Genomic DNA, 57,671 nt, shown 5'->3' with positions numbered 1-57,671 from the left:
TCAATAACAGTGCCAATTGTTGTAATAAGGTGGGCTGTTGTTTTGTTTTCATACTCGAGCATAATGCTGTTAAATTTATCTGTGCCATATTCGCCAATCATTGCACTTGAGTACAAATGCTTAGGATTATAACCGAGCAGCATGGCTGCAACGCCTAGCGCATAAACCCCGATATCTAACAGGGCTCCACCCGCAAGAGCAGGGTCGAATTTCCTTACATACCTTGCCCCGGTAGGCGCAAACCCATATTGCGCTCGGAAGTGTGTTATTTCACCAATGACACCATCGGTAATGGCTTTATTAAGCTGTTGATACGCAGGGAGGAACTTTGTCCAAAAGGCCTCCATCATAAAAAGCTGCTTCTCTTTGGCCAGTTGGGTAAGTGCGGCAGCCTGAGCCTCGTTGACGGTAAATGATTTTTCACATAGAACATTTTTACCATTTTCTAAACAAAGTTTTGCATTTTCATAGTGAAAAGAATGTGGAGTGGCGATATATATAACATCAATATCAGGATCGCGTACTAGGTCTAGATAATTGCTATAGGTCCGCGGGATGTTGTAAGGCTTAGCAAACTGAGCCGCAGTTTCCGGGCTGCGTGAAGCGACTGCTGTAATGTCCCCACAGTCGGTCAGTTGAGAGATAGTGTCTGCGAATTTTTTAGCGATTGTACCTGTTGAAAGAATACCCCATCTTATCTGTGTCATATTAAAAAGCCTACCTTTCACTAACGTATTTACCTTAACTTACAACAATTACCTGAGCACGTCAACTGAAGCCGGTGGGTGCCAGGATTCTTATTAACGGTGTGGCCGATGAGGTAATAAAAATAAAGAATATTTTGTAGATAACGAAAATAGCAGGAAGATTTAACATAATGTAGAATTAATAGGTAGTTTAAGAATGAAAGTTCTGTTTGTTACGCTGTAATTATTATTATTGTTATAGGTGATAGTGCGTGCATAATTTAAAGCATTCCAAGCAATCTATAATAAACAAAGTTAATATGGATGCGATAGAGGGATTTTGTCGGCAGGTTTATTATTGTGATCCGTATACCTCTATGCATGCAGAACATGTAGCTGAACTTATGGCTGGATTGGCAAGTCAGATGTGTCTGCCATCTGATGAAATTAGTCTCGCTTTTATTGTCGGATTAATTCATGATGTCGGTAAAATAAAAACGCCTAGCGCAATTCTTAACAAGCCAGGCAGGCTTACAGATGAAGAATTTAAAATTATGAAACAGCATTCCGAACACGGTGCCAATATGCTATCTGCTATAGAGGGGGCGGAGGCTGTTGTTCCTATTATGCGTCATCACCATGAACGATACGATGGCAAAGGTTATCCTAAGGGGCTTTGCGGAGAAAGCATACCCTTGTTAAGCAGAATGCTTGCTATATGTGATAGTTTTGATGCAATGACCACCAATCGATGTTACCGGGATCCGGTTCCTTTAGCGGATTGTATAAATGAGATCAAAAAATGCTCGGGGACACAATTCGACCCGGCTATTTGTGTATTATTTATCGAATTCTTACAAGACCGATTTGGCTTTAGTATTGAAGAGTCTGGCTATTAGCTGGGCGTAAATATGTAATTGACAAACCCCTAGCACTCTGCGCTAGGGGTTCCAAGTTCGAGAAGGATGGGATTAAACGTCATGGATGAACAATATCATCTTTCATCTTATGGTTTTAGTAAAGAAATAGCAAAGGCATTAGAAACCTTGGGGTATGAAACGTTTACTGAGGTCCAGGAACAAGTGATACCCTTAGCTCTTGCTGATAAGGATGTCATAGTGAAATCACAGACAGGCAGTGGTAAGACAGCAGCTTTTGCAATCCCTGTTTGTGAAAAAATAGAAGTAGAGCAAAGAAACCCCCAGGTATTAGTTCTTACGCCAACGAGAGAATTAGCGGTACAAGTAAAACAGTACATAGCCAATATAGGGCGGTTTAAGAAAATAAGATGCGCTGCGGTTTTTGGCAGACAGCCTATGGAAGCGCAAAAAAGAGAGCTAAGGCAACGCGTGCATGTTATTGTCGGTACGCCAGGCAGATCATTTGATCATATTGAACGAAAAAATATTAATCTAGAAGACATAAAATATCTAATTATTGATGAAGCCGACAAAATGCTGGATATGGGTTTTCTCGATCAGGTGAAAGCAATCGTTGAAATGTTGCCTGAAAACAGGGTGACTATGGTATTTTCAGCAACTATGCCAGAGCAAATTCAGGAAATATGCAGTAAATATATGAGTAATCCGGTCAAGCTAGCGGTTGAGTCGAAAAATCCTACTACGGAAAAAATCCAGCAGGCTTATTATGAAGTCCAAGAGATTGACAAGTTCAGGCTTGTTAAAAAAATAATTTACACTGAGAGACCTGATAGTTGTATTCTGTTTTGTAATACAAGGGAAAAAGTAGAGTTTCTATTTGAGAAACTAAAGTGTGAGGGGTATTCATGCGGCGGTTTGCATGGCGGCATGGAACAAAGGGATCGCTTACATACAATCCAAGGCTTTAAGCGAGGGGAGTTGCAATTTTTGATTGCTACTGATGTAGCCGCAAGAGGGATTCATGTAGACGATATATCTCTTGTGATCAATTATGACCTGCCCCTGGATAATGAAAGTTATGTTCATCGAATTGGCAGGACTGGACGGGCGGGAAATCAAGGTGCAGCCATTACCCTTGCGACTTCCAATGAGTGTAGAGCATTAGCTGAGATTGAGGAATATATCCAGCATAAGATACCTAAGCAAGAAACTCCGACAATTGCAGAAGTAGAACAAGGCAAGATCATTTTTGCAAGTAATAAGTCTAAGCCTAAATGTAAAAGTGATATAAGTGAAAAGTTCAATCAGGACATTACTAGAATTCGTATTAATGCAGGAAAAAAGGCAAAAATGAGGCCGGGAGATATCCTGGGAGCCATTACTAATATTGCAGGGGTTGGTGCCGATGATACGGGCATTATCGATGTTCAGGAGACTTGTTCTTATGTAGAGATCCTTGGGGGCAAAGGGGACCTGGTAATAGATGCGCTGCAGTCTACCAAGATAAAGGGAAAGATCCATACTATAAAGAAAGTAGGATTTCGCAGCATCTAAACCAGTAAGAAAGATGGTATAAATGTATACAATAAGCCTGCTACGTTGTAAAATAAAGTTATAGCTAGGTTGGTAAAGGAGGAGCTCTAAGTGGATTTACTTACGCTACTACAAGAAAAAAAGAAAAAAGCAAACGAAAACAATAAGTCATTCCCCAAAGCAACTAAGGCGAAAACTACAAATAATAAAATGCCCATGAGGAAAACCGGAAGAGGCAAATAAAAAGATCATAGGATGAGTGGCACGAAAGGACTCCTGAGATAATCAGGAGTCCTTTAAATAATAGGTGGGTGGTTAGCCTGGTGGTTTAGGTGGGGGCAGCCGTGAATCTTTTTTGGGGAGTTGTTTTATTATTGAGTTTAGTTTAGTATATGTCATATATAGTCGTATTCTGGCATAATAGGTACTTCATGGGTCTGTGGCGCTACGAAGTTGAAGCTAGACAAGTTAAATTTATTTGAAGGTAGGGCTAAAACGTGAGTATTAGAGTTATGGTTGTCGATGATTCACCGTTTTCTCGCATGATTTTGGCAGACAGCTTACAGCAGGAAGGCTGTGAGGTTGTTGGTGAGGCAGATTCTATTGAGACCTTGATCGAGACGTATAGTCAATGTAAACCAGATATTGTAACAATGGATATAGCCATGCCTGGGGCTGACGGTTTTGAGTGCAGCAGGGCACTGATTGCGCACGACCCGAAGGCAAAAATAATCATGATTAGCTCAATGAAGGATGAGGAGACTGAAGCTGAAGCTCGCAATTGCGGCGTAGTTGGTTATCTGCAGAAACCTGTCGATGCAGAAGCGTTAAAGAAGGTTATTGAAGGAGTTATGTCTCCGGACGTTTTATATAATAACCTGCAAAGCTGGAGTTTGGATGCTTTTAAAGAAGCTCTGGGGCAGAGCATAACCCGTATGACAAAAGCAACGGCAACCTTCACTGAGGTAGAGTGTTTGGGAAAAAATATATCACAGGGTATCACCGTAGTAATTGGCATAATTGGTCATTACCCGGGGTCACTGATATTAGACATATCGCGGGAAACGGCAGAGAAAATGGCAGAAGTCATTCTCCGGCGGCCAGCGAAGGGCCAAGACGAGGTTGTGGCAATGGCGGCAGAATTTGCCAATGTAGTGGGTGGGATTGCCTGCTCAATGTTGAACAAAAAGGATAAAGCTTTTGGCCTTAGGGTATCCCCTCCCAGTGTGTTCTATGGAGCCCAGACCGAAATCGCCAGCCCTGGTATTCGGCTTCACTGTTTGTACGCAGATAGTGATTTTGGCAGAATATATCTAGGTGTTGGCTTTAAGAAGGGGTCGGTATTGTGGATGTAAATATGATTAATCCTATACTGGATGCTTTTGTCAGTATAGTTCCCCAGCTTGGTTTTCAGACAGTAGAAAAGAAAGGGATCTCTTTAGCTGAGTCCAGCTTAAATTATCAAGGAATACTTATTAATATCGGCGTTGTTGGTCCGCTAAAAGGAGCAATACTCATTGGCATGGACCTCGATTCAGCTAAACTGTTTGCCTCCAAGATGATGATGGGGATGGAAGTGGCTGAATTAGATAGCCTGGCCCAAAGTGCTATTTCTGAAATGGGGAACATGGTTTGCGCCAATGCCTGTACAAACTTTGCTAAGGTAGGCGTTGACGGGTTGGATATATCACCGCCTACTTTACTGATTGGTAATGATGGACAAGTAAGACTGGCGGTGCCTAAAGTCATCGTTGTTAAACTGGCTGTGGATGGCATAATTGTAAATGTTTACGTAGGTTTATATAAATAAGTATCCAAAATTAAACCCAGTAGAGCAATGGTTAACTGCAACCACTGCCCTACTGGGTTTTTGTCCTGTAAGAAAGTATAACTTTCCGTCTGGATAAGGGCAACATTACCCAAAGGGCACAGGCGGCTTTTCCGCTTTCGCTAAGGCTCGGCGCAAGCCGTGTTTTCTTTATTTGGAAAAAGCACTATCAGAATATCTCCAGGCCAACCGGACAATGATCACTGCCCATAATATCAGGGTAAATAATAGAATCTTTAATTGATTCTCTAAGACGGCTGGAAACTACAAAGTAATCGATACGCCAGCCAATATTACGCGCTCTCGCATTCATCATATAAGACCACCAGGTATAGGCATTCTCTTTGTCGGGGTATAAGAAGCGAAAGGTATCGGTGAATCCTAAGGTAAGCAGTGCTGTCATATTGCTTCTTTCCTCATCAGTAAAGCCGGCATTCTTCCGGTTGGATTTTGGGTTTTTAATATCAATTTCCTCGTGAGCCACGTTGAGATCGCCGCACATAATCACAGGCTTGATTTTATCAAGTTGCAGGAGATAGTTTCTAAAGTCGTTTTCCCACTGGAGGCGGTAGTCGAGGCGCATCAGCCCGCGCTGTGAATTTGGGGTATAGACATTTACTAGATAAAATTGGTCAAACTCCAGCGTGATAATTCGGCCTTCCTGATCATGCTCTTCAATATTCATGCCATAGGTAACAGCTAGAGGCTTTACTCGTGTGAAAATAGCAGTACCAGAATAGCCCTTTTTTAGTGCGCTGTTCCAATATTCATCATATCCTGCCAAAACCAGTTCGGATTGGCTTTGCTGCATTTTAGTCTCCTGAACACAGAAGATGTCAGCCTGTACAACGTTAAAAAACTCTTCAAAGCCTTTGCCGAGACAGGCTCTAAGCCCATTTACATTCCATGATATTAGTTTCAAGGCACACCTCTTCTTTCGATGAAGTTAACATTTGAGGTGTATATTCCCTATGGTCTTCTCAATATCCTTCTGGATAGTATGTCCACAGCTATATGTGTTAGCAGGATTTTACAGATTTTTGGATAATAAATATTAGAGGAAATAAGTTACTTCAACAGTTGGGGGAGGGCTTTGAAATGTATGATGTCTGTATTATTGGCGCTGGGGTCGTTGGTATGAATATTGCCAGACAGCTGTCACGGTATAACTTAAAGGTATGTGTACTTGAAAGGCATGACGACGTAAGCTGCGGCTGCTCGAAAGCCAACAGCGGGATTGTCCATGGAGGCTATTCTGATGAGCCGGGAACCTTGAAGGCTGAGCTTTGTGTCAAGGGGAATCAGATGTATGAGCAGTTAGATAAAGAGTTGAATTTTGGTTATAGAAAGACAGGATCATTAGTGTTGGCTTTTAGCGAAGAAGAGCTGGAAACACTTAAAGCACTGGCCAAATACGGCAGGCAAAACGGTGTTCAAGGTTTGAAAGTAATTAATGGCGAGCAGGCACGGGAACTTGAATCGTATTTAAGTAAAGAAGTAACAGCTGCTTTATATTGTGAAAATGCGGGAGTAACCTCGCCTTATGAGTTTGTTCAGGCATTAGCCGAAAATGCTGTTGCTAATGGTGTGGTGCTTAAACTAGAGACAGAAGTTACCCAGATTCAAAAGGTGGACGACAGTTTTAAACTGACTGCCAGTAATGGCAGTGAGACTGTTGCCCGTTTTGTGATTAATGCCGCAGGGATACATAGTGATAGCATCGCACGCATGGTCGGAATTAATGATTACCATATTATCCCACGGAGAGGTCAATATGTTTTGCTGGATAAGGATCAAAACTATCTTGTCAATTCGGTAGTTTTTCAGGTTCCTACCAAACTAGGCAAAGGTATTTTAGTGACAACAACCTATCACGGTAACTTGATGATTGGCCCTAATGCCGAAGAGATTGAGGACAAGGAAGATTTGGGAACAGACGAGAAAACGCTCGAATATATTGTACAGATGGCCCGCAAATCAGTCCCGGGTTTTGATATGCGCAGAGCTCTGAAGTCTTTTGCAGGGAATCGGCCGGTATCAAAATTAAAGGACTGGGTTATCGAAGAAAGTGTTGTCAAAGGGTTTATTAATTTGGTTGGAATTGACTCTCCTGGGCTTACCTCGTCACCGGCCATTGCCTTGAAGGTGGTCGACATTATCCGTAATGCTGGGTTACTGTTAGAGCCTAATCCGTCTTTTGCCGCGTACCGCAAACCGATCATCCAGAAGAAAGATAATACATTTGCAGGCGATATTAACGCAAGCGAACCTGAACGCCATGTTATCTGCCGGTGTGAAAAGGTAACAGAGGCCGAGATCATCGATTGCCTGCACCGGGGTGTCCCGGTAAAATCGATGGCAGCCGTCAGCTTGCGGACGCGCGCCGGCATGGGTAGTTGCCAAGGCGCATTTTGCGGTCCAAGAGTCAAGCAAGTAATCGCCCGGGAGCTTAACATTCCAATTGAAGAAGTAGCAGAACGAGCTGATGGCTCATCAACATTGATTCCGCGAGCCAAACGCATTGCTATGTTGAAAATGTGAATACTGCAGAAGGGAAATAGCTATTTTTCGCGAATATAAATAGTATATAGATTCTCTGGAAGTAGTTTGGAGAAATAGAATGTTTGCTGAAAACACCATATATTTAGTCGGTAATGCTAAGTCGCAGCAGAATAATCCAATTACCCACCATTATGGACAATTCTTTATTGGTTTTGTCGTGGAACGAGAGACTGGTAAGATTGTGACTTGTGGCAGTTCGGCGACAATTTCTACCACGGCTGAATTTATCTGCAGTTTATTTACAGGTAAAAATATGCGGGAAGATTTTGAGGTCATAAAACAGCAAGTCGAGTATCGTTATTTTGGTTCATCTCAGAAAGCCATTCTGGTAGCGTATAAAGATGCCCAAAAGAAGTATTTGCGAATCCTGAATGGACTGCCTGTTGATCTGAGTGAGTAAAACAAATAAAGCTGCTTTGTTTGCAGTACGCCTGCTAGAACTCAAGCCGCGCCGGCGTAAACGTAAGTAAAATCCAGCATGATAAGCCTTTGGAGTCGAAGGCTTTATTGTGCTGGATTTTTATGTTTGAAAGACCTTATTAAGGTTGATTATCAGGCATCGGTTTATTTAACAATAGCGTATAGAGAGGAGTCTGTGCATACAATGAAGATTAAGGCAATCAAAATCGGCAAAGTCAGCATCCCGCTAAAAAAGCCCTTTAAAACAGCTCTCCGGCAGGTAAACTCAGCAGAGGATATTATCATTAAGATGATAGCCGATTCCGGTGAGATTGGCTTTGGTAATGCCCCGCCGACAGCAGTCATTACCGGCGATAGCCAGGATTCAATCATAGCAGCCATCCGGGACACTATTGGACCTAAATTAATCGGGATGGATATTGACAACCTGGAAGGCATTATGACAACAATTGATTCCTCTATGCTGCACAATAGCTCAGCCAAGGCAGCGCTGGACATTGCTGTGTACGATTTATTTGGTAAGCGGCATAGTATCCCGCTTTACAAATTGTTTGGCGGTTACCAGACAATGATTACAACTGATCTGACCATCAGCGTTAATGCGCCTGAAGAAATGGTGCAAGATTCACTGGAGGCGGTGGCTGCAGGTTACACAGCGCTCAAGCTTAAGGTAGGTACTGATGCTGCGCTTGATATTAAGCGGGTGCAAGCCATTCGTACAGCAGTTGGCCCTGATGTGAAAATTCGGCTTGATGCCAATCAGGGCTGGGGCCCAAAGGAAGCAGTCCGAACCATCCGCAAGTTTGAAGATATGGGGCTTGACATAGAACTCATTGAACAACCGGTCAAGGCTCATGATTTCAAAGGGCTCAAATATGTTACCGATCATGTGGAAACAGATATTATGGCCGACGAAGCTGCTTTTGGTGTGTATGAGGTATATCAGCTGCTGGCTATGGAAGCTTGTGATTTAATCAATATCAAATTAATGAAAGCAGGCGGCCTGCATAATGCCATTAAAATTGCGCATTTTGCTGAGACCGTAGGTATTGAGTGTATGATGGGGTGCATGCTGGAAAGTAAGGTTGGAATCACTGCGGCAGCTAGTTTGGCAGCTGGGAAGAGGATTGTGGCTAAATCGGACTTGGATGCCGCCGTGCTGTTGGCCGAAGATCCGGTTGTTGGTGGCGTAAGCTTCACCAAAAACCAGCTCATTATTCCTGACGCGCCAGGTCTGGGGATTACTGATGTACAAGGATGGCAAGAAATTAAATAAGGAAATGTAAGGGGGTGCTTGCGAAAATTATATCTGAGGGTACAGTCTAAAGACACTAAAAAATGGAGGTAAAAGGTACATGGGCATTGTAATTTCTTTATTGGTTACTTTTTGGGTAGGCTATCTGATAGTAAAAAAGTACAAACCACAGCCTGTATTGTTTATGGCTGGTTTAATTCTCATGTTTGCTGCTGTGGCTTTTGGTCTTGGAACGATTTTACCGGCAAAAGCCAGCACAGGATCGGTACTTTTTGATGCATTCGAATTTATTAAACAGACTATGAGTTCCCGGGCGGCAGGCCTTGGTCTTAACATCATGGCTGTTGGCGGTTTTGCCCGCTATATGGATCATATTGGGGCCAGTAAAGCCTTGGTTAAGTTGACGATTAAGCCGCTGTTGGCACTCCGTTCTCCTTATCTCGTCATGGCTGGAGCCTGGGTTTTGGGTATGCTGTTAGGTTTATGCATTAACAGTGCTTCTGGGTTGGCCATGCTGCTTATGGTTACTGTTTTTCCTGTTCTCATCAGTCTTGGCGTCAGCCGTTTGTCTGCTGTTGCCGTCATTGCCACTACGCTTTGCTTAGACTGGAGCCCGAGCGATACTGGCACCATTCTTTCAGCTACAACGGCAGGAATTGATCCTGTTATATATTGGACCAACTACCAGATTCCTATTGCTGCCACTGTAATACCGGTTGTAGCGGTACTTCACTATTTTACGCAAAAATGGTTTGATAAACGGGAAGGCCATGTTGTTCAGGCTACAGAATTAGCGGCAACTGAGACAGATGAAAATATGCCGCCAATGATTTATGCAATACTGCCAGCTCTTCCTTTAGCATTAATTTTGATTTTCAGCAGTCTGTGGATATCCTGGATCAAAATGGATATTATTAAGGCTATGTTTATTGGTGTAGCTATCGGCATGATCTTTGAATATATCCGCTGTCGGGACGGAAAAAAAGTCCTAAACGACATACAATCTTTCTTTGACGGTCTTGGCATGCAAATGGCTAATGTTATTACCCTTATCGTTGCTGGTGAAACCTTTGCAAAAGGCCTCACAACTATTGGGACAATTGATGCCATTATTGCTTCTGCCCAAGCCTCTGGTTTTGGTGCGGCAGGCATGATTCTTGTTATGATTGGCATAATTGCCGTTGCCTCAGTAGTCATGGGATCTGGCAATGCTCCGTTTTTTGCCTTTGCCGCGTTAACTCCAACAGTTGCCGCCAAAATGTCAATTGCACCAGTGGTAATGCTGCTGCCTATGCATTTTGCCGCAAGTGCTGCTCGGGCCATTTCACCGATTACAGCCGTTATTGTAGTTTCTTCAAGTATGGGCGGTGTATCGCCGTTTGATGTGGTTAAACGGACAGCCATTCCCATGATTGGGGCTTTGATCGTGATTGTTGTAGCGAATTTCCTATTCTTCTATCAGTAAGACATAATTTAGAGCAGATTAACTAAAACGAAATATTGTAGAAAAAGTCACCCCGTAGGGAACGTTTTAGGTTTCCCTATGGGGTGACTTTTTCAGTCAGAGAAATGATGCCTGGTCAGATACTTGGCGATGGTTATGTTGGACTAAAGGAACATGGACGTTGCCGGTGTGTGTGTGCTTGTTTGGGCTAACGATTTTGTTTTGCCAATGTTGCACTCATGAGTTCTCGGAAAAAAAATTCAGTATGGCATCAAAATCCTTTGTGCCAACCGCCTGGAGATTTGTCTTTCCATCGTTGATACACCATTCAATATATAATCCGAATTTATATCTGATAATAATTTCGGCCAATTGTTCGGCAGGGAAGTCATTTCTAATGTCACCGGTTGCTTGCCCTTCTGCAATTATTTCCAATAGTATTGACTTTTGAACAGTACTATCACCAACAAAATGTTGATAGTGGGAATCAATCTGCACCTTAAATGAGCTTTTCATTTCCTCAAGGGAAGTGGTACTGGGATAATTAATGAATCTGTTTATTACTTTTCTAAGCTTATCTAAAGGTGGTTCGTTAAGTATTGTCTGATAATAATTCAGTAGTGCTTCCGCTGCCAATTTGTACTTAAGGATCAAAATATCTGATTTCGAATTAAAGTGATGATAAAAGGCACCTTTGGTTACTCCTAGTTGATGGCAGATTTCATTTATAGAAACGTTATCATATCCTTTCTTTTCAAAAAGCAATAAAGCGGTAGTGAAAATTTTATGTTTTTTCTCCATGGATTTCATATTACAGTTCATTGAAGTCTCCTTTGCAATACGCAATGTTCTCTCCCATTATTTTAACATAAAAGGCATAAAAAGGATAAATAAAAGATTATAACCTTAAGCATTGACAGAATAAACAACCAATTAAGACAAGAGAAAATAATCAAAATACAATTGACAAAAAATACCGAGGTATGCTATTCTTTAGATACCGCGGTATTTTTCTTAATATTCTGTGCAAACGATGGATTGCCTAATCAGGATTTGCAGTTTCAATCTATCATTGTGAATTAAGGAAGGAGGTTGCTGTTCTTTTAATATTCAAGGATTGGAATGGGACGGACTTAGAAAGGAGGATTAAAGAACTCTTTCCATATGCTAGGGTAATAAATAATTATAACAGGAGGTAAGTATGAAGAAGACACTTATTTTAGTGCTGATAATTATTTTTACAATGGGTATTTTTGGTGCGGTGTTTGCAGCCGACCCATTTACTGATGTTCCGGCGAAACACTGGGCTTACGATGCAGTAAGCAAGTTATCACAAGCAGGTTTTATAGACGGATATGGTGATCGCACCTATCGCGGTGACAAGGTTATTTCTCGGTATGAAATGGCTATTATCGTAGCCAGAATCATGACCAAAACCGATAAGGCTGATGCCGAGCAGAAAGCCATGATCGAAAAGTTGGCTAAAGAGTTTGCAAGCGAACTGGAAGGCTTGAACGTTCGCGTGAAAGCAGTGGAGAAAAAGACTAACAGTTGGATTGGTGGCGAAACCCGTATCACCTATCGGGCTGATAATCCCGCACAGCCCGGTTATCATCGGCTGAAAGCAGCTGACCAGTTTGATTGGCGTCAGCGCATCAATTTCAATGGAACAATTGGCGCGGGTGTCAACTGGAAAGCCCGCTTAGCCACATCGCCAACCAAATTTGGTAACTCCGAGTATGCTAATGGTTCGGATATGTACCTGGATATTGCCAACCTTACGTTCCAAAATGGTCTTTTGGGCATGGATACCGTTCGGGTTGGCCGCTCGCCGCTAGATGCCTTTGGTAATGGTTTGTTCGGCAAACCGATGGGGGCTGATAATATCAAGGTAACCAAAAAAATAGGTAAGAGTACTGATTTTACAGGCTTCGTCGGTAATATCAAATATCCCGGTTCGCCAGTAGCGCTGTCTAAAGCGATGTCTGACCCTAATACCGTGACTTCGGGGCAATTGGCCTTCAAGTTGGATAAGGCTTGGACTTTGAAGACAGCTGCCTGGTGGTCGGATATTGTTACTGATCAGTCGACTATGAATATTACGTCCGGTTCTTTTACTCAATCAAAGGGTTGGGATGTTTCTGTGGTCGGTAAAGTGGGAAATCTTAATGTGCTTGGTGAATACATAGCCTCTGACCTTAGTAACCCTACCGGTGTAGTGCCACATAACCCCAAAGGCTGGGCGGTACAAATTGGCAATGGTCTTCCTTGGGGCGCATTCTATCCTATCCTGAACATGGTTGATTACAGGAAGCCTGGTACAGACGCCTGGATGGTTTCTTATCGTAGTGTTGATGCAGGAACGCTGCCTACAAATGCAGGCGGATTTGATACTACTTGTACTTCCTATACTAAAAATACAATTGGCAGTGGCTGGGGTGACTATAATCCCTATACGAAGGGTACTGACAACGTAAACGTTCTCTATTTAGCCTATCAGAAAGTCTTAGCTAAGAATATGATCATGAGTATGGATTATCAAAATTTCAAAATTAAAGACATGTCGTTAACTAGCGGATTAAATGGCTCGAAACTTGATCAAACATATGCGTTGAAGTTTGAGTACTTCTATTAAAATATACCGAGGTATATAAAATAATCGTACCTAGGTATAGATTGAATCAGTACGATTGTGTGTCAAAAAACTAATAGAAGCAGCAGTGCGAGCAGATAGACTCGATTTTGTGAAGAGGAGACGTTTTTATGCAAAAAGCAATTTTAGAACCAGCACAAAACATACCTGTAGTAGAAGAAGCTGACGTAATAGTAGTTGGTGGTGGACCTGCAGGGATAGCCGCAGCCGTTACTGCAAGAAGAAGCGGAGCGAAAAAAGTTGTGCTGCTGGAGCGGTATGGCCATCTTGGTGGCATGGCAACCGGCGGGATCGTAGTTTTAATTCCTCATCTAAGTACTGGCTCACAAATTGAGCAGGCCGGGATGAATGTTGAGTGGCTGGAGCGGCTCGCCAAAAAGCCTGGTGGTGTTATTGGCACAAGTAAAGAAGATGTTGGCAGCAGTAAGCCTGAACTAATTAACTTATGGAAAAAATACTTTTCGTTCGTCTGGGCGGACCTAATTTGCTATGGGGCTTATGTTGACCCGGAAATTCTTAAGATTGTGCTAAACGAAATGGTTGAAGAAGCCAACGTGGATGTTTATCTGCATAGTTGGGGATGTAGAGCTTTAGTTAAAGATGACGAAGTGACAGGTGTAGTCTTCGAAAGTAAAGAAGGAAGAAAAGCTGTATTAGGAAAAATAGTAATTGACTGCACTGGTGACGGAGACATTTTTGCATCGGCGGGCGCAGCATTCGATTTAGATCCAAACAAAGATATTAGAAATTGTATGATGGCTCTTGTTTACAGAATAGGAAATGTTGATTTCCAAGCCTTCGCGGAGTACAAATCTGCAAAGCCGGAGGATTGGGCGAAAAAAGTTCAAAAAATTCACGAAATAGCAGGTTTCCGTACATTGCCGTTTCCAACACCCCGAAATGATGTCATGTGGGTAAACAACTGGATACCTGGTAGAGATTGCCTCAAGGTAAAGGATTTGACTGCTGTCGAGTTTGAGGTTAGAAGAACAGCTCTTCCAGTAATTGACTATCTAAAAAAAGAAGTACCAGGTTTCAATGAAAGCAGTTTCCTCCACGATACGGCACCGCAAGTCGGAACGAGGGGCAGTAGAAGACTGAAAGGTGAGTACAAAGTAATTTACGATGACATTAAACAAACCAAGAAACATGACGACGTAATTTCTGTAGTACCGGCCATTGATTTGTCAGTGTCAAAATCTGCTACGCATATACCTTATCGTGCGCTGGTTCCAGAGAAAATAAATAACCTGTTGGTTGCAGGAAGATGCTTCTCTTCGGATGTGGAGGCAAACAACTGGACCAACCTCATCCCTCATTGCATCACTCTGGGGCAAGCAGCCGGAGCCGCCGCCGCGATTGCCTTAGATTCCAATGTACAGCCAAGGAAGGTTGACATTAAGGCACTTCAAAAAACTTTGAGGAGCCAAGGTGTTTATCTGCCGTAAGGTTTGATCTAAAACGGCGTGGTTAAGATTGGTGACTATGTATTGAAACTGTTTTTCGGGTCAATACGTCATTAGTACGCAAAAGGAGGGTGAAACATGAGTACTAATTCAGAGAACCCTTTGCAGCAACCCGCGGCTATTCAACAGAATCCGTGGGAGCGACTGAACGATGGTAAGGCAATATTTGCTTTTGTGTGTGTCTTGCTAAGTTATTCTATCTACTATGTCGATCGGGCTCTGGTAACAAACATCATGCCTCGTATCGCCGGACAACTTGATGGTATGCAGTTGTATTCCTGGGTCTTCACAATTAACATGTTGATTGCGACGTGTATGGCACCGATTTGGGGTAAGTTGTCAGATACCTATGGGCGCAGAAATATATTTATGATCATGCTGGGGAGCATCATGACAGGTCTTATTTTATGCTCATTCAGCACCAGTTTTCCTATGCTTATTGTGGCCAGAGGCATCGTCGGCTTCGGGGCTGGCGGTATTCAGGCGGTTACATTCGCGCTCATCGCCGACTTATTTGCGCCGGCAGACAGGGGTAAGTACAGCGGTTGGACAACTGTGATGGTTGGTTTGGCCGGCAGTTTGATTCCTGTCACAGCCGGCTGGGTCACGGATACGTTTGGTTGGAGAGCAGCCTTTCTCATGCCGGTACCTTTGGCTGTAATTGCACTAGTCCTCGATTACTTTATTGTACCTAATGTGTGCAGCCAGACTAAACCCAAGATAGACTACCTCGGTTCGCTGCTGCTGGCAATGGCAACAGTTCCTCTCTTGCTGGCTTTCTCCTGGGCGGGGTCGCTATACAAGTGGGGAACACCGGTGAATATGAGCTTAATTGCCTTTGCCCTTATCATGTTTGTGGTCTTTTATAAGCATGAGAGCCGGACACCACATGCCCTCATTTCACCGGCTTTGCTAAAAAACAGACCTTTCGTCACGGCTGCCCTGGTGTCTGTTGGCATGGCCTTTTCTCTCTTGGGAGTCATGATTTATGTACCGTTATTCAACCAGGGAGTTCTGGGGCTTAGCACAACCGTCCACGGAGCGATAATGGCACCGAGAGAGATCTGTGGAATTGCGGCAGGCCTGATTGCCGGCTGGTTGATGAGCAAGACCAAGCGTTATAAGTGGCTGCTTATCCTTGGACCTACGTCAAGCGTGATCGTACTGGTACTGCTCAGCTATGTAGAGCCAGGCGTCAGTATCTTATATCTTACGGTGTTATTAGCTGCCCAAATGGCTTTTGGCGGTTTCATGCCTGCGGTTAATCCCATTGCGGCCCTTAACGGCCTCAAACCGGAGGAATCAGGGCAGGCAGCTGGAACGTTATATTATTTTTCAGCATTGGGCCTTGCACTGGCTCCGTCACTACTTGGCTCGGTACTGAACTCAGGCTTTAGTTCGGCCCTCCAGGCCAAGCTTACTCCGGAATTGGTTGCGTCCTTGACAACGGCGCAGAATGCGGCTATCCATAACCCGCGAATTTTGCTAAATCCGGCTGCAATGAAGAGTCTGGAAAGCTCCTTTTCCTCTCTTGGACCTAATGGTGCGGAGGTATTCCGGCAGGTTGTTGACATCGTCAGAGGCAGTATGCACCAGGGTCTTCAGGACCTCTTTCTTGTGGCTGCGGCCATTACCTTCGTATCTGTAATTTGTGCTATTAGCCTTAAAGAATTGCCGATGGCTGAAAGAGCTATCAAGCGCGGTCACTAGTTAGGCGAATAGCTACAGTCTATAATGAGAGGACGGATGTCGTCTGTCCTCTTCTCTTTCACCAGCCCATCTTCTTGGTTTTCTCAAGACTGCTGCAAGGGTGCGGAGTAAGTTGCCGGATTCCTGCGATAGTATATCCGGGTTTATGGTGCAAGTATGGATAGTTTGGGAGAGAAATCTATGAAAAAATTAGAAGCGGCGGTTGCTGCCGCAGAGGCCTATTGTAAAGTAAACGCCTATGATTGTCATGCAGTAGTGACGAATGCTGAAAGCCAAGTCATTCAATTTTTTCCTGCCCGTACCTACCACGTTGACATGAAGATCGGTACAGTGCTTACCAGCGGGGTAGTAGCAGAGTGCCTTGCTAGCCAAAAGAGAGTGTCGCGAGTAATTCCACAAAAATTCTTTGGTGTAAAACTGAAGGTAATTGTCGAACCGATTTTTGAGGATGACGGGACGCTTTCTGGGACTGTAAGTTTAGGAACATCAATGAATATGCAGGACTCACTGCACAATGTTGCTCAGTCAATCGCTGCAACTGCTGAGCAGATGCTTGCAACTGCTGAAGAGTTGGCCGCAAGCGCAGATCGCCTTGCTGTAGAGCTAAATAGGGTAAAAAGCGGTGGTGAAACTGTCTTGGCAGAAATTCGCAGGACAGATGGGATATTGAAATTCGTTAGTGAGGTGGCCGATAATTCTAACCTGCTTGGTTTAAATGCCGCCATAGAGGCCGCTAGAGCAGGGGGGCAGGGTAGGGGGTTTGCCGTGGTAGCCGATGAAATTCGAAAAATGGCAGTTAATAGTTCACAATCGGTGAAAGATATAAAAACAATATTGCAAAAAATACAAAGCGAAACACAATCTGTGGTTGGGACCATTACCGCAATTGCCGAAATGGGCAAACATCAAGCGGACGCCACTGTAGAAATTTCAGACGCTATACAACAATTGACAACAACCGCTGCCGACCTTGAAAAGATGGCGGAAATTTCGTAAACTCGTCGGCGGCTAGATAGGCTGATGACTGGGCGACGAGGAAGTTGTTTGCTATTACCCAAAACGAAGGAGCATCTTAATGGAGAGAATACTGGCAATTAATCCTGGGGCTACATCTACAAAGTTTGCCGTATTTGATGGCGAAAAACAATTGATGAAAAATACACTCGAACATCAAGGTGCGGACCTGATGAACTTTGATCGAGTCTGTGATCAATACCTGTATCGGTTGGATTTAATTTTGGCTGAGTTAACAGCAGCGGCTATTCCGTTAGAAACGTTAAATGCCGTCGTCGCCAGGGGCGGTTTGCTAAAGTCGGTGGCAGGCGGTACTTATGCCGTCAATGAGTTGATGGTAGAAGATTTGAAAAAGGCTGAGCGAGGCGAACATGCCTCAAATCTTGGTCCGGTTATAGCGAATACTCTGGCAAAACAACTCGGCATACCGGCATATATCGTAGACCCTGTGTCTGTCGATGAAATGGAGCCAGTGGCTCGGCTTTCCGGTTTACCAGACCTACCGCGAATCAGTCTATCCCACGCCCTCAATTCTAAGGCTGTAGCCCGCAGTGTGGTTAGTCAAATGGGTAAGAAGTATGATGAGGTTAATTTTGTTGTGGCTCACCTCGGGACAGGTTTTTCGGTATCTCCTCACAAAAATGGTCGAATGATCGACGTCAATAATGCTCAGGAGGAAGGGCCATTTTCTCCTGATCGCTGTGGTGGAGTACCGTCTAGACAGTTAGCGAAACTTTGCTATTCAGGAAAGTACACGGAGAAACAAATGCTTGATAAAATTTCGGGCTCAGGTGGCATGTTTGCTTATATTGGTACGAAAGATGCCAGGCAGGCAGAGGCGGCGGCAGCCGCCGGCGACATGCAGGCTAACCTGGTACTTGACGCCATGGCATATCAGGTGGCGAAGCAAATTGGTGCTATGGCAGCCGTCTTGGCCGGAAAAGTAGACAGAATAATTCTTACCGGCGGAATCGCGCATTCCGAACGTATCGTCAAAGCCATTAGCAACAGGGTCGAGTTTATTGCCCCGGTAGTTGTTGTGCCAGGTGAGGAAGAACTGGAATCATTGGCTGCGGGAGCATTAAGGGTGCTTAGAGGCGAGGAAAAAGCACAAACTTATCAATGATATGGGGGTAACTTTTTATGCTTCGCAACTTTATGGAAGTATTGGATAAAGCTAAGCGGGCTGGCCGGCAGACCATTAGTGTGGCGGCAGCGCAGGATAAGGATGTACTGCATGCAGTCAAAGCCGCCCAGGTTGCCGGCTTGGCTCAGGCTATCCTTGTTGGCGATGCCGACCTTATAAAGCCGTTACTTGGCGAGGTTGGTCTGCCAAGTGATACGCCGATTGTACATGAGCCTGAAGACAGCAAGGCGGCAATGACTGCGGTTTCATTAGTAAAAACGGGTAAGGCCCAGATTTTAATGAAAGGGTTGGTTAATAGCAGCGATTTTCTAAAAGCCGTTGTTAACAAGGAGGTAGGGCTCCGAACAGGACGCTTGCTGAGTCACCTTTCGGTCTATGAAGTTCCCGGCGGAAAAAAACTAATCTTTCTGACCGACAGTGGAATGAACGTTGCTCCTAACCAAGAGGAAAAGAAAGATATTTTAGTTAACGCAATCATGGCGGCAAGCGTGCTGGCAATTGAACGGCCGAAGGTAGCAGTTCTGGCAGCTAGTGAAATCGTTAATCCCAAGATCCAGGCTACCGTTGACGCTAAAGCCTTGGCGGATATGTACAGGCAGGGAGAATTTCCCCCGGCCATAGTCGAGGGGCCAATCGCCATGGATGTGGCGTTAAATGCTGAACACGCCAAACACAAAGGACTAACTAGCGAAGTTGCGGGCGACGTCGATATTTTCATGATTCCAAACATTGAAGCCGGTAATATTCTCAGTAAAGCATTAATCCATTATGCCAATTTCAAAAATGCCGGTGTCGTCATCGGGGCAACCCATCCTGTCGTTATGGTGTCAAGGGCCGATTCAGCTGAAGCAAAGCTCTATTCAATAGCCCTGGCCTGCTTGTTGGCAGGGGCCAAACAATAAACTTGTTTCACAAATTACCCAGTTAAAGCCATTTCTAACCCCATAAAAACTCAATAGACATACGGAGGTTAAATATGAAGAAATTGCTAACCGGCAATGAAGCGGTGGCGCAAGGGGCCTATGAGGCGGGCTTGATTTATGCGGCAGCTTACCCGGGAACCCCTAGCACCGAAATACTCGAAAACATTGCTGAATATAAAAAAGACATTATTGCTGAATGGGCTCCCAATGAGAAGGTTGCTTTGGAAAGTGTGATTGGTGCATCCATTGCAGGAGCGAGGGCGCTGGCGGCTATGAAAATGGTCGGCGTCAATGTTGCGGCTGACCCACTATTCAGCTTTGCTTATTCAGGAGTCAATGGTGGTATGATTCTAGTTAGTGCTGATGATCCTGGGCTGCATTCATCACAAAATGAGCAGGATAATCGACATTATGCCAAATTTGCCAAGATTGCAATGGTGGAGCCGAGTGACAGCCAGGAAGCAAAGGATATGGTTAAGGCGGCCTTTGAAATTAGCGAAAAGTATGGTACGCCAGTACTGTTTAGAATGACTACACGGGTATGTCATAGCAAGAGCCTGGTCGAAATCGGCGAACGTAAAGAGATAGATAAAAAGCCTTACGTTAAAAATGTACAAAAATTCGACTTGGTTCCCGCGGTATCCAGAAAACTGCGGATGGAATTAGAAGTACGACTTCAGGAGCTTACTGACTTCTCCAATGAAACAGATCTGAACTATTTCGAGTGGAATGAGAAAAAAGTAGGTATTATTGCTTCTGGCGTTGCTTATCAGTATGCTCAAGAGGTGTTTGGCAATACAGCATCCTACTTAAAACTCGGCTTTACTTATCCGTTGCCGATTAAAAAGATTAAACAGTTTGCTGCTGAGGTAGAAACCCTGTATGTGATTGAAGAACTGGAGCCGTATATTGAGGAGCAACTTAACGCGGCCGGAATCGCATGCGTCGGCAAAGCCAAAATTCCCAAAATGGGCGAATTAAGCCCTGAAGTGATTGCCAAAGCCCTGCTGGGAAAAGAAAAAACGTTAATAGAGTATGACGGTTCCAGTGTTGCTCACAGACCACCGGTACTTTGTGCCGGCTGCCCTCACAGAGGTTTCTTCTATGAACTTGGTAAGAAGAAAAACATTATGATTTCAGGAGATATTGGCTGTTACGGGTTGGGTAATGCCCCTCCATTAAATGCCAAGGACACTTGTATTTGCATGGGCGGTGCTCCGAGCATCGGGCATGGTGCACAAAAAGTGTTTAACAAGGCTGACGAAAAAATGCGGGTTGTGGCTACGGTCGGCGATTCAACCTTTTTTCATACAGGGATGAACAGCCTTGTGAATATAGTATACAACCGTAGTAATACGATTACCTGCATCCTTGACAATCGGATCACTGGCATGACTGGTCATCAAGATCATCCAGGAACAGGCTTTACGCTGCAGGGGATGCCAACCAAAGCGCTCGAAATCGCCGATGTGGTGAAAGCACTTGGTATAGACCACATCAAAACCGTCAATCCATTAAAGCTCGCTGAAGTCCAAGAAGCACTAGACTGGGCACTGGCCCTTGATGAGCCGTCGGTCATCATTACCAGATGGCCCTGCGTTCTTAAGAAACAATCTGTGAGAGATAAATCGGAATTTGGCGAATACCTGGGGACCTGTAAAGTAGATGCCGATGCTTGTATTGGCTGCAAAAAGTGCATCAACACGGGTTGCCCGGCACTACAGTTCAACGATGAAACCAAGAAAGTAAAAATTAACCCGGTACAATGTGTTGGTTGTGAAGTTTGCCTGCAGGTATGTCCTGTTACGGCCATTACGAGAGTAGGTGAATAGCATGGCAGATGTTAAAAATATATTATTGGTAGGCGTAGGTGGCCAAGGTACAATCCTTGTAGGGAAGATTTTATCTACCGGATTAATGGATGCCGGCTATGATGTGAAAATGTCAGAAGTTCACGGCATGGCTCAACGTGGCGGCAGCGTCAGCAACCAAGTTAGGTATGGCCAAAAAGTGCACTCGCCGCTCATGGGCAGGGGAGAAGCTGACATCCTGATTTCTTTTGAAACAATGGAAGCGCTGCGCTGGTTGGAATATTTAAATCCCAAGGGGGTTGCGGTAATAAATGATTACCAGATTCCCTCCGCCCCGATTCTGATGGGGAAAAGAGAATATCCCCAAGGCGTACTGGAAATCATTAAGAGCAAGGTAAAAACCACTGTGATAAAAGCTGGTGAAATTGCCGAGAGTCTGGGAAACGCCAAATCCATGAATATTGTATTATTTGGTGCTTTAGTAAAGGGTATGAATCTAACTAATATTGACTGGGAAGCTGCTATTCGAAAAAATGTGAAAGAAAGTACCGCGGACGTAAATATTAAGGCATTTAAGGCAGGCATGGAAGCGTTAGCCGAATAGCTGCTAGTGTGTATAATAATGTAAATATGAGGGATTCTTATATCTCTGTTGTAACTCTCTTCCCTGGGTGGGATGGAAGTATGCACGCGCTAGCGTGTATGCTTCCGTCTCGCCAGGGAATCGTATTTTAAAGGGGTTGAGATTTCACCGTCATATTGATATAATTCCCTTAATTATACATTATCATGTATAATTAAGGGAGAATAGAACGAAAAGGAGCTGTTTTATGCGATACACTGTAGATACAGCAGTCTTTGCCATTAATTCGAACATTAAGTTTGGCATATTGATAGGCGATAACCTAAAGAACTCGGAGACGACGAAAGATGATGAAGACCGGTTAAGAGCCGCCGAGAGCAAGATGCGTGAAAGAATTCAGGCCGATAATGTGAGAGAACTGCAGAGTGTTTCTTTCTATAGAGAATTCATGACGCAAGCCGGCATTAACCCCAATAAGTTTCCGCCTTCGGTGGAAGCCATGTTCAAGAGGATCGTTAAGGGAGGCCAATTGCCGGTAATTAATGCCCTGGTTGATTTATGCAACGCTGTGTCCATTGAACAAGGTATATCCCTTGGCGCCCATGATTTAGCTGATATCCAGGCAGATCTTGAAGTTCGTCATAGTAAGAGTGGAGATATATTCCTTCCGTTTGGTGCTACGGAATATGAGAAGGTTGATGAAGGCGAACTGATTTTTACCAGCGGAAATGTCGTTCAGACAAGAAAGTGGATTTGGAGACAAAGTGAACTGGGTAAAACAACGATTAACAGTAAAAATATTTTTTTCCAGCTTGTCGGATTTGATGATAAGGAAGACTCTTCTCTTATCAAGGCGATGACCGATATAGAATGCTTAATTGAAAACAGATTTCAAGGAAAATGTAGAAAATATATTGTTGATTGCAATAATACATGTATTAATTTTTAGGCGAGACTGGCAAATCAACTGACTTACTCCTCGCTTTACGAGCATGTTTGAAAACGAAACATGATAATTTGGATTCTATATAGTTAATCAAAACACAGTATGTTTGTGGCAGCATCGGGAAAGATGGCCTCAACCCGTTTAAATGCTTCTGGGCTTGTTATTGTAGCGACAATAGCATAACGGGCCGAAAACTCCTGCTAAATTTTGTTGATTTGGCAGGAGTTTTTCAGTTTATGTAAGTAGAAATCGTGGGCAATTATGTTGCGAAAATAATTCTGCAGAACCGTACCTGTGCAATTCTAATAATTTTCACACTGGTAGAGATAAATGGAAGAACCATATCATTGGTAACGGCGAAAGGTAGAAATGAAGATTGTAATAAAATAATCATAGATCGGATATTGACAGTTGGGAATAATCAGAATATAATCATATACAATAACAAATGATCATAAATGATCATAAATAATCACGGAAGAATCATCGTGTTAAAAAAAAGTGGGGATTTTAAAATGTTATATGAGGAAGAACGCAAGCTTAAGATCGTTGAATATCTACAGGAGCATTTAAGGGCTTCTGTACAAGAACTTGGTAAAATATTTCAAGTCTCGGAATCAACAGTTCGAAGGGATTTGCAGGAGTTAGAGGATGCTAAACTCTTAAAAAGAACCCATGGGGGCGCTGTGTGTCTAGAGAATGTCAATTTTGAACCGACTTTTATAGAAAAAGAAGATAAGTTCCGAAAAGAAAAAGAAAGTATTGCCAGAAAGGCAGCAGAGTTTATTGAGGATGGAGATACCTTAGTAATTGATTCAGGAACTACAACCGCATATTTAGCTAAAGAGATGAAAAAGTTTTCTAACTTAAAGGTTGTAACTAACTCGATTATTTTAGCTCAGGAGCTGCAGGGAAATGAAGGAATAGAGGTTATTATTACCGGTGGAACGCTGCGGCAAAATACCTTGGCGATGGTCGGTCCGATTGCAGAACAAACTCTTAGCAGGCTACGTGTAGACAAGGCGTTCATAGCAACAAACGGACTAGATATGAAAGAAGGGCTGACAACCCCGAATATCGTTGAAGCAGCTACAAAAACCAAGATGATTGATATAGCTAAACAGGTTATTTTATTAGCAGATCATACAAAGATTGGGAAGTTGGCATTTGCTAAGTTTGCTGATGTATCAAGAATTGATACCTGTATCGTTGATGATAAAGTAACACAGAATATGATTAAAGAAATGGAAGAATCAGGAATTAATGTTTATATAGTAACCCCGTAGGAGGAGATTAGTTTGAAACCATATGTAGTTACGGTTACCTTGAATCCTGCAATTGATAAGACCGTGGTTGTTGATAAGCTGGACGTTGGCGGATTGAATCGCGTACAAAGTATGCGAATGGATCCGGGAGGCAAAGGGATTAATGTTGCCAGAGTTTTAAACCAATTTGGCATAGATGTTAATGCTGCAGGGTTGATTGCTGGCTCTCAAGGGCAAAACTTGTTGCAATATCTGGCTCTAGAAGGAATAAATGCCAGTTTTTTGACTGTACCAGGTGAAACACGAACAAATTTGAAAGTGGTTGATAGCTGTTCCAATATTACAACTGAAATCAATGAGGCCGGTTTTGCAGTAGGGAAAGCTGAAATGAATGTTTTTAAGAATCAGCTTTCTGAACTTCTGAATGAAGCGTCCTATTTAGTTTTAAGCGGGAGCTTACCGCCTCAAGTAGCGGGTAGTATTTATCGGGAATTAACGGAAATCGCTAGAAGTAAAGGTGTAAAAACCATACTGGATGCAGATGATGAGGCTCTTTTTGAAGGGATACAGGCAGTGCCTTTTGCAATTAAGCCCAATATACATGAACTGGAAAAATTAGCAGGTCATACATTGACAGGTGATCAGGACATTATTCATGCTGCCCGAGAAATTTTGACAAAAGGAGTTGAGATTATCATTGTTTCCCTGGGGGCTCAAGGTGCCATTGTAATGGACAAAAAGGCAACATATCGAGTAAGGGCTGGCTCTATAGTACCCCGAAGTACAGTTGGGGCAGGGGATTCAATGGTTGCAGTGTTGGTCTATTCTCTGTTAAGTCGGCATTCCTTAGCAGAAACAGCTCAGTGGGTTACTGCCGCAGGAACGGTAACGGCTTCAAAACCGGGCACACAGGTATGTTCCTTGGTAGAAGTCAAACAGTTTTTGAATAATGTGCAAGTCGAAAGAATGTAACTTCAGCAATTACAAAATAAAGGGGGATTTGAGATGAAAAGGATTTTAGCGGTTACAGCTTGTCCGACAGGTATTGCTCATACGTACATGGCTGCTGAGGCTTTGTTGCAAGCGGCCAAAGAAAAAAACGTTGAGATTAAGATTGAAACCCGAGGTGCAGTGGGAATTGAAAATGAATTAACTGCAGGAGACATTTCTGAAGCCCATGTAATTATTATTGCTGCGGCTACAGATGTGGAAGAATCCCGTTTTGCGGGTAAGCCAGTTGTAAAAGTTGCTATTGGGCAAGCCATTAAAGACCCCAAGGGTGTTATTGACGAAGCCTTAAACATGAAGCCTTCTACCCCTGATTTTATTCACCAGGAAGCACAACGCAAAGAAGAAAGAAAAGCTCAAATAACGGGACCATATAAACACCTGATGACTGGTGTGTCATATATGCTGCCCATCGTTGTTGCTGGTGGCTTGCTGATTGCTGTTTCATTCATATTTGGCATCGAAGCCTTCAAACAGCAGGGAACATTGGCGGCGGCACTGATGGATATCGGCGGCGGCGCGGCGTTTGCCCTGATGGTTCCGATCCTTGCTGGCTTTATTGCGTTTTCGATTGCAGAAAAGCCCGGTCTTGCTCCAGGACTCGTTGGTGGGATGCTGGCATCTAAGATTGGAGCAGGCTTTCTGGGGGGGATTATTGCCGGATTCTTGGCAGGTTATGTTGTAAAATGGATGAAAGATAATATTAAGCTGCCGAAAAATTTTGCCGGCTTGGTACCAATATTGATTATACCCTTCTTTGGCAGTGCGATTGTTGGCTTACTAATGATTTATGTGATTGGCAGCCCGGTAAAAGCCATTATGGACGGACTTAGTGGTTGGCTTACCAATCTTGGTACCGGGAATGCAAGTTTGCTGGGCTTGCTTTTAGGGGCAATGATGGCCTTTGATATGGGGGGGCCGGTAAACAAAGCTGCTTATACATTTGCGGTCGGGCTGCTTGGAAGTGGTCTATATGGACCTATCGCTGCTGTTATGGCTGCAGGAATGACACCTCCCCTCGGCTTGTGGTTGGCTACTGTGCTTGCACCGAAAAAGTTTTCCGTTGAAGAAAGAGAGGCTGGCAAGGCAGCGGGAGTTCTTGGCATTTCTTTTATTACAGAAGGGGCCATTCCGTTTGCTGCCTCCGATCCTTTCCGTATCATTCCTTCGATCATGGTCGGCTCTGCAGTTGCCGGTGCATTATCAATGGCGTTAGGGGCTACGTTGAGAGCGCCACACGGCGGAATTTTTGTACTCCTGATTCCAAATGCGGTGGGCAATTTGGCCATGTATGTACTTTCTATACTGGCTGGAACAGTAGTGACGGCATTACTAATCAGTGTAGTAAAAAAGAATAAAATATCTGCTTAAAGGTGAATAAATATAAAGAAAACACGGCTTGCGCTGAGCCTTTGGCGAAAGCGGAAGCCGATGTTACCCTTATCCAGGCGGAAAGTTATACTTTCTAACAGGAGAACAACGCAAGAAGTGATTTTCAAATAGCAGGAGGTGTAATGTTGTGGAGATTTTAAACATTCTTAAAGATGAAACTGTTTTTTTGGAGCTAGATGCGTCAAGCCGGGATGAATGCTTGAGGGTAATGATTGATGGCATGGAAAAGGCTGGCTTCGTGAGCGATAAGGATGCCTACTTGGCTACAGTAAATGAACGAGAGCAAAAAGGGTCAACAGGTATTGGTTTTGGAGTGGCAATTCCTCACGGTAAATCCAGTGGTGTTGCTTCTGCCGGTTTGGCATTTGCTCGATTGGCACAGCCTGTTGAGTGGAATTCCTTAGATGGAAATCCAGTGCAAATTGTATTCCTCATTGGTGTGCCGGAAAAAGATGCCGGCAACGAGCATATGAAAATATTGATTGCTTTATCCAGGAAACTAATCCATGAGGATTTTCGGAAAAAGTTATTGATGATAAATTCATCGGCAGAACTTTATGAAGTTCTGCAATCCTTATAGGAGGCGCAGTATGATGATTTTGGAAGGAATTCTGCAAAATAAGACTGGTTTTCATATTCGCCCAGCTCAATTATTTATGGAAAAGGCGATCGAATTTAAAGCCAACGTTGCGGTTAGAAATGAAGATGGCATGGAGACCGATGGCAAAAGTATTTTGGGGTTAATGACTATGGGCTTTGAATATGGGTCAAAAATTATAATTGAGACCAACGGTGAAGATGAGGAAATGGCGGCAAATGCGTTGCTTGATCTGGTTAACAGTAAATTTGGCGAGGAATAATTTTTGAAAGGTGAAAATCTATGGCTGAAATCAGATTATCTGGCATTGGGGTCTCAGAAGGAATTCGGATTGGGAAAGTAATCCGATATGATCATAGTTTTCATAATCAGCAATTTGGGAATGTTTCGGTAGAGGATGTTGCCAGAGAAATAAAACGGCTAGCAGATGCGAAAGCAATATGCGTTCAAGAAATTAATCAACTTATTGAGCAGGCACAGCAGACGGTTGGTGCTGAAAAAGCAGGTGTTATCCAGGCTCAGAAAAGCTTTTTGCTAGATCCTAGTTTTTGCCCTGAAATGGAAAAACTAATTAGTAAAAAAATGTTTTCAGCCGAAAAAGCAGCTGATCAAATTGTGAAAAAAGTAATGTCAATTTTTGAAAATATGCCAAATGAATATATGCGGGAACGGGCTGCTGACGTAAGAGACGTTGGCAACCGGTTGTTGGCAGCTTTAACTGGTGCCAAAGGCATAAACCTGGGAGATATTCGTGAAGCGGTTATCCTGATTGCAGAAGATCTTGCACCTACCGATACCGTACAGCTTAATAAAAAGTATATACACGCTTTTGTTACGCAAAAAGGCGGTAAAACTTCACACACGGCCATCTTTTCCAAGACTTTGGGCATTCCTGCTGTTATTGGAATTGGTGTGGGGCTTGATCAAATTCAAGACGGTGAAACCATTATCGTTGACGGTACGAGTGGTATTTGTATTGTTAATCCTGAGGAAGATACGATTCGTATTTATTCGGAGAAAATGGCTAAAGAAGTTAACGACGAAAGTGCGTTAGAGGCCTATGCATCCAAGGAAGCTGTTACCAAGGACGGATATCGAGTTGAGATTGGGGCTAATATTGGTACGGCAACAGATGCTCTATATGCTGTGGAACAAGGAGCCGAAGGCATAGGCTTGCTAAGAACCGAGCTTATATATATGTCAGAAGACAGCTTGCCGGACGAAGCAAGGCAATTCAAAGTGTACCGGGATATTGTCGAGGTTATGGGTGATAAGCCGGTAATCATTCGTACTTTAGACATTGGTGGTGACAAAGAACTTTCTTATTTGAAGATCCCTAAAGAAATGAACCCGTTTTTGGGGTATAGAGCCATACGGCTTTGTCTTGATCAGAAGCCACTTTTTGTAACACAATTACGGGCAATTTTGCGGGCTAGCGCCTATGGTAAGGTAAAAGTAATGTTCCCAATGATATCTTGTCTTGAGGAATGGAGAATTGCCAAAGGCATAGTAGAAGAAGTCAAAGAACAGCTTAGAGCGGAAGGAAATTCTTTTGATGAGGGAATCGAAGTAGGTATTATGGTAGAGGTACCGTCTGTTGCCATTTTGGCAAAGCAATTTGCTATAGAGGTCGATTTCTTTAGTATAGGTACGAATGATCTTGTTCAATACACGTTGGCCGTTGATCGAATGAATGAGAAAATTGATTATTTATACGACCATTTTAATCCAGCCATCATCAGTCTTCTCCAAAATGTTGTGACTGCTGCTCATGCTGAAGGGAAATTCGTAGGGATGTGCGGCGGTATGGCCGGGGATCCTAAGGCAGTGCCCTTGCTGTTGGCCTTGGGATTAGATGAATTAAGTATGTCGGCGACAGCGATTAGAAAAGTTAAACATACAATTAACCAGATTGAATTGGAAAAGTGCAGAAGGTTGCTGGAAGATGTCTTGCAAATGAATACTGCCCAAGACATTCGTTTGAAGATGGAATCTTTTTGCAGTGAAAACGGAATTTGATTCAATGATAATTGGCTATTTCTGGTAATGTGATCCGGCGATACCTTACATAAGGTATTGCCGGATTTTCTTGTCCTGTTAGAAAGTATAACTTTCCGTCTGGATAAGGGCAACATCGGCTTCCGCTTTCGCTAAGGCTCGGCGCAAGCCGTGTTTTCTTTATCCCCAGCCTGGGAACCTACTTTTATTTATATATGGCAGAGAAGGAAAACTACATATTCAAAAGTAAATGTCATGTAACTTTGCAATAAAGAGCATAATGATTATGGCACACGCTATTGCTGATAAATAACTAAATGCGCCAAGCATTTTAGTCTTGTCTCTGGAATGTGTGGTATGGTATTATTTTGAGCAAATACATTAAATCATAAATGAAAGGGGCTCCCCCTATGAATTCGATGATCAATAATCGCGTCTCTATTATCGGTGTGCCACTGGATCTCGGAGCCGATCGCCGGGGAGTCGATATGGGGCCGAGCGCTATTCGCTATGCCAAGGTGCGGGAAAAACTACAGGAACTTGGTTACGAGGTGGACGATAGGGGCGATATTTTGCCTACCAGGCCGGATTCCTGCTATGTGGATGGAACGAAACTGAAATATTTGGATGAGATTGAAAGGGTTAACACTGAGCTATGCCATATGGTAGCAGAAGAAATTGGCAAAGGATGTTTTCCTCTGATTCTGGGAGGAGATCACAGCATCGCTATCGGAACCATGTCTGGTGTATTGCAGCATAAAAAGAAGCTGGGAGTGCTCTGGTTTGATGCACATGGCGACATTAATACGGCTGAAACCTCGCCCACAGGTAATATTCATGGCATGCCGGTAGCGGTAAGCTTTGGGATTGGCCACGAACGGCTGACAGGAGTCGGAGGGCGGGGTGTAAAACTTGACCCGGCAAATTTTGTTATGATTGGTATCAGGGATTTGGATCCTGGGGAAAAGGTGCTCCTGAAAGAACTAGGGGTTACCGTATACACCATGCATGAGATTGACATCATGGGCATGGCCAAGGTCATGGAAGAGGCTATCGCTCTTGTATCAGATGGTACAGATGGCGTTCACGTCAGTTTTGATATGGATGTCATGGACCCTTTACATGCGCCTGGGGTTGGAACCCCTGTCTTTGGTGGACTGACATATCGTGAAAGTCATCTAGCCATGGAACTTATCTCAACCGCCAATATTGTTACAAGTGCAGAATTTGTGGAAGTCAACACCGTGCTTGATAAAAGGAATCAGACGGCTAGAGTTGCGGTGGCCCTTATCGGGTCGTTATTAGGTGAAAGAGTTTTGTAGCTGTATGTGAATCAGTGGGTGACTCAAGAGGATAGGTCTGGTGAGTCAGTTGAATGGTAAAATGAACAAAAAACAAGTTATTTGACGCGTTAATTAAGTCATATGACAACCTGAATGATAAAAATACAAACAATTGACATCTCCGAGAAAACAATGGTACAATGTATACAAAGCATAACAATAATGGTAATGATGGAGATAGTAGTCTGAGTGTACGTTTGCAGAGAGTCGGCATTTGGTGAAAGCCGATAACAAGCATTTGGAGGAAAATCACTCCAGAACTGCATTTCTGAAATTTGAGTAAGAGATGCCGGATTAGCCGCGTTAATCGGCTTAGGTTTGATTGAACCGAAGAGTGGCATTGCTATGCAAATAAGGTGGTATCGCGGGTATTTTACTCGTCCTTGATTAGAAATCAAGGACGAGTTTTTATTTTCATTTTAGGGAGGATCTTATGTCTGAATTAAACAAAAGTATTTTTAAATTGCCGAACTCATCAATATCGCTTGAGGATGTTTATTTTGCTGAACAGCAATTGCGTCCTGTTTTACACAAGACAGAGCTGATTGCAAGCCCTGTTTTCAGTAATGAATCAGGAAATCAAGTATTTATCAAGCCGGAAAACCTACAAGTAACAGGTGCATTTAAAATCCGCGGGGCCTACTATAAGATTAGCAAGCTAAGTGAGATGGAGAAGGGAAGAGGGGTTGTTGCCTCTTCAGCCGGTAATCATGCTCAGGGAATAGGCTATGCGTCTAAGCTGCTTGGTGCCAAGTCCACCTTGGTCATGCCAGCCACTACACCGATTATAAAGGTTGAAGCCACCAGAAACTATGGTGCTCACGTTGTTTTGCATGGCGACACCTATGATGATGCCTATAAGAAGGCAAGAGAAATGGAAGAAGAAAACGATTATGTGTTCATTCATCCCTTTGATGATCTGGATGTAATCGTTGGTCAGGGAACATTGGCATTGGAAATTCTTAAGGAGTTTAATGATGTTGATGAAATATTGGTTCCGGTTGGGGGCGGCGGCTTAATCAGCGGACTGGCGTTTGCCGCAAAGATGCTAAAGACAAGTATAAGAATTATCGGGGTGGAGCCTGAGGGCGCATCTTGTATGAAACAGTCGCTGGAAAAGAACCGGATCAGCACGCTGGAAAAGGTAGACACCATGGCAGATGGCGCTGCTGTCAAAAAACCAGGTATCTTAACCTTTGAATTTATCAAACAGTTTGTGGATGATATAGTCACAGTTTCTGATTTCGATATCATTGATGCAATATTACTATTGATGGAAAAACATAAAATGGTTGCTGAGGGTGCAGGGGTACTGTCACTGGCTGGGCTCAAAAAGCTGCAGTCAAAAGACAAGAACATAGTATGTCTGCTTAGTGGCGGTAATATTGATATATCCACTATTTCGGCGATCATAAACAGAGCGCTGGTCGCCAGAGGCAGGCTGTTCTGCTTTACTGTCACTCTGCCAGACAAACCTGGCGAACTGCTGCGTGTTGCTCAAATTCTGGCAGATGTGCATGCCAATGTCATTAAGCTGGACCATAATCATTCTAAGGTCTTGGATCGGTTTAAGCAGGCCCAGCTGGAGGTCACTGTGGAGACAAATGGGCATAGTCATGTTCAGGAAATAGAAACAGCCTTCAGAATGAAGGGGATGGAAATAAGTAAAGTTTATTAGAGCTTGAATACCAGAAGTTGAGCACTGAGGAGGTTGCTGCAGGGGTTTGCCTGGCTTGCCATGTAAAACCGCGCACGGAATGGCAGTCAATAAGTATTATATGGATAGCATGTATATCGAGCCGTGTCACATTTAAAATCTTGAGATTGAATCGGGCGGAGACTTAGTGAGTTGTCTTCGGAAATTCCTAGGAAAGGCAAGAATTACAGAGATAACCTGAGAGATAGATAGGCAATGTGTGCTATTGCCTATCTAATGACTGGGCGTGGCTTGCATTACGATAATTGGCGCTTTCTTTTTATTAATTCTGGGAGTATAGTTAAATAATAAGAATAATAGGCCGAGTTCCATATACGGAAGCGGAGGAACCACTTTTTGGGGTTAATTCTGTCTTAGCAGAAGGGATGTCTTATCTCTTGCCATCCTACCCGTCAGCTAACTTCGTAGGCCAAAGCAAGGGGTCGTAAGACCTGTAGGGTCTTTTTTGTTTTTCCTAAGCCGGCAAGGGTGCTGGCGGGAGGTTTGGGAGGTACGGAATGCTCCAGAAAAAAGCCGTTTTGGAAGCGGCCATCAGTGACGCGTTTATAAAACTCCACCGTAGCCTGGTAGGACGGGGGCCTGTTGAAACCCGGACTTATATTATTGAAGATATGGTACTCATCCGGTTCAAGGGAGTACTCACGGTAGAGGAAACCCATCTGGCCAAGACTGATAAAGGACGGCAGGTGGTAAAAGAAATGCGCCAGATACTGAGAGAAACATTTAGTGATGACGCTGAAGACTTGGTTGCAAAGCTTACAGAATGTAAGGTTGTTAGCAGCCATAGCGACATTAGCACCAAAACCGGAGAACGAGTGGAAATATATATTCTGGCAGACAACCTTGAAAAAAAACTCAGGTGTTTGGAAAAAAAGAGCGGATAATACTATAAGTAGATTCTGCAACAGTTTTTCTTATCTGAGATAAAAAATATCAACCATAGATGCTGGAGGACAGGACACAAGGCGTAGGCTTGGTGTTGGGTAGGCCGGTACGAAGGTATGAGGCAAGGATTTTTTTCTTATGCCTGTAGTTTTGTACCGGCTATTTATTTTGTGAAAATTTAGGTTTTGAGTAATCTAACGAGTCTAATCATTACTCTTATGATAAAGAGGGGAAATTATGATCGGCGAGAAAATTCGTACTTTGCGTGAGCGGTGCGGCATGACCCAGGAACAACTGGCAGAGTCTATCGGCGTATCAACTGGCGCTATTGAACATTATGAGGCCAATCGCTGGCGGCCTGGGCATGGGCTTATTATTAGAATGGCAGAGCTGCTTAAGGTGACAGTGCCGGAGCTGGTAGGAGATTGTATGGCTGTGCAGGATGAGGATGGTACTACTGTCTACATCCAAAACCGTGGCTGTGGACGCTTCTGCGCCGTGGGAAGGACAAAATGAAGATTTTGTTAGAATGTGTAAATTTTAGCAGGACATAGTCTAAGATGCATAGAAAGTACCCATAACTTACTTATCAGGTAGGTTATAGGTGCTTTTTTCTTTTTGGCTGGAGCAGTATAACTGAGGAGGAACATAGAGTGATCGATAAAACAATTAATATTCGAAAATTTACTGTGGCACCTGATATCATTTATTCTCTTATTAAAGCCCAGGCTGGAACACTGGCAAAAAGCGTCGGTGAATGTATTATGAATAGCGTTGATGCCGGTGCAACAGCAATAAATATTGTTGCAACACAAGAAAAGCTCATCATCAGTGACAACGGACGTGGTTTTAGAACACGGGAAGAAATTGAGCAATGCTTTGAGGTATTTGGCTTTGATCACCAAGGCGTTGACAGGACGTTTGGCCAGTTCGGTATTGGCCGGGCGCAGCTCTGGAATTTCTGCTCTACAGTATGGACAACGAATAGCTTCCGGATGGATGTTGATATAAAGAATAAAGGCCTAGATTATGAATTGATTGATGGTCTTCCACAGCAGGTGGGACTTGTAATTGAAGGTAGGTTTTATGAACCGCTAAGTGCTAACGATCTATTTACGTTTGAGCGGGAATGCAAGGAACTTGTCAAATATGTACCTATTCCTGTCATGCTCAACGGAAAGCGCATCAGCAAAGATTCAGCCAAGGAGAAGTGGACTCACGACACTCCTGATGCTTGGATCAAGATACGTGAGACAGGAGATCTCTTTGTCTACAATCTTGGTTTTTTCGTAAGACGCTTTCCTGCGTATCAGATTGGCTGCGGTGGGATTGTTGTTACCAAGCCTGGGGTGAGACTCTCGCTTAATATGGCGCGTAATGACATTCTTATCAGCGAGTGTGAGGTCTGGAAGCAGATTAAGCCTTTTTTGCAGCACGAGGCGGCAGGAAAAAGTCAGCGGGAACGGATGACAACTGCCAAGAGAAATAATATGATTCATCTGTTTCTTGCTGGCGAGCTTGATACTCATACAGTTAAGAATGCCAAGCTTATACAAGATGTTTTAGGTAAATATCATGTCCTCAGTGATATTGCTCCAGCATTGCTGTGGGGCCACAAACCGATATCTGTGGCTGAACCGGGAAACACACTGGCTGAGTATATCCACCGTTCGAAGCGTGGTTTTATCGTTACACCGTCTGTATTAGAGCGTTTTGGCGCTGAAAGTGTAAGGGAGTTTGCGGAACAGATAAAAAGAGGGATGTCTGGTATCTATCCCTGGTATAAAGAAGCCATACCCGCGACTTTTGAAAGCTTCAAGGATATCTGCACTGAGCTTTCCGAATTACGCATGCCAGTGCCGCCTGACGAATGGACCAAGGAAGAGCAGGCAACCATCGCCACTCTAAATCATGTTTCTCGGAATATTCTCAGTGTAATAGACAGCGACAGCAATAGTGGAGGACTGCTTACTCCAAGGCGTATCGACCTGGGTGTGTCTGATACTGCAAAAGCTTGGACCGATGGGAAAAATTATATTACTTTTGACCGCAAGACGATTTCCCTTGCGCAAAAGGGGATTGGCGGCTGGCAGATTATTCTTAACGTACTAATACAGGAATATCTTCATGCTAACTCGCAAGACGGGAAATCCAGTCAAGATGACACCTTCTATCAGCGCTATCATGGCGCAACTGTACATGGATTGGAGAATCATATTGAGCTTTTAGAGAATGCGTTTATAGTATATGTGAACATCTGCCGCAAAAAAGGGGTTACAATAAACCGAAGGACAATTGCAGGGTTTGATTTGCTTGATGGCGTATTAGTTGATTCAGTTGGATAACGCCCAGTTATAGGGAGGGCTGGCTTCTTGGAAATTCGACAATTAAAGACTTTTATCACTATCGTAAAACTGGGTAGTTTTTCACAGACAGCACAGTTTTTGGGCTACACGCAGTCTACTGTCACTACTCATATTCAACTGTTGGAAAAAGAGCTGGACACCGCTCTTTTCGAACGGTTTGGGCATCAGCTAATGCTGACAACTGACGGCGAAAGGCTGTATGATTATGCTGAACAAATTGCTAAACTAGCTGATGATGCAAAAAATGAATTCGACAATTTTCAAGTGCCCCGAGGGCCGATTGTCATTGGTATGCCTGAATCATTATGCGTATATTATCTAACCGATGTATTGAAAGAGTATTCCTCACTGTATCCTGATGTAGGATTGAAGCTGCAGCTTGGTATTGCCAGCGAGTTTCGCACTTTATTACGGAAAAACATGATGGATCTTGCTTTTTGTCTGGAAAAAAACATTCGGGACGCCGATTTGGTGGGACAGTTACTTTGGCCTGAGCCCATCGTCATGGTAGCTTCGCCTAAGCACACGCTCGCTAAACAGAAACAGGTAAAGGTGAAAGATTTGCAGGGACAGACCTTTGTTTTTACTGATTCAGGCAGCAATTACCGGATGGCATTGGAAGAAATATTAATAAAAGCCGATGTCCAGGCAAGAACAGTATTGGAAATAGGCCAAATTCAAACCATTAAGCAGTTTGTCATCAGTAATTTAGGTATAGCTATACTGCCATTGGTGGTGGTTAAAGAAGAAATTGAAGCCGGATTATTGACTGCCTTGCGGTGGCAGGGGGCTGATCTTAAGACAAACGCCTACTTGGTGTATCACAAGGATAAATGGCATTCTCATGCAATAAGGGCTTTTATCAAATTGGTTCAGGAAAGATTACTTAAGCGGGTTGACCCGGAATGAATATGTTACAGGATATCAAATTAATGATTGCCGGTGAATATGGATTGGTAGTCGAACTGGGAGCGGTCATTTCGCCAGAAGTTAATGCGCTTGTGCTGCAACTTACCCGGCTGCTTACTGACAACAACCGCCAAGGCATACTGGAGATTGTACCAACATACCGGTCAGTAGCGGTGTATTTTGACCCGTTAACCCTTACCCGGGAGGAATTGACCAAGCTGATTCGTCAATTCCTTGGGCAGCTTAAGCCGATGGAAACAGAGTGTGTACCAGCCCGTGTTGTTTATGTGCCTGTTTGTTATGGTGGAGTATTAGGGCCAGACTTGGAGTTTGTGGCTAAGTACATCGGTTTGCCAGTTCGTGAGGTAATCGCAGCCCATACTGCAAAACCGTACCTGGTATACATGCTTGGATTTACACCTGGATTTCCTTATCTGGGAGGTCTGCCGGAACAGCTTGTCGTACCACGGCAGGAAACCCCACGCAATCAGGTGCCGGCTGGTTCGGTAGGCATTGGCGGTAACCAAACTGGTTTTTACCCGATTGAGAGTCCAGGTGAGTGGTGGCTAATTGGGCGGACTCCCCTAAAAGCATTTGATCCCAACCGCAGCAATCCGTTTCTTGTTGCTGCCGGTGATTATGTACAATTTGTAGATATTGGAATTGATGAATACTTTACAATCCGCCGGGAAGTGGCGGCAGGCCTCTATACACTCCAAGTTGGTCACTTAGGACAAGGGGGTGAAGGTCACTGATAACTACTCTTCAGCAGGGCTATTTTACTACAATTCAAGATGAAGGGCGGTGGGGGTATCAGGCGTACGGCATGCCTATTGCCGGCGCGATGGATAGATATGCCTACCGAATAGCCAATATACTTGCAGGTAATCAAGAGACTGCCGCGGTCATTGAGATGACGGACTCTGGTGCAGCCTTCAAATTTGACCAAGAACAGTTTGTAGCCGTTTGTGGCGCCGATATGCAGGGGAAGCTCAATGGCAAGCTTATCAGTAACTGGTCGTCTTTTTTTGTTCCCAAACAGGGGGAACTTAGGTTTGATGCTGCGATAAGCGGCTGTCGTACCTATTTGGCTATTCGGGGCGGGATTGAAGTGCCGCCGGTGCTGGGCAGCCGGTCAACATATACGCGGGCGAAAATCGGAGGGTATGAAGGAAGGGCCTTACGCCAGGGGGATGTCTTGTATGTTGGTCAGGACAGTGCTGCCCCCACTGGACCGAGAAGGCTGCAAAGCCAATATATGCCGCAGTATACCCCTGAAGTTAACTTGCGGGTACTTCTTGGTCCGCAGGACAATATGTTTACAGGCAATGCAATCCAAACATTTTTTAATAGTGCCTATACGATTGCCGGTCAAGCTGACCGGGCAGGCTATCCGCTGAAAGGACCCAAGATTCTACCTCTGGGGAAAGAGGCCGATATTGTTTCAGATGCCGTGGGTTTGGGCGCTATTCAAATCGCTTCAAACGGGAGACCGTTTATTGTGACTGCCGATCATCATACTACCCGTGGTTTTGCAAAAATCGGCTATGTAATCCGCGTCGATTTGTCCAAGTTGGCACAAGCGAAGCCTGGTGACAAAATCCGATTTACAGCTGTTGCTGAGCAGGACGCTATCAAAGCTTTGCAATATGAGCAACAAACCTACAACATGATTGCCGCGCACTCAAAATAGGGCAGTTCAAGAAAATTGAACTGCCCTATTTAATTTTTCAATTTTACGCACGCGGTTTACGGTGGTATGATAAAAAACAAGTAAATCAGTAATAATGTAAAGAAGCAAGGGCGCTTCAAACAAATAAATGTTTGTTTGGTGTGTCCTTTTTGTTTTGTATTATATATGAAAGAAAAAGGAGTGAATGAGCATGTACCGGGTTGATTTGAATTGCGATCTGGGAGAAAGTTTTGGCGCCTACAAAATTGGAGTAGACGAAGATATATTGCCATTTGTTACTTCAGCCAATATTGCCTGCGGTTTTCACGCCGGCGATCCGACAGTTATGCGCAAAACGGTTGACCTTGCTCTTAAAAATGGTGTTGCTATCGGGGCGCATCCGGGACTTCCTGATTTGAATGGTTTTGGCCGCCGCGATATGGTGATTTCGCCGCAGGAAGCGTATGACCTGGTTATTTATCAGATTGGCGCGCTAGCCGGGTTTGTCAAAGCGCAAGGTGGCACAATGCAGCATGTAAAGCCGCACGGTGCTCTGTATAATATGGCGGCTAAGAATAAGGGATTGGCTGAAGCCATCGCTGAAGCCATGTATAAAATTGACCCTACGCTAATCTTGTTTGGCCTTTCAGGTGGTGAGCTAGTCAAGGCGGGAGAAAAAATCGGCATTAAAACTGCGCACGAAGTATTTGCTGACCGAACCTACCAACCGGATGGATCATTGACGCCGCGTAGTCAGCCAGACGCGCTGATCGCCGGGCATGAAAAGGCGGTGGCTCAGGTAGTTCGTATGGTCAGAGAAGGCAAAGTAACATCACAGCAGGGAACCGATATTGCGATTCAGGCAGATACTGTCTGCATCCACGGCGACGGCCCTGAGGCATTGGCGTTTGCCCGGCACATCCGGGAAGTCCTTGAAAGGGCAGGCATTTGTGTTCAGTCTATAGGCAAGTAAATCGATAAATGTAGGACAAAATAGTTTTGTATAACGGGGTGATGAATTTGAATCAAACCATGGCTGATTGTCAATCAGCCGCCGTCCTGGTGCCTTTTGGCGAAACGGCCATTATGGTTGAATTCGGGAAAGGCATTCATCCAGAGCTGCACCGGAAGGTAAAAGCGTTAAATGACTATCTTGATCAATATCCCTTTGCGGGAATGGTGGAATATGTTGCAGCGTTTGCCAGTGTTACCGTCTTTTATGATCCTATAAAACTCACTTGTGAAGCAGCGGCTTCACTGCTGCAGGAGATTGTGAATACGCTGGAGCAGCAAGAGGAGGTTAAGCCCAGAATTGTGGAAATTCCCGTCTGTTACGGCGGAGAGTTTGGGCCTGATCTGGAGTTTGTGGCACAGCATAATGGCCGTACGGTAAATGAGGTTATTGAGATTCATGCAGGCGGTCAATATCTTGTTTACATGCTTGGCTTTGCCCCGGGTTTTCCTTATCTGGGAGGCATGTCCGAACGCATTGCCGCCCCGCGCCGTACTTCACCGCGTCCGGCCATCCCGGCAGGAACGGTAGGCATTGCTGGCATGCAGACAGGGGTATATCCCATCACGACGCCAGGTGGTTGGCAGCTTATCGGTCGTACGCCGCTAGACCTGTTTTGTCCCAATGACAACCCGCCAACCCTGCTGCAGTCAGGCGATATGATAAAATTTCGGCCAATTCTTCTAGAAGAATATTGGAAGCTGAAGGGGGCAGGCCAATGAGCATAACAGTTCTTCGCCCCGGGTTGCTCACTACCATTCAGGATTTGGGGAGATATGGCTATCAAAAATACGGGGTCATAGTCAGTGGTGCCATGGATTCCTACTCGCTTAGAGCAGCAAATCTGCTGGTCGGAAATGCTGAGGGGGAGGCAGTGCTAGAAATTACGCTGATAGGTCCTACCCTCAAGCTAGAAGCAGACACCCTGATGTCAATAACCGGTGGGGACTTGTCGCCCACAGTCGATGATAAGCCTGTTCCATTATGGCGGCCGGTATACATACAGAAAGGTAGTGTGCTTAAATTTGGTCGCTGTAAGTCAGGGTGTCGCGCCTATTTATCGGTGGCGGGGGGCTATGGTATCAGTGAAGTGATGGGCAGCAAAAGCACCTATCTGCGGGCTGGTATCGGCGGTTTTCAAGGGCGCCCACTACAGTCTGGTGATGTGCTGGAAACTAACCCACCGCAGGCAGCTTCACTTCAGGTTATCCGGCATCTGACCAAGCAGGCGGACTGCGGCCCGGTTATCTCGACCTCGTGGTATGCAGGTCAAGCACACATTCTGCCAGACACTGAGCCAGTTGTGAGGGTTTTGCGTGGCGGGCAGTTTGACAAGTTTACCGATGAGAGTAAAGCCAAGCTTTGGGATAGCGTATTTCAGGTTACATCACAGTCAGATAGAATGGGGTACCGGTTATCAGGTGCCGCGCTTATGTTAGAAAAACCGTTGGAAATGGTTTCGGAAGCAGTAGCTTTGGGAACCATCCAAGTGCCGCCTGATGGCAATCCCATTGTATTGATGGCCGACCGGCAAACAACAGGGGGATATCCCAAGATTGGACAGGTAGCTCTGGTGGATATTTCTAAGGTTGCCCAGATTAAGCCGGGAGGCAAAGTCAGGTTTGAGGAAATTACTGTTTCCGAGGCCGGGAAGCTACACCTTGAACGAGAACAAAGTATAAAAAAGTTGCAAACAGCCATTGGTTTGAAGCTAAAATAGCCTGTGAGGAGTGAAACAATGCTAAAAGTTGAAGAGATACTGGAAATAATTAAAGCGGTTAATCAGTCAGATATTAACCGCTTTGAGCTAGAACAAGAGGCGACAAGGCTGGTGATTGTAAAGGGCGGTAGCCAGATCCAACTAGCTCAGGCAGAACAGACAGCTGTAGCCGACAGTCTCTGTCAGGGATCTGCTCAAACGACGGTCGCGGCTGTCGAGTATAAGCTGCATACGCTGCCAGCACCTATGATTGGCACTTTCTATGCCGCCCCCGAACCAGGGGCCGAACCTTTCGTCAAGGTGGGGCAGCAAGTACAGACAGGCACCATTGTCTGTGTGCTGGAAGCCATGAAGTTATTTAACGAAATTGAAGCCGGTATCGACGGGGAGATTGCAGAGGTTTTGGTCAAAGACGGACAATTTGTCGAATACGGCCAGCCGCTGTTTGTAATAAAACCCTTATAGATTTTATTCTCGAATTCCTTGCACGTTCTGAGATCTCCGTTCGGGCAGCAGGCGATGAATAAAGAGCAATAATTAAGGAGGAATGTAAAAATGGAACTGGATAAAAACATAACAAACCTAGATAATAAGAAACCTGTAGCAGTAAAGTCGAACTGGAGTTTATTATTAGGTGCGGCCTTTCTGATGGCAACTTCTGCCATTGGCCCTGGATTCTTAACTCAGACCACTGTATTTACTCAAAAGTTGGCGGCAAGCTTTGGGTTTGGTATTTTAGTGTCAATCATTTTGGATATTGGTGCTCAGATGAACGTCTGGAGAATTATTGCCGTCTCCGAGAAACGAGGGCAAGATATTGCCAATATGGTTTTCCCTGGACTGGGTTACTTTGTGGCTTTTCTGATTGTGCTGGGCGGTCTTGCTTTCAATATCGGCAATATTGCGGGAGCTGGACTAGGATTTAACGTTTTATTTGGCGTATCACCGGTAAACGGTGCCATAGTGAGCGCAGTTATTGCCATAGCGATATTTCTCGTTAAAGAAGCGGGGAAAGCAATGGATCGATTTACCCAGATTGCTGGTTTCGGTATGATTGGTCTTACCCTATATGTTGCCATTTCTTCTGCACCGCCTATAGGCCAAGCGGTTGTGAAAAGCTTTATCCCTGATGAGATCGATATGATGGCTATTGTTACCTTGGTTGGCGGTACAGTGGGCGGATATATCACATTTGCTGGCGGACATCGTCTGTTGGATGCAGGGATCCGCGGTATTAATGCTTTGCCGGAAGTAACGAAAAGCTCTGTTTCCGGTATTTTGGTTACAGCAGTTATGCGGGTGATATTATTTTTAGCCGCACTTGGTGTTGTAGCCCAAGGACTGGCTATTGATCCGGCTAACCCGCCTGCGTCGGTATTTAAGCTGGCATCTGGCGATATCGGCTATAAACTGTTTGGCATTGTTATGTGGGCAGCGGCTATTACCTCTGTTATTGGCGCCGCGTATACATCGGTATCTTTCATTCGGTCATTCAGTACAACGATAGACAAGAACAATAAATGGGTAATTATTGGTTTCATTATTGTTTCAACAGCGATATTTGCTTTGGTAGGCAGACCGGTTAAGGTATTAATCCTGGTTGGGGCCCTCAACGGTTTGATTTTACCTATTACACTGGGTACTATTTTGGTTGCTGCTTACAAGAAAAATATTGTTGGAAACTACAAGCATCCGTTATGGATGACGATATTTGGCGGTGTGGTTGTTGTAGTGATGACATATATGGGTGGATATACTCTTATCAATGAGATTCCGAAACTGTTCAAATAGCATAATTTTGACAGCAAAAGGGGGGTAGAAAAATGAGAGATTTTGCAACTATGAGTCCCGCTGCAGTTCGGTCGATGATTCGTCAGGGTAAATGGGCAAAGCCAACAGCGGGAATGGCTAACGGCTTTACACAAGCGAACCTGGCAATTTTGAAAAAAGAGCTTGCTTTTGAGTTTCTTCTATTTTGTCAACGCAATCCCAAGCCTTGCCCGGTGCTTGATGTAACCGAGCCTGGTTCACCTATTCCGCGACTGGTAGCTCCCGGAGCAGATTTAAGAACAGACATCCCGAAGTATAGGATATATCGGCATGGTGAATTAGCTGAAGAAGTAACCGATATCGTCAAATACTGGGAAGAGGATATGGTGGCTTTTCTGCTTGGGTGCAGTTTTACGTTTGAATATCCGTTAATGAATAATGGCATTCCGATCCGCCATATTGAGGAAAATTGTAATGTGGCTATGTATAAGACCCAGATTCCATGCATAAAAGCAGGCCGGTTCGAAGGTCCCTTGGTTGTCAGTATGCGTCCGATTTCGGAAAAGGATGTCATTCGGGCTGTACAGGTAACATCACGTTTTCCGTCTGTACATGGGGCACCGGTACATATTGGTAATCCAGAGAGTATCGGTATTAAAAATATTCATCAGCCTGATTTTGGTGACAGCGTTACGATCAAAGATGGAGAGATTCCTGTTTTCTGGGCATGCGGCGTTACTCCACAAGCCGTGGCTATGCAAGTTAAACCGGAGATTATGATTACACATGCTCCGGGACATATGTTTGTCACCGATGTGAGGGATGAACAATTTGGTGTTTTATAAAATTTAAAAATAATTATGGCTGACGACAAGTATAAGAGAGATACAGTATGATCTCCCGCAAGGAATATGAAGAATACGAGGGGATAATGATGTTTAAAAAAGTACTGATTGCTAACAGAGGAGAAATTGCTGTTAGAATTATCAGAGCTTGCCGTGAGATGGGAATAGCAACAGTTGCTGTCTATTCGGAAGTAGACCGGCAAGCCTTACATGTAAAAATGGCTGATGAAGCTTACTGTATCGGGCCTGTCGTTGCCAAGAACAGTTATTTGAATATACCCAGTTTAATGAGTGTAGCTGCCTTTACTCGAGCAGATGCCATTCACCCCGGTTATGGTTTTCTTGCTGAAAATGCTGATTTTGTTGAAATCTGTGCCGGCTATGGTATTACATTTATCGGTCCTGATGCTGACGCGATAAGGGCAATGGGAGCTAAAGCTGTTGCGCGTGAAACCATGAGACAAGCGGGTGTTCCTACTCTTCCTGGGACAGAGGGGCTCATTGAAGATATGGAGATGGCTGTCAGCGTAGCCGAAAGCATCGGTTATCCGGTGATTGTTAAGGCAACAGCCGGCGGTGGCGGTAAAGGAATGAGAGTGGCCAAAGATGAAGAAGAATTAAAAAAAGCCATTCGTCAAGCGCAAAAGGAAGCCGAGAATGCGTTTGGTAATTCCGGAGTTTATTTGGAAAAGTATTTAGACGATCCCAGACATGTTGAAATCCAGATTGTTGCTGATAAACAAGGCAATGTAGTATACCTTGGTGAACGGGATTGTTCGATTCAACGTCGTCATCAGAAGCTTGTAGAAGAAGCTCCCTCGCCTGCACTTGATCCAGTATTACGGCAGCAAATGGGCTATGCCGCAGTTTTGGCAGCGAAGGCGGTGAATTATCATAGTGCTGGAACGGTGGAGTTTCTATTGGATAAGCATGGTCGGTTTTATTTTATGGAGATGAACACCCGTATTCAAGTAGAGCATCCAGTAACAGAGTTGGTCACAGGCATTGATTTGATCAAAGAACAAATCAATGTGGCTGCTGGCGGTCTGATCTCTGTCAGCCAGGAAGATGTACAGATTAACGGCTGGGCCCTTGAATGCCGGATTAATGCTGAAAACCCGGACAACAATTTTATGCCATCGCCAGGGGTAGTCAAAAGGTATCTGCCTCCAGGCGGCTTTGGCGTACGAGTTGACAGTGCCGCTTTTCCCGGTTGTGAAATTTCCCCCTTCTATGATTCCATGGTGGCAAAAGTTATTGTATGGGGTAAAACCCGGCAGGAAGCTATTGAGAGAATGAAACGGGCATTAGCCGAGTTTGTTATTGAAGGGGTTTATACAACGATTTCGTTTCACCAAAAGCTGTTAGAGCATGAGGTGTTTTTAAGCGGGGACTTTAATACCAGCTTTTTGGAAAGGCACAACGATACTTTTAACAAAGGGTGAACAATGTACTCTTAAGGGTATTTACAAACCTACCCATAAATTGTAGAATATTGTCATATAGGAATCGTTGATGAACCACAAGCAAAGAAGCTTTCGACATTCAGTGTGCCGGAGGCTTCTTATTTTAGTTGAATGGCAGGTGATGGGGCCGTATTGTCAGCTTATGAAATGTAGTTGCATATAATATGTGGGGGGAAAACATGAAATTAAAGATTAAACTGACACTGCTTTTTTCGTTGCTAACAGTAATGACTCTCTTAGTGTCAGCTATTTCCGGCTATATGTTCACTAAGGGACAGGTTTCAGCTGGAATCCAGGAAGAAATGAAGGCAAACGTTAATTCTCATGTTAACAAACTCGATGGCTGGCTGATCAGTAAAGCTAGAATGCTGGAGATCACAGTTGGTACCATCCAGAGCACAGTCGGTGACGGTGAAATAACAGTTCCTATGTTAGCAGGCTATAAGACTGTAGACAAAGAGTTATCTGACATGTATTTTGGTTCGGTTGCCGGGAAAATGGTAGACGGAAGCGGCTGGACACCACCTGCTGATTATGATCCTCGTATCCGTGGATGGTACAAGCTGGCAACAGAGCAGGGCAAGCTTACCTTTACCGAGCCATATTTGGATATGGTAACCAAGGAGATGGCCGTATCAGTGGCTATGCCGCTAAAAAGCTCATCAGGCCAAGTCCGCGGCATTATTAGTGAAGATATATTGTTGAAGACACTTGTTGATAATGTAAAAGACATTAATCTGCATGGAGAAGGCTACGCCTTTTTACTTGATGCTAAGGGAATCATGCTGGCCCATCCTGACCCTGAATTAGTGTCTAAAAATATTCTTGAGGCAGATAAACTGAAAGAGATGTCTGCTGCCTTCAAAGATATGCTTGGCAAAGAACAAGGCTTTACTACATATCGATTTAACGGTAAAGAATTTCTCATGGTTTATCAAAAAGTACCTTCAACAAACTGGACATTAGCTATAAATGTTCCGGAAGAAGTCATTTACAAACCGCTGGCCAATTTAAAATGGCTATTTGGTCTTATTACTTTTACCTGTGTTCTTATAGTGACTGGTATTACTTTTATCATAGCGAAACGGATAACCAGGCCAATTGAAATCCTTGCCAGCCAAGTCAACAAGGTTGCCTCAGGTGATCTTACTATACAGGCAATGGCTGAGGGGAAAGATGAAATTGCTGACCTTGCTGATGGTTTTAACAAAATGATCCAAAGCCTGCGCACCTTGATTTTAAGCGTTCATACAAATGCCGAACAGGTGGCAGCTTCATCAGAAGAATTGACTGCCAGTTCGCATGAATCGGCTCAAGCCTCCAATCAAGTGGCAGGTTCAGTCTCGGATATCGCGCAGGGAGCACATCAGCAGCAAAGTGTTGTCGAAGAAACGGCTGCTATGGTAGCAAAGATGTCAGTAAGTATTAAACAAGCGGCTATTGATGCTGAGCAAACGGTAACTAAATCAGCTCAAGCAGCTGATAAAGCTAAAGAAAGCGGTGTCTCTATCGGTAAGGCTGTTAATCAGATGGCACTTATTGAACAAACCGTGAACAACTCAGCCAAGGTAGTTGCCAACTTAGGGGAGCGGTCAAAAGAGATCGGGCAGATTGTAGACACGATATCTGGAATTGCCGGCCAGACAAATCTGTTGGCGCTAAATGCTGCCATCGAAGCAGCTCGTGCGGGTGAGCAAGGCAGAGGATTTGCTGTTGTCGCCGAGGAAGTACGCAAGCTGGCCGAACAGTCACAGGAGGCAGCCAAACAAATTGCTGATCTTATTGGTGAAATCCAGGGTGATACCGATAAGGCCGTTAGTGCTATGGATCATGGAACTCGCGAGGTAAGTGTAGGGGCTGCGGTAGTGAATGAGGCTGGCAGCGCCTTCCGGGAGATTGCAGAGCTAGTAATGCAAGTATCAGCTCAAGTAACTAAGATTTCCTCTGCCATGGTGCAGGTGGATAATGGTAATCAGCAGCTTGTATCTTCTGTGAAAACGATTGATGATCTGAGCAAAAAGGCAGCGGTGGAGGCTGAGACTGTATCGGCGGCCACTGAAGAGCAATCAGCCTCAATAGAAGAAATTGCGTCTGCCAGTCAGAACCTTGCTACTATGGCACAGGAGCTCCAAGAAACTGTTAACCAATTTCGCATTTAACGAAGGAAGAATTGGCCTCCCATGCTCTTACCTAAACCAGCAGGTATTGCGAATGAAAAGTCGAAGCACTATGGTATAGGCCAAAATGGATCTTGGGAGGAGTCTTTTCGTTGAATTGGCGTAAAAATCTTTGGACATTAGCTTTTGCTGTTATGCTGTCAGGCTCAAGTTATACAATGGTTATCCCGTTTTTGCCTCTGTACCTTCTGGATATCGGGGCAAGTCCGGAAACTGTAAACATGTGGTCAGGGCTTGTATTTTCAATTACATTTTTGGTTGCAGCAGTCATGGCTCCCTACTGGGGGCGGTGCGCAGACAAGAGTGGCCGGCGCCGCATGGTGATGCGGGCCGGCTTTAGTCTGGCGGTAGTATACTTTTTAGGGGCATTTGTCAGAAATCCGGTCGATTTGTTGATTGTAAGACTGCTGCAAGGGTTTGCCAACGGTTTTGTTCCGGCTGCTATGGCCATTGTCGCCACGTCTACACCAAAAGAGAAAATGGGTTTTAGTCTGGGGTTTATGCAAACCACTTTACTCATTGGCGGGATTTTAGGACCATTGCTTGGAGGGACACTTTCGCATGTTTTTGGCATGCGTTTATCTTTTGTAGTGGCAGCTGGAGTCATTTTTCTTGGTACCATTACAGTAGGTTTGCTAGTGAAGGAACCTGAAACCTGCTCTGCGGCCCCTCAAGGTAGCATGTTAGATGATATGAAAGTGGCGTTAAAAAATCGAAAACTAGTCCAGATGTTACTGCTACTATTTTCGGTACAGGCCGTGAGTATGATTTTGCAGCCGCTCATTACACTATATGTAGCCCAATTACAAGGAAGTTTCGAAGGCGTAGCCTTGACAGCAGGGGTAGTGTATAGTTTAGCAGGCCTTGCGGGGGCGATTGCTGCCCCTTTATGGGGCCGAATGGGACAGCGTCAAGGCTTCTTTAAAATAATGGTTATCGCTTTTCTGGGAGCAGGGGTATTTAATCTGGGGCAGTTTTTAGCAAACGATATTTATCAATTTAGTTTGCTGCAATTTCTCTATGGATTGTTTATTGTGGGTGTATTTCCAGCCATTAATACCATTGCCGTATCATGTACCGATGCAGGCTCCCAAGGTCGTGTTTTTGGCCTGGCAACAACGGCCAATCAACTCGGTTCGATGGTGGGACCGCTGATTGGCGGAGTGATCGGTTCTTGGATCGGGATAAAACCAGTGTTTCTTTTTACGGGCAGTGTACTGCTGTTGTTAGGAGTCATGGTCTTATTTACTACTATGTCTAGGACTTGCCGCGCTGAGCAGCAGCCTCAAGCCTGAAAACATTAAAATACTACTGAAGGGCGTTGAGAATATTATTCTCAGCTGCCCTTTGAACTGTTAGTTATAGCTCAGACTTGATGATTCGCCTTACCAGTGGTGAGAACATAGTTAGGAACAATACTAGAGCCGAATCCAGGAGATATCTTGGGTGGAGTATGACCCGAATACCTAAGAGCAAGGAGGGTATTGGAATATGTAATAGTAATCTAAACCAAGTTGTAGTCTTCTTGCTCAGCAGGAGCATTGCAGCTAGTTTACTAAGCGTTCGGAGCATCAAGCTCAACTCCTTTCGTGGCTGTGTTGCGGGATTAAACTATTAATCAATATTCGTTGTTTTATAATAATATCCTGTTAATAGCAAAGTGGTAACTTTAGGTTAAACATACGTCAAGCCCCTCCAACATAAGATTAACGGAAATCTCATGTTGGAGGGGCTTGCTATGGTAAAAGTCTTTTTGGGACTAAGTATGCTGCTAGGCGGTATCTTTGTTATGCGCTATGGATTGAAAAAAGCGCTATGGCACCGCTTGCATGCAGCCTTAGAAAAATTGACTAAGACTCCTTGGCGTGGTCTGGTGCTGGGTACGGCAGCCGCCGCATTGTTTCAAAGCAGTACAACTGTATGCCTAATTACTATTGGTCTGGTGAGCGCTGACTATATGTCATTTCGTCAGGCTTTGGGCATAATTTTGGGAGCCAACATCGGTACGTGCTCTACGTTGCAATTGCTAAACTTAGCTGTTCCTTTAGAATATATCCTTCCATTGTTAGCACTCTCAATGATGCTGAGTATCTTCCGGAGATTACGGTTTGTTGGTTTGGCTTTTTCCGGGCTGTTAAGTATGTTCGCCGGCTTGGATTTATTAGTAGAAGGCATCTCCGGTTTATCCCGGCTGGAGGCAATGTCTGAGTATCTAATTATGGCTAAATCTCAGCCTATTTATGGCATTTGGGGCGGTATTATTGCGACCATACTATTTCAATCCAGCAGCGCTGCTACCGCGCTGCTAATGCTGCTCGCTGATCTGGGGCTGGTTGATATAAATACAGCCGCCTATGTGATCTACGGCAATAATATTGGTTCATGCGTATCTTCGATCGTTTTTAGTGCTGCCGCGCCGATTGCCGCCAGGCGGGTAGCCCTGTCTCATATAGTACTGAATGTTTTAGGAGTTATGCTTTTTTTTTCGATAACTCCTGTTCTTATTGCTTCTGCTGAGATTTTAACACAGGACTTTAGTGGGCAAGTGGCGGCTATTCACACCTTGTTTAACCTGTTTTCTTCTTTATTGATGTTGCCGTTATTTAATCAATTTGCTACCCTGATTTGCTTGTTGATACCTGAAAGGAGATAGCTGGAGACGTAAGTCCTTATGTTTGATGGATCTGAGGGTTTGCTTTGCTATTAGTGGTTTTATTCTGAAAAATCTATCTATAAAAAATGGTGCAAAAAGCGTAAATACCCTATACAAAAATTCTACTAAATGTGGTAACATGTAAGCGGAGTAGAACAGCCTGCCCAGATAGCTGGTATTCAATGAAACCAGACTAGGCGGTATAGACGCTCTGAAAATATCGACTTATATCCTAATGGGAATAAGAACGGAGGTAATGAGTAATGGGAAAAACAGAAACTTTACGAGGTACAAGTAAGTTTGGTGTACGGCAGATTGCCATTATCGGAATGCTGTCAGCCATCTCGATCACACTAGGGCTTTCAGGCTTTGGCTTTATTCCGCTGCCTACAGCCAAAGCAACAATTATGCAAATTCCGGTCATTATTGGAGCTGTTCTGGAGGGGCCGGTTGTTGGGGCCATGATCGGCCTGATTTTTGGCTTATTTAGTATTATACAGAATTTAACCACACCTAATATTCTTTCTTTTGCCTTTATTAACCCGCTGGTATCAGTATTACCGCGCGTGCTTATCGGTATCACTGCTTATTATGCATACAAGTGGACCTGGAGTAAACATGATGGAATCCGAATTGGTGTAGGGGCTATCGTTGGTTCGCTCACCAACACATTTGGCGTGCTAACTATGATTTATCTTTTGTACGCAGCCCAGTTCGCCGAAGCACGGGGGATTGGATTTGATGCGGCAGCCAAAGTGATTTATGGCATAGCCTTAGTGAATGGACTGCCGGAGGCACTGATTGCGACCGCCATAAGTGTTCCGGTTGTTATGGCTATTAAACGGCGTTATAAGAACTAGCTAATATTTTAAAAGCCTGAGACTTTCGCGAATCGAAAAGTCTCAGGCTTTTTTACTTGCTTATTTCACAGCTAGAAAAATCTCTATTGAACCGTTACCCACAGTTCGGTTGCTCTATCAGTTTCAGTTCCATTTGGAATAACTAAAAGTTTACCTTTACCCGCTTTTTTTGCTACAAAGACTAACTGACCGCTTGTCTGATCGCCTTCTTGCTGCATGATATCGCCAAAAAAGTTATCATTAGCGGAGGTAAAGCGAGTGTTTTTTGCGAGACCAGGAGCTGGAACAAGGATTAGTTTTTGTCCTACTTTCATTACCAGATTGTTGTTCGAAAGCTCTACCGGGCCAGTATCGCCGTAATTATACGTGACTTTGACCTCTTGAGCGTCAGTGGTTTGCTTTGACGGGGATGTAGGTGTGGGCTGGCCTTGGGGCTCAACGGGATTCATGTTTGCGCAGCCACCGAATAATAAGCTGCATAGCAGCAATAATAGAATCGCAGCTTGTATAAGTTTGGTATTGTATATGGTTTTCATCAGAACCCCTCCTAATGTTTTGTTACCATTATTATGAGGAGTTTATCATTATTTATCCTGTTACTAACTGATGCTGTTTACAAGTATTCCTGCAAATTGGGTAGACTATCGGATAGAATATGGAGGTGGTAGCCCTGTTATTGAATTGGATGATGATGAAAATGATGGATCCTATGGCTGATGAGGCTATGGCTAAAATGCTTACTGAAGACTATCCTGATAACCCGTTTTTGATGGTGACAGTGGCCGAGAAGTTGTCACCACGCGCTATCATGGAAGCAGCTATGCGGGCCGAACTGGGTAAAGAATTGACTAGGCCATTAGGCAGCCCGATAGTGTTGTCACCATGGGAGAAAATACTGCTTAATCCTAAGCAGCTATTTCAATTACCTTACCCAGACTATACACAAGTTGATACAAAAACAGTGATTGGTCCTACTGCTAAGCGGCCCCTGCAGCTAGATATCCCTATCATGATTACCGGTATGTCTTACGGCGGATCGCTCAGTCTGCTTATGAAGATGGCCTTGGCCAAGGGGGCCGCTATGGCCGGAACCTCTACAAATACCGGCGAGTCGGCTGTGACAAATGAAGAGCGTGATGCGGCCAAATATCTGATAGGACAGTATCACCGGGGTGGACAACTGAGTGGACAGGAACAGCTTAGCCGGCTGGATGCGATTGAAATTCAGTTAGGTCAGGGGGCTTGGGGCGGGGCTGTTGACGAACCAATGCCTGCGAATAAAATTGGCCGTCACTTAAGGCAAGCCTGGCATTTGGAGGAAGGGCAGGGAAACACGGTCTACGCCCGGATGCCTGGCAAACAAACACCCCAGGATTATATAAACATGGTCAATAATATGAAAGCTCAGTATGATGTGCCGGTAGGTGTAAAAATAGCAGGAACAGATTATATCGAGTATGAACTTGCTGTCATTGCCCAAACACAGGCCGACTATATTGTCGTTGACGGCTCAGAAGGCGGCACGGCGTCATCAAATCCAACATTACAAGATAATGTGGGTTTGCCGACCTTCCATACACTTGTCAGAACTATAGACTGGCTGAAAGAAAACAATCTCCGAGACCGGTTCAGTGTTATTATTGCAGGCGGACTGACGACACCGGGGCATTTTCTCAAGGCCTTGGCGCTGGGTGCTGACGCCGTGTATATTGGCACCATTGCGCTGATGGCAGCAATGCAAACTCAGGTAGCCAAAACATTGCCGCAAGCACCACCCTCCCAGATGGCGCTATATACCGGAAAAATGACTGACAAACTTGATGTTGACAAAGCCGCCAGGCATTTGGCTAATTTTCTAACTTCCTGTACTGTCGAAATGCAGCTTGCCACCCAGGCAGTTGGCAAGCAAGCATTAAAGGATTTGGAACGCGGCGACTTAGTCTCTATTGATAGAGACCTATCCGAGTTTGCTAATATCCGTTACGCTGGTAGCCATAGGCAGTCTCAAGGGGATGCTATCAGACAGGAATCCCGCGATCAGTCCCGTAATCAGTCACCAGAGATGCAGCTTCACTAGCCCTTGCGCGTATAATTTGCCAAAGATTTTTTCCTGACAGGTATTTTTTCCTTCTGCCGTAATAGCTTTATAGTATTACTCTAAAGTTAGGCAGGAGGGATATATGTGGGAATTCCGCAAATTATGTCGGTGGGGACGGCAGTACCGCCTTATTGCCTGCGGCAAGAGGATATTAAAGCTTATGTCGCCTCGCTATTTCGCGACAATCTCCATAATCTTGATCGGTTAATGCCGGTATTTGAGAATAGCTTAATCACAGCAAGACATCTGTCTAAACCGCTTGAATGGTATGCTGAGCCGCATACATTTGCTGAAGCTAACAGAGTTTATGAACAAGTTGCTTTTGAACTTGCTGCAGAGGCCTCAACCCAGGCCGTTGAGCGGGCTGGTGTAGAGTTGGCAGATATCGGAATGATTATGCTTGTTTCGTCAACTGGAATAGCAACTCCCACCTTGGATACCAGGCTTATCCAGCAATTAGGCTTGTCCCCTCATACCTCCCGGCTGCCGATCTGGGGGCTGGGCTGCGCCGGTGGAGTGACGGGAGTTGCCAGGGCGGCTCAGCTTGCCGGTTCGCTTCAAGGAGCGGCTGTTTTGTTAGTTGCTGTTGAACTATGTAGTTTAACATTTCAGCGCGGAGATTATACGAAAGCCAATCTTATCGGTACCAGCTTGTTTGCTGATGGGGCGGCAGCGGCTGTTATCGCAGTTGACGGTGGTGGGCCGAGCATTATTGACAGCTATAGCACTCTATTTCCTGACACTGAGGATATAATGGGCTGGGATGTAGTAGAGGGAGGACTGAAAGTGCGGTTTTCGCGGGATATACCAAATATTGTTCGACGGTATTTACCAGAACTAGTAGGCAGAATGTGTGACCGGCATGGGATTGGGCTTGAGGCTGTTGAGCATTATGTTGTGCATCCCGGGGGCGCTAAAGTACTTAGCGCTTATGCCGATAGCCTTGATCTTCCACAAGCGAAGCTGGATCACGCTTATAATGTACTAGCGGCTTACGGCAATATGTCGAGTGCCTCGGTATTGTTTGTTTTAGAAAGGTTTCTGGCATCAGCTAAGCCCTCTAACTATTATGGACTGATGTTGGCTTTGGGGCCAGGCTTCAGTGCCGAACAGGTATTATTTAGATGGTAGCGTGGCCAATTGCTGCTATGGCTATTCTGATTACCTTTCAGCGACTGACTGAACTAATGTTGGCTCAAAGTAATCGCCGCTGGGCGCTGGCCTGTGGTGCACAGGAATATGGGGCAGAGCATTACTGCCTCTTTTTTATTCTCCATCTTGGTTGGCTAGTCGGCTGGGTTTTCGAAGGCCGAGTGGCAGGCGGCTTGGCCTCCTTCTGGCCAGGGTGGCTGGGGCTATTTATTTGTGCGCAACTACTTAGGTACTGGTGTATTACCAGTCTGGGGCGCTGTTGGAATACTCGTATTTTAATAATTCCCGGCCAAAAGATTGTTCAGAGTGGACCATATCGATTGATGAAGCACCCTAATTATCTGGCAGTAGCCATAGAATTGCTGGCAGTTCCGTTAATTTTTGGGGCAGTAAAAACGGCAGCTATTGCTACTCTATGCAATGCTGCCTTGCTTCTCTTAATTCGCATTCCAGCAGAAGGAAGAGCATTGAAACTTTTGTGCGGCCAGGATGTGGACAGGCAGTAGGCGATATAAGTGGTATGCTTGGTTACGAAAAAACCCCGGTAGCTGCAGTAGCAGTAGCTATCCGGGGTTAATTATCCTAGCCTCTTCATTATAAAGTACATAGGCATTCTTTTTAGCCTTAGCCTGGTACATAGCCTTATCGGCCTTTTTTAGTAGTTCGGCGGCAGTAGTACCCTGCTGGGGGTAAAAGGCAACTCCGATGCTGGCTGTTGGATGGAAGGTTATATCCTGTATCTCAGTTGGTATAAAAACTACTTCCAGCAGTTTATCGAGTATAGGTGAAATATCTTTAGCTGTGACTTCTTTAAAAAACAGAGCAAACTCGTCTCCGCCAAACCGTGCGCCGAAGGAAATCTTATCATCTAACAGGGGCTTGATACGAGCCCCGATAACGGCAAGAAGTTCATCGCCAATAGCGTGACCGTAGACATCATTAACCTGTTTAAAACCGTCAATATCAAAGAAAATCACTGCGCCATTAGTGGCGTTTGAACTGACAGCAGCCAGTTCTTTGGTTAGTACAGATTGAAAAGCATATCTGTTGGCTAACCCTGTCAGGTTATCCTCGTAAGCCAATTGTTTAATTCTAAGGTTTTTCTCTGCTAATAATGCATTTTTTTCGGCTAGCTCAGACACCTGTTTTCGGAGCTGATTTTCCGTTAAGATAATTTTTCGGAATGTGAAAAAAACAATAAAAAGAAAACTAATTATGGCTACAATGGAGAACCCTAATATATTTTGCTGTGAACTTTGCGCAGTGACTGCTATATTCGCTGTTTTTTGCGAAACATCATTCTGGTGAAAGTCGACAATCATTTTCATACCAGTATTTACGCGTTCAAGATAAATCAAACTGAGCGTCATAGCTTCTTGGGCGCTAGAGATATCATTGTTACTTGTAGCATCCATAGTTTTTAAAACTAGCTGTTTATACCCGAGCCAGTTTTTTTGAACATAATTAGATAAAACTATTTCATCCTCGTCGCCATCAAAGGCAAGAAGCTGATCATCCTCAATCTGCTGGATTTGCTCAAGCAATTGGTTGGTAATATACATTTTTTTCTCGTGGGTATCGGCCAGTGTGAATTTCCATAGTAGTAATGGTACTTTGTTGATTTTAGTTTGCGTATCAACAACTTTGCGTGACTGCAATATATGATGGTTTTGCACTATTTCAATGTTTCTCTCAATAGTTGACAATTCAGCAGTAAAAAAATGCTGAGAATAAAGAATGATACTAATGACACTGCAAAATAGTAGAAGGAGAATACATTTGCTGGATCTCAAGTAACAAAACCTCCTTGCAGCCTTTTTGATTAATGCCTCTTTCGTTACTACATAACCATATCCCTGCAAACAAAAATGTGAAGTGGATAATGGGGGCAATATTTGATGAAATAAAGGAAAAACAATTTGCCATAACGAATCAGAGCCATAACTCTCCTTAGGGGAGGGGTTATGGCTCTTCTATTTGCGAAGTTAGAGGATAGGGGGATGTTTAACAATATGGACAATGTTAAACTAGTAGATTTAACAGCAGATAGATTGGAAGAAACGCTGGAAGTTTTCAGAATCGGCGGTTGGGAAGAAAATAGTATGTTCTATGTGAGAGCCGAAATGAAAGCATTCCTGAACGGTGATATTGAAGGATATATTCGGGCAAGATTTATTGTGGCAATAGTCGATGACTGCGTTATTGGAGCAGCCGCGTGGGCCCCGTCAATGTGCGGATTTGCGGTGTACGAACTATCCTGGGCCACTGTACTACCTGAATGGAGGCACCGTGGTATTAATGTGCGAATGCTGCAGGAACGCATTCGACAAATAAGAGTGCATCACGGTACTGAAGCATTTAACGTCCTTGTTTGCACATGGGAAAATCCTATGTACGCCAAAGCTGGTTTTTTGCCAATGCAGCCTAATAGCAGGCATTCTAAAAAGAATAACGATAAATGCCTGTTGCTCGCTCAATTTGGATCTGCTGCTCAATAGGATGATTAGCGTTGAAATCGTTAAGCTGCAGGTGTAAAATTAATACAAACATTGGTAAGTAGCGTGGGAGTTGATATTTTTGAAAATTTACAATCTCGGCATTTTGATTGAACCAAAAGAAAACTGCGATGAGATTGATATAATGAATGAAATTCATCAGCAGATTGAAAAGGATGGACAGGAGCTAATTCTCTGCCCGGTTAGAGGAAATGTGACGCATCAAGTTGTTATCAAAGCCGATATATCTTTGTTCCCAGCTTGTTTGACTGCAGGAACCAAAAGACTGGCTTTGGGGATATCGTTGCCGACGAAGAAGGATTTAGGTAGACGTTGGTTTCTCAAACGCTTAGAAGGAGAAAATAAGAGTAGCTATCTGCTGATAGCTACTACTGATGTGGCGGTTATTCATATTGAGGTGACCTGAGACTTGTTGGCGATGGATCAAAGAAAGTTGACTTGGCCATTAGAAAACGATTTTATCCGGGCCAGTGATTCAACCCGATAGCCGGCATCGGTTAATTTCTGGGCACCAGGCTGGAAAGACTTCTCGATCACAATGCCTATGCCTACTACTTTGGCATTAGCCTGTTCGACAATATTGGCTAAGCCAGCAGCCGCTTCGCCATTGGCTAAAAAGTCATCAATAATGAGAACGCTGTCGCCTTCTTGCAAAAATTGCCTTGATACAATGATATCATTGCTTTCGCCCTTGGTATAAGAATAAACCTTAGCGATGTATACATCGTCGCTTGTTACCTTGGGTTTTGTCTTCCGTGCAAAGATGACCGGCACGTGAAGAATCAGCCCTGTCATAACCGAAGCGGCAATGCCGGAAGATTCGATTGTCAATATCTTCGTAATATGTTCACCTTTAAACCGGTTTACAAATTCTTCACCAATTTTCATCATAAGCTCGGGGTCGATCTGCTGGTTTAAAAAAGAGTCGACTTTTAGTAAAGAATTATTCAAGATCAGACCGTCTGTCTGAATCCTTTGTTTTAATAAATCCATGATAGCCTCCTGTGTTATTTGGGCATGGCCAGAAAAGCAAAAGAAGCCCTAACGGGGAAACTCCGCTTGTAGAATTTGAGCGAAACTTCCCTGTCAGGGCTTTTACCCTTCGGGGTAGCAAAGAGACGTAGACAGGCAATTTACGGTTGCCGGTAGAGACTTCTGGGCCATATCCCCAAAATTATACGATTAATATTTACTTGGTCTACCAGAATTTATAACACAATTCTGTTGACATAAGAACGACTAAGGCTTCTGCCGGCGTCCTGAAGGACTTGGCACAAGCCAAGTCTTTTCTTATCCTGTAAGAAAGTATAACTTTCCGTCTGGATAAGGGCAACATCAGCTTCCGTTTTCGCTAAGGCTCGGCGCAAGCCGTGTTTTCTTTAAGGTT

At 44.3% G+C, this 57,671-nt stretch carries 54 protein-coding genes, 2 riboswitches and 1 other annotated feature (1 of these 57 running past the window's edge); of the genes, 48 read left to right on the top strand and 6 right to left on the bottom strand.

Features of this window, described 5'->3' with window-relative positions:
- Positions 1 to 707 carry the 5' portion of a Gfo/Idh/MocA family protein gene (locus tag B9A22_RS06565; protein WP_084574907.1) on the bottom strand. It extends 289 nt beyond the left edge of the window, so the window shows 707 of its 996 coding nt (coding positions 1–707); the start codon lies at positions 705 to 707; its stop codon lies off the left edge, out of view.
- Between the two features lie 356 nt (positions 708 to 1,063).
- Here B9A22_RS06565 and B9A22_RS06560 point away from each other — a divergent pair, with 356 nt between their 5' ends.
- The 5 genes from B9A22_RS06560 to B9A22_RS06545 all read left to right on the top strand — a co-directional run bounded on the left by B9A22_RS06560 (position 1,064) and on the right by B9A22_RS06545 (position 4,910).
- Entirely contained in the window at positions 1,064 to 1,585 is a 522-nt protein-coding gene (locus tag B9A22_RS06560; protein WP_176215419.1) for an HD-GYP domain-containing protein, read from the top strand.
- A gap of 81 nt (positions 1,586 to 1,666) precedes the next feature.
- A complete protein-coding gene (locus tag B9A22_RS06555) occupies positions 1,667 to 3,121 on the top strand; it encodes a DEAD/DEAH box helicase (RefSeq protein ID WP_084574905.1) in 1,455 nt (484 codons plus the stop codon).
- Positions 3,122 to 3,211: 90 nt separating this feature from the next.
- On the top strand, positions 3,212 to 3,343 hold the full coding sequence (locus B9A22_RS26270; RefSeq protein ID WP_281252358.1) for a hypothetical protein: 132 nt from the start codon (positions 3,212 to 3,214) through the stop codon (positions 3,341 to 3,343).
- Between the two features lie 254 nt (positions 3,344 to 3,597).
- Positions 3,598 to 4,455 carry a response regulator gene (locus B9A22_RS06550; RefSeq protein WP_217805894.1) on the top strand — a complete coding sequence of 286 codons (858 nt, stop codon included), beginning with the start codon at positions 3,598 to 3,600 and terminating at the stop codon, positions 4,453 to 4,455.
- Positions 4,446 to 4,910: a chemotaxis protein CheX gene (locus B9A22_RS06545; RefSeq protein ID WP_084574903.1), complete on the top strand. Its 465-nt coding sequence runs from the start codon at positions 4,446 to 4,448 to the stop codon at positions 4,908 to 4,910. The genes B9A22_RS06550 and B9A22_RS06545 overlap by 10 nt, the downstream gene beginning before the upstream one ends.
- Before the next feature lie 187 nt (positions 4,911 to 5,097).
- On the opposite strand, the gene B9A22_RS06540 is transcribed toward B9A22_RS06545, so the two are convergent.
- Positions 5,098 to 5,850 (bottom strand): exodeoxyribonuclease III, encoded by a 753-nt coding sequence (locus B9A22_RS06540; RefSeq protein WP_084574902.1) that lies wholly within the window; start codon positions 5,848 to 5,850, stop codon positions 5,098 to 5,100.
- 176 nt (positions 5,851 to 6,026) lie between these two features.
- On the opposite strand from B9A22_RS06540, the gene B9A22_RS06535 reads away from it, so the two are divergent.
- From B9A22_RS06535 to dcuC, 4 genes are all read left to right on the top strand, one after another.
- Positions 6,027 to 7,469 carry an NAD(P)/FAD-dependent oxidoreductase gene (locus B9A22_RS06535; protein WP_084574901.1) on the top strand — a complete coding sequence of 481 codons (1,443 nt, stop codon included), beginning with the start codon at positions 6,027 to 6,029 and terminating at the stop codon, positions 7,467 to 7,469.
- A 79-nt stretch (positions 7,470 to 7,548) separates the two neighbouring features.
- Positions 7,549 to 7,890 (top strand): DUF3870 domain-containing protein, encoded by a 342-nt coding sequence (locus B9A22_RS06530; protein WP_084574900.1) that lies wholly within the window; start codon positions 7,549 to 7,551, stop codon positions 7,888 to 7,890.
- 204 nt (positions 7,891 to 8,094) lie between these two features.
- Positions 8,095 to 9,186: a dipeptide epimerase gene (locus B9A22_RS06525; protein WP_084574899.1), complete on the top strand. Its 1,092-nt coding sequence runs from the start codon at positions 8,095 to 8,097 to the stop codon at positions 9,184 to 9,186.
- 79 nt (positions 9,187 to 9,265) lie between these two features.
- Positions 9,266 to 10,630, top strand: a complete 1,365-nt coding sequence (gene dcuC / locus B9A22_RS06520) for a C4-dicarboxylate transporter DcuC (protein ID WP_084574898.1) — start codon at positions 9,266 to 9,268, stop codon at positions 10,628 to 10,630.
- A 216-nt stretch (positions 10,631 to 10,846) separates the two neighbouring features.
- Here the strand turns inward: dcuC and B9A22_RS06515 are convergent, their stop codons facing one another.
- Positions 10,847 to 11,431 (bottom strand): TetR/AcrR family transcriptional regulator, encoded by a 585-nt coding sequence (locus B9A22_RS06515; protein ID WP_084574897.1) that lies wholly within the window; start codon positions 11,429 to 11,431, stop codon positions 10,847 to 10,849.
- Positions 11,432 to 11,810: 379 nt separating this feature from the next.
- On the opposite strand from B9A22_RS06515, the gene B9A22_RS06510 reads away from it, so the two are divergent.
- The 34 genes from B9A22_RS06510 (at position 11,811) to B9A22_RS06345 (ending at position 50,518) form a co-directional block, all read left to right on the top strand.
- Positions 11,811 to 13,244: an S-layer homology domain-containing protein gene (locus B9A22_RS06510; protein WP_084574896.1), complete on the top strand. Its 1,434-nt coding sequence runs from the start codon at positions 11,811 to 11,813 to the stop codon at positions 13,242 to 13,244.
- A 128-nt stretch (positions 13,245 to 13,372) separates the two neighbouring features.
- Positions 13,373 to 14,710: an FAD-dependent oxidoreductase gene (locus tag B9A22_RS06505; protein ID WP_084574895.1), complete on the top strand. Its 1,338-nt coding sequence runs from the start codon at positions 13,373 to 13,375 to the stop codon at positions 14,708 to 14,710.
- A 96-nt stretch (positions 14,711 to 14,806) separates the two neighbouring features.
- Positions 14,807 to 16,438 (top strand): MFS transporter, encoded by a 1,632-nt coding sequence (locus B9A22_RS06500; RefSeq protein ID WP_084574894.1) that lies wholly within the window; start codon positions 14,807 to 14,809, stop codon positions 16,436 to 16,438.
- 180 nt (positions 16,439 to 16,618) lie between these two features.
- Positions 16,619 to 17,434 carry a methyl-accepting chemotaxis protein gene (locus tag B9A22_RS06495; RefSeq protein ID WP_176215418.1) on the top strand — a complete coding sequence of 272 codons (816 nt, stop codon included), beginning with the start codon at positions 16,619 to 16,621 and terminating at the stop codon, positions 17,432 to 17,434.
- A gap of 79 nt (positions 17,435 to 17,513) precedes the next feature.
- Entirely contained in the window at positions 17,514 to 18,578 is a 1,065-nt protein-coding gene (buk, locus tag B9A22_RS06490) for a butyrate kinase (protein ID WP_084574892.1), read from the top strand.
- A gap of 17 nt (positions 18,579 to 18,595) precedes the next feature.
- Positions 18,596 to 19,501 carry a bifunctional enoyl-CoA hydratase/phosphate acetyltransferase gene (locus B9A22_RS06485; RefSeq protein ID WP_084574891.1) on the top strand — a complete coding sequence of 302 codons (906 nt, stop codon included), beginning with the start codon at positions 18,596 to 18,598 and terminating at the stop codon, positions 19,499 to 19,501.
- A gap of 74 nt (positions 19,502 to 19,575) precedes the next feature.
- A complete protein-coding gene (iorA, locus tag B9A22_RS06480) occupies positions 19,576 to 21,354 on the top strand; it encodes an indolepyruvate ferredoxin oxidoreductase subunit alpha (protein WP_084574890.1) in 1,779 nt (592 codons plus the stop codon).
- Between the two features lies 1 nt (position 21,355).
- Entirely contained in the window at positions 21,356 to 21,937 is a 582-nt protein-coding gene (locus tag B9A22_RS06475) for an indolepyruvate oxidoreductase subunit beta (RefSeq protein ID WP_084574889.1), read from the top strand.
- A gap of 226 nt (positions 21,938 to 22,163) precedes the next feature.
- Positions 22,164 to 22,865, top strand: coding sequence for a B3/B4 domain-containing protein (locus tag B9A22_RS06470; RefSeq protein ID WP_084574888.1), 702 nt, complete (start codon positions 22,164 to 22,166; stop codon positions 22,863 to 22,865).
- A gap of 455 nt (positions 22,866 to 23,320) precedes the next feature.
- Complete coding sequence (locus B9A22_RS06465) at positions 23,321 to 24,148, top strand: DeoR/GlpR family DNA-binding transcription regulator (RefSeq protein WP_217805893.1); 828 nt, start codon at positions 23,321 to 23,323, stop codon at positions 24,146 to 24,148.
- Between the two features lie 12 nt (positions 24,149 to 24,160).
- Entirely contained in the window at positions 24,161 to 25,099 is a 939-nt protein-coding gene (gene pfkB / locus B9A22_RS06460) for a 1-phosphofructokinase (RefSeq protein ID WP_084574886.1), read from the top strand.
- A 33-nt stretch (positions 25,100 to 25,132) separates the two neighbouring features.
- Positions 25,133 to 26,506, top strand: a complete 1,374-nt coding sequence (locus B9A22_RS06455; protein ID WP_084574885.1) for a fructose-specific PTS transporter subunit EIIC — start codon at positions 25,133 to 25,135, stop codon at positions 26,504 to 26,506.
- A 148-nt stretch (positions 26,507 to 26,654) separates the two neighbouring features.
- A complete protein-coding gene (locus B9A22_RS06450; RefSeq protein ID WP_084574884.1) occupies positions 26,655 to 27,107 on the top strand; it encodes a PTS sugar transporter subunit IIA in 453 nt (150 codons plus the stop codon).
- 10 nt (positions 27,108 to 27,117) lie between these two features.
- Positions 27,118 to 27,387 carry an HPr family phosphocarrier protein gene (locus B9A22_RS06445; RefSeq protein ID WP_084574883.1) on the top strand — a complete coding sequence of 90 codons (270 nt, stop codon included), beginning with the start codon at positions 27,118 to 27,120 and terminating at the stop codon, positions 27,385 to 27,387.
- A 20-nt stretch (positions 27,388 to 27,407) separates the two neighbouring features.
- Positions 27,408 to 29,144, top strand: coding sequence for a phosphoenolpyruvate--protein phosphotransferase (gene ptsP / locus B9A22_RS06440; RefSeq protein ID WP_084574882.1), 1,737 nt, complete (start codon positions 27,408 to 27,410; stop codon positions 29,142 to 29,144).
- A gap of 389 nt (positions 29,145 to 29,533) precedes the next feature.
- Positions 29,534 to 30,445 (top strand): arginase, encoded by a 912-nt coding sequence (gene rocF / locus B9A22_RS06435; RefSeq protein WP_084574881.1) that lies wholly within the window; start codon positions 29,534 to 29,536, stop codon positions 30,443 to 30,445.
- A gap of 180 nt (positions 30,446 to 30,625) precedes the next feature.
- Positions 30,626 to 30,854 (top strand) — a binding site (T-box leader).
- A gap of 45 nt (positions 30,855 to 30,899) precedes the next feature.
- Positions 30,900 to 32,144 (top strand): threonine ammonia-lyase, encoded by a 1,245-nt coding sequence (ilvA, locus tag B9A22_RS06430; protein WP_084574880.1) that lies wholly within the window; start codon positions 30,900 to 30,902, stop codon positions 32,142 to 32,144.
- Between the two features lie 328 nt (positions 32,145 to 32,472).
- Positions 32,473 to 32,609, top strand: a riboswitch (cyclic di-AMP (ydaO/yuaA leader).
- 71 nt (positions 32,610 to 32,680) lie between these two features.
- Positions 32,681 to 33,067: a Na-translocating system protein MpsC family protein gene (locus B9A22_RS06425; RefSeq protein ID WP_084574879.1), complete on the top strand. Its 387-nt coding sequence runs from the start codon at positions 32,681 to 32,683 to the stop codon at positions 33,065 to 33,067.
- A gap of 238 nt (positions 33,068 to 33,305) precedes the next feature.
- Complete coding sequence (locus B9A22_RS06420; protein WP_084574878.1) at positions 33,306 to 33,584, top strand: helix-turn-helix domain-containing protein; 279 nt, start codon at positions 33,306 to 33,308, stop codon at positions 33,582 to 33,584.
- A gap of 137 nt (positions 33,585 to 33,721) precedes the next feature.
- A complete protein-coding gene (locus B9A22_RS06415; RefSeq protein WP_084574877.1) occupies positions 33,722 to 35,413 on the top strand; it encodes an ATP-binding protein in 1,692 nt (563 codons plus the stop codon).
- 27 nt (positions 35,414 to 35,440) lie between these two features.
- Positions 35,441 to 36,343 carry a LysR family transcriptional regulator gene (locus B9A22_RS06410; protein WP_084574876.1) on the top strand — a complete coding sequence of 301 codons (903 nt, stop codon included), beginning with the start codon at positions 35,441 to 35,443 and terminating at the stop codon, positions 36,341 to 36,343.
- Entirely contained in the window at positions 36,340 to 37,098 is a 759-nt protein-coding gene (gene pxpB, locus B9A22_RS06405) for a 5-oxoprolinase subunit PxpB (RefSeq protein WP_217805891.1), read from the top strand. The genes B9A22_RS06410 and pxpB (B9A22_RS06405) overlap by 4 nt, the downstream gene beginning before the upstream one ends.
- Positions 37,095 to 38,036 (top strand): 5-oxoprolinase subunit C family protein, encoded by a 942-nt coding sequence (locus B9A22_RS06400; protein ID WP_084574875.1) that lies wholly within the window; start codon positions 37,095 to 37,097, stop codon positions 38,034 to 38,036. Before pxpB (B9A22_RS06405) ends, B9A22_RS06400 begins: the two co-directional genes overlap by 4 nt.
- Before the next feature lie 190 nt (positions 38,037 to 38,226).
- Complete coding sequence (locus tag B9A22_RS06395) at positions 38,227 to 38,988, top strand: LamB/YcsF family protein (protein WP_084574874.1); 762 nt, start codon at positions 38,227 to 38,229, stop codon at positions 38,986 to 38,988.
- 41 nt (positions 38,989 to 39,029) lie between these two features.
- Positions 39,030 to 39,749 (top strand): 5-oxoprolinase subunit PxpB, encoded by a 720-nt coding sequence (gene pxpB / locus B9A22_RS06390; RefSeq protein ID WP_139796188.1) that lies wholly within the window; start codon positions 39,030 to 39,032, stop codon positions 39,747 to 39,749.
- Entirely contained in the window at positions 39,746 to 40,747 is a 1,002-nt protein-coding gene (locus tag B9A22_RS06385) for a 5-oxoprolinase subunit C family protein (RefSeq protein WP_084574872.1), read from the top strand. The genes pxpB (B9A22_RS06390) and B9A22_RS06385 overlap by 4 nt, the downstream gene beginning before the upstream one ends.
- 18 nt (positions 40,748 to 40,765) lie before the next feature.
- Positions 40,766 to 41,212: an acetyl-CoA carboxylase biotin carboxyl carrier protein gene (accB, locus tag B9A22_RS06380; protein ID WP_084574871.1), complete on the top strand. Its 447-nt coding sequence runs from the start codon at positions 40,766 to 40,768 to the stop codon at positions 41,210 to 41,212.
- A gap of 90 nt (positions 41,213 to 41,302) precedes the next feature.
- On the top strand, positions 41,303 to 42,538 hold the full coding sequence (locus B9A22_RS06375) for an NRAMP family divalent metal transporter (RefSeq protein ID WP_084574870.1): 1,236 nt from the start codon (positions 41,303 to 41,305) through the stop codon (positions 42,536 to 42,538).
- Positions 42,539 to 42,570: 32 nt separating this feature from the next.
- On the top strand, positions 42,571 to 43,362 hold the full coding sequence (locus tag B9A22_RS06370; RefSeq protein ID WP_084574869.1) for a putative hydro-lyase: 792 nt from the start codon (positions 42,571 to 42,573) through the stop codon (positions 43,360 to 43,362).
- An 86-nt stretch (positions 43,363 to 43,448) separates the two neighbouring features.
- Positions 43,449 to 44,807, top strand: a complete 1,359-nt coding sequence (accC, locus tag B9A22_RS06365; protein ID WP_425441409.1) for an acetyl-CoA carboxylase biotin carboxylase subunit — start codon at positions 43,449 to 43,451, stop codon at positions 44,805 to 44,807.
- A 200-nt stretch (positions 44,808 to 45,007) separates the two neighbouring features.
- Entirely contained in the window at positions 45,008 to 46,987 is a 1,980-nt protein-coding gene (locus B9A22_RS06360) for a methyl-accepting chemotaxis protein (RefSeq protein ID WP_176215417.1), read from the top strand.
- Positions 46,988 to 47,097: 110 nt separating this feature from the next.
- The gene (locus B9A22_RS06355; RefSeq protein WP_084574867.1) at positions 47,098 to 48,300 is read left to right on the top strand and encodes an MFS transporter; all 1,203 of its coding nucleotides are present in this window, start codon (positions 47,098 to 47,100) and stop codon (positions 48,298 to 48,300) included.
- Between the two features lie 443 nt (positions 48,301 to 48,743).
- A complete protein-coding gene (locus tag B9A22_RS06350; RefSeq protein WP_245823846.1) occupies positions 48,744 to 49,658 on the top strand; it encodes a Na/Pi cotransporter family protein in 915 nt (304 codons plus the stop codon).
- Positions 49,659 to 49,921: 263 nt separating this feature from the next.
- The gene (locus B9A22_RS06345; protein ID WP_084574865.1) at positions 49,922 to 50,518 is read left to right on the top strand and encodes an ECF transporter S component; all 597 of its coding nucleotides are present in this window, start codon (positions 49,922 to 49,924) and stop codon (positions 50,516 to 50,518) included.
- Between the two features lie 83 nt (positions 50,519 to 50,601).
- Here B9A22_RS06345 and B9A22_RS06340 read toward each other — a convergent pair whose 3' ends face one another.
- Positions 50,602 to 51,054, bottom strand: a complete 453-nt coding sequence (locus B9A22_RS06340) for a hypothetical protein (protein ID WP_084574864.1) — start codon at positions 51,052 to 51,054, stop codon at positions 50,602 to 50,604.
- Positions 51,055 to 51,203: 149 nt separating this feature from the next.
- On the opposite strand from B9A22_RS06340, the gene B9A22_RS06335 reads away from it, so the two are divergent.
- From B9A22_RS06335 to B9A22_RS06325, 3 genes are all read left to right on the top strand, one after another.
- Positions 51,204 to 52,595, top strand: coding sequence for an FMN-binding glutamate synthase family protein (locus B9A22_RS06335; RefSeq protein WP_245823845.1), 1,392 nt, complete (start codon positions 51,204 to 51,206; stop codon positions 52,593 to 52,595).
- Positions 52,596 to 52,700: 105 nt separating this feature from the next.
- Positions 52,701 to 53,747, top strand: a complete 1,047-nt coding sequence (locus B9A22_RS06330) for a type III polyketide synthase (RefSeq protein WP_139796187.1) — start codon at positions 52,701 to 52,703, stop codon at positions 53,745 to 53,747.
- Positions 53,741 to 54,274 carry an isoprenylcysteine carboxyl methyltransferase family protein gene (locus B9A22_RS06325; RefSeq protein ID WP_084574863.1) on the top strand — a complete coding sequence of 178 codons (534 nt, stop codon included), beginning with the start codon at positions 53,741 to 53,743 and terminating at the stop codon, positions 54,272 to 54,274. Before B9A22_RS06330 ends, B9A22_RS06325 begins: the two co-directional genes overlap by 7 nt.
- A gap of 57 nt (positions 54,275 to 54,331) precedes the next feature.
- On the opposite strand, the gene B9A22_RS06320 is transcribed toward B9A22_RS06325, so the two are convergent.
- Entirely contained in the window at positions 54,332 to 55,561 is a 1,230-nt protein-coding gene (locus tag B9A22_RS06320) for a diguanylate cyclase domain-containing protein (RefSeq protein WP_084574862.1), read from the bottom strand.
- 171 nt (positions 55,562 to 55,732) lie between these two features.
- Between B9A22_RS06320 and B9A22_RS06315 the strand changes: the two genes are divergently transcribed.
- Complete coding sequence (locus B9A22_RS06315) at positions 55,733 to 56,266, top strand: GNAT family N-acetyltransferase (protein WP_084574861.1); 534 nt, start codon at positions 55,733 to 55,735, stop codon at positions 56,264 to 56,266.
- 79 nt (positions 56,267 to 56,345) lie between these two features.
- The gene (locus tag B9A22_RS06310; protein ID WP_084574860.1) at positions 56,346 to 56,690 is read left to right on the top strand and encodes a hypothetical protein; all 345 of its coding nucleotides are present in this window, start codon (positions 56,346 to 56,348) and stop codon (positions 56,688 to 56,690) included.
- 17 nt (positions 56,691 to 56,707) lie between these two features.
- Here B9A22_RS06310 and B9A22_RS06305 read toward each other — a convergent pair whose 3' ends face one another.
- Positions 56,708 to 57,277: a xanthine phosphoribosyltransferase gene (locus B9A22_RS06305; RefSeq protein ID WP_084574859.1), complete on the bottom strand. Its 570-nt coding sequence runs from the start codon at positions 57,275 to 57,277 to the stop codon at positions 56,708 to 56,710.
- A gap of 108 nt (positions 57,278 to 57,385) precedes the next feature.
- Positions 57,386 to 57,486, bottom strand: a riboswitch (purine riboswitch).
- Positions 57,487 to 57,671 lie beyond the last annotated feature (185 nt).

The organism is Sporomusa malonica, assembly GCF_900176355.1.
GTDB lineage: Bacteria > Bacillota > Negativicutes > Sporomusales > Sporomusaceae > Sporomusa > Sporomusa malonica.
The sequence above is the reverse complement of the archived record's forward strand: the minus strand, read 5'-3'. Positions and strand labels throughout refer to the sequence as shown.

Bases quoted from the DNA above. Each gene is read 5' to 3' on its own strand.
- B9A22_RS06465 (WP_217805893.1), top strand. From the start codon at position 23,321: ATGATCATAAATAATCACGGAAGAATCATCGTGTTAAAAAAAAGTGGG.
- B9A22_RS06470 (WP_084574888.1), top strand. From the start codon at position 22,164: ATGCGATACACTGTAGATACAGCAGTCTTTGCCATTAATTCGAACATT.
- B9A22_RS06500 (WP_084574894.1), top strand. From the start codon at position 14,807: ATGAGTACTAATTCAGAGAACCCTTTGCAGCAACCCGCGGCTATTCAA.
- B9A22_RS06360 (WP_176215417.1), top strand. From the start codon at position 45,008: ATGAAATTAAAGATTAAACTGACACTGCTTTTTTCGTTGCTAACAGTA.
- B9A22_RS06425 (WP_084574879.1), top strand. From the start codon at position 32,681: ATGCTCCAGAAAAAAGCCGTTTTGGAAGCGGCCATCAGTGACGCGTTT.
- B9A22_RS06515 (WP_084574897.1), bottom strand. From the start codon at position 11,431: ATGAACTGTAATATGAAATCCATGGAGAAAAAACATAAAATTTTCACT.
- B9A22_RS06305 (WP_084574859.1), bottom strand. From the start codon at position 57,277: ATGGATTTATTAAAACAAAGGATTCAGACAGACGGTCTGATCTTGAAT.
- B9A22_RS06420 (WP_084574878.1), top strand. From the start codon at position 33,306: ATGATCGGCGAGAAAATTCGTACTTTGCGTGAGCGGTGCGGCATGACC.
- B9A22_RS06345 (WP_084574865.1), top strand. From the start codon at position 49,922: ATGGGAAAAACAGAAACTTTACGAGGTACAAGTAAGTTTGGTGTACGG.
- B9A22_RS06385 (WP_084574872.1), top strand. From the start codon at position 39,746: ATGAGCATAACAGTTCTTCGCCCCGGGTTGCTCACTACCATTCAGGAT.
- B9A22_RS06525 (WP_084574899.1), top strand. From the start codon at position 8,095: ATGAAGATTAAGGCAATCAAAATCGGCAAAGTCAGCATCCCGCTAAAA.
- buk (WP_084574892.1), top strand. From the start codon at position 17,514: ATGGAGAGAATACTGGCAATTAATCCTGGGGCTACATCTACAAAGTTT.
- B9A22_RS06485 (WP_084574891.1), top strand. From the start codon at position 18,596: ATGCTTCGCAACTTTATGGAAGTATTGGATAAAGCTAAGCGGGCTGGC.
- B9A22_RS06370 (WP_084574869.1), top strand. From the start codon at position 42,571: ATGAGAGATTTTGCAACTATGAGTCCCGCTGCAGTTCGGTCGATGATT.
- B9A22_RS06335 (WP_245823845.1), top strand. From the start codon at position 51,204: ATGATGATGAAAATGATGGATCCTATGGCTGATGAGGCTATGGCTAAA.
- iorA (WP_084574890.1), top strand. From the start codon at position 19,576: ATGAAGAAATTGCTAACCGGCAATGAAGCGGTGGCGCAAGGGGCCTAT.
- ilvA (WP_084574880.1), top strand. From the start codon at position 30,900: ATGTCTGAATTAAACAAAAGTATTTTTAAATTGCCGAACTCATCAATA.
- accB (WP_084574871.1), top strand. From the start codon at position 40,766: ATGCTAAAAGTTGAAGAGATACTGGAAATAATTAAAGCGGTTAATCAG.
- pxpB (WP_217805891.1), top strand. From the start codon at position 36,340: ATGAATATGTTACAGGATATCAAATTAATGATTGCCGGTGAATATGGA.
- B9A22_RS06495 (WP_176215418.1), top strand. From the start codon at position 16,619: ATGAAAAAATTAGAAGCGGCGGTTGCTGCCGCAGAGGCCTATTGTAAA.
- B9A22_RS06455 (WP_084574885.1), top strand. From the start codon at position 25,133: ATGAAAAGGATTTTAGCGGTTACAGCTTGTCCGACAGGTATTGCTCAT.
- B9A22_RS06510 (WP_084574896.1), top strand. From the start codon at position 11,811: ATGAAGAAGACACTTATTTTAGTGCTGATAATTATTTTTACAATGGGT.
- B9A22_RS06560 (WP_176215419.1), top strand. From the start codon at position 1,064: ATGCATGCAGAACATGTAGCTGAACTTATGGCTGGATTGGCAAGTCAG.
- B9A22_RS06475 (WP_084574889.1), top strand. From the start codon at position 21,356: ATGGCAGATGTTAAAAATATATTATTGGTAGGCGTAGGTGGCCAAGGT.
- B9A22_RS06535 (WP_084574901.1), top strand. From the start codon at position 6,027: ATGTATGATGTCTGTATTATTGGCGCTGGGGTCGTTGGTATGAATATT.
- dcuC (WP_084574898.1), top strand. From the start codon at position 9,266: ATGGGCATTGTAATTTCTTTATTGGTTACTTTTTGGGTAGGCTATCTG.
- ptsP (WP_084574882.1), top strand. From the start codon at position 27,408: ATGGCTGAAATCAGATTATCTGGCATTGGGGTCTCAGAAGGAATTCGG.
- B9A22_RS06375 (WP_084574870.1), top strand. From the start codon at position 41,303: ATGGAACTGGATAAAAACATAACAAACCTAGATAATAAGAAACCTGTA.
- B9A22_RS06315 (WP_084574861.1), top strand. From the start codon at position 55,733: ATGGCTCTTCTATTTGCGAAGTTAGAGGATAGGGGGATGTTTAACAAT.
- pxpB (WP_139796188.1), top strand. From the start codon at position 39,030: ATGAATTTGAATCAAACCATGGCTGATTGTCAATCAGCCGCCGTCCTG.
- B9A22_RS06445 (WP_084574883.1), top strand. From the start codon at position 27,118: ATGATGATTTTGGAAGGAATTCTGCAAAATAAGACTGGTTTTCATATT.
- B9A22_RS06325 (WP_084574863.1), top strand. From the start codon at position 53,741: ATGGTAGCGTGGCCAATTGCTGCTATGGCTATTCTGATTACCTTTCAG.
- rocF (WP_084574881.1), top strand. From the start codon at position 29,534: ATGAATTCGATGATCAATAATCGCGTCTCTATTATCGGTGTGCCACTG.
- B9A22_RS06530 (WP_084574900.1), top strand. From the start codon at position 7,549: ATGTTTGCTGAAAACACCATATATTTAGTCGGTAATGCTAAGTCGCAG.
- B9A22_RS06340 (WP_084574864.1), bottom strand. From the start codon at position 51,054: ATGAAAACCATATACAATACCAAACTTATACAAGCTGCGATTCTATTA.
- B9A22_RS06395 (WP_084574874.1), top strand. From the start codon at position 38,227: ATGTACCGGGTTGATTTGAATTGCGATCTGGGAGAAAGTTTTGGCGCC.
- B9A22_RS06555 (WP_084574905.1), top strand. From the start codon at position 1,667: ATGGATGAACAATATCATCTTTCATCTTATGGTTTTAGTAAAGAAATA.
- B9A22_RS06350 (WP_245823846.1), top strand. From the start codon at position 48,744: ATGGTAAAAGTCTTTTTGGGACTAAGTATGCTGCTAGGCGGTATCTTT.
- accC (WP_425441409.1), top strand. From the start codon at position 43,449: ATGATGTTTAAAAAAGTACTGATTGCTAACAGAGGAGAAATTGCTGTT.
- B9A22_RS06505 (WP_084574895.1), top strand. From the start codon at position 13,373: ATGCAAAAAGCAATTTTAGAACCAGCACAAAACATACCTGTAGTAGAA.